General features: G+C 62.1%; 41 protein-coding genes, 1 pseudogene and 1 riboswitch (1 of these 43 running past the window's edge). Of the genes and pseudogenes, 26 read left to right on the top strand and 16 right to left on the bottom strand.

The genetic code is table 11. The features are described from left to right. From ACOJB8_RS27190 to ACOJB8_RS27205, 4 genes are all read left to right on the top strand, one after another. Positions 1 to 1,211 carry the 3' portion of a tetratricopeptide repeat protein gene (locus tag ACOJB8_RS27190; protein WP_475015399.1) on the top strand. 904 nt of this gene lie to the left of the window's left edge, so 1,211 of the gene's 2,115 nt are visible here — the last part of the coding sequence; its start codon lies off the left edge, out of view; it ends in the stop codon at positions 1,209 to 1,211. A gap of 514 nt (positions 1,212 to 1,725) precedes the next feature. Beyond that, positions 1,726 to 2,385: a hypothetical protein gene (locus ACOJB8_RS27195; protein ID WP_475015401.1), complete on the top strand. Its 660-nt coding sequence runs from the start codon at positions 1,726 to 1,728 to the stop codon at positions 2,383 to 2,385. A gap of 28 nt (positions 2,386 to 2,413) precedes the next feature. Further along, positions 2,414 to 2,713 carry an IclR family transcriptional regulator domain-containing protein gene (locus ACOJB8_RS27200; RefSeq protein WP_475015403.1) on the top strand — a complete coding sequence of 100 codons (300 nt, stop codon included), beginning with the start codon at positions 2,414 to 2,416 and terminating at the stop codon, positions 2,711 to 2,713. Positions 2,714 to 3,061: 348 nt separating this feature from the next. Continuing rightward, on the top strand, positions 3,062 to 4,300 hold the full coding sequence (locus tag ACOJB8_RS27205; protein ID WP_475015406.1) for a hypothetical protein: 1,239 nt from the start codon (positions 3,062 to 3,064) through the stop codon (positions 4,298 to 4,300). 469 nt (positions 4,301 to 4,769) lie between these two features. Here ACOJB8_RS27205 and ACOJB8_RS27210 read toward each other — a convergent pair whose 3' ends face one another. From ACOJB8_RS27210 to ACOJB8_RS27225, 4 genes are all read right to left on the bottom strand, one after another. Continuing rightward, positions 4,770 to 5,258, bottom strand: a complete 489-nt coding sequence (locus ACOJB8_RS27210) for a hypothetical protein (RefSeq protein WP_475015408.1) — start codon at positions 5,256 to 5,258, stop codon at positions 4,770 to 4,772. A gap of 640 nt (positions 5,259 to 5,898) precedes the next feature. Continuing rightward, complete coding sequence (locus tag ACOJB8_RS27215; protein WP_475015410.1) at positions 5,899 to 7,035, bottom strand: FRG domain-containing protein; 1,137 nt, start codon at positions 7,033 to 7,035, stop codon at positions 5,899 to 5,901. Positions 7,036 to 7,321: 286 nt separating this feature from the next. After that, on the bottom strand, positions 7,322 to 8,170 hold the full coding sequence (locus ACOJB8_RS27220) for a tetrahydrofolate dehydrogenase/cyclohydrolase catalytic domain-containing protein (RefSeq protein ID WP_475015412.1): 849 nt from the start codon (positions 8,168 to 8,170) through the stop codon (positions 7,322 to 7,324). 167 nt (positions 8,171 to 8,337) lie between these two features. After that, positions 8,338 to 8,420, bottom strand: a riboswitch (ZMP/ZTP riboswitch). Positions 8,421 to 9,053: 633 nt separating this feature from the next. Next, positions 9,054 to 9,359: a DUF6471 domain-containing protein gene (locus ACOJB8_RS27225; protein ID WP_475015415.1), complete on the bottom strand. Its 306-nt coding sequence runs from the start codon at positions 9,357 to 9,359 to the stop codon at positions 9,054 to 9,056. Positions 9,360 to 9,907: 548 nt separating this feature from the next. Here ACOJB8_RS27225 and ACOJB8_RS27230 point away from each other — a divergent pair. From ACOJB8_RS27230 to ACOJB8_RS27250, 5 genes are all read left to right on the top strand, one after another. After that, positions 9,908 to 10,666, top strand: coding sequence for a PDDEXK family nuclease (locus tag ACOJB8_RS27230; RefSeq protein WP_475015417.1), 759 nt, complete (start codon positions 9,908 to 9,910; stop codon positions 10,664 to 10,666). A 37-nt stretch (positions 10,667 to 10,703) separates the two neighbouring features. After that, positions 10,704 to 13,145 (top strand): hypothetical protein, encoded by a 2,442-nt coding sequence (locus tag ACOJB8_RS27235; protein ID WP_475015419.1) that lies wholly within the window; start codon positions 10,704 to 10,706, stop codon positions 13,143 to 13,145. Positions 13,146 to 13,190: 45 nt separating this feature from the next. Beyond that, positions 13,191 to 14,738 carry an ATP-binding protein gene (locus tag ACOJB8_RS27240; protein WP_475015421.1) on the top strand — a complete coding sequence of 516 codons (1,548 nt, stop codon included), beginning with the start codon at positions 13,191 to 13,193 and terminating at the stop codon, positions 14,736 to 14,738. Positions 14,739 to 14,807: 69 nt separating this feature from the next. Then, on the top strand, positions 14,808 to 16,169 hold the full coding sequence (locus ACOJB8_RS27245; RefSeq protein ID WP_475015423.1) for a TniQ family protein: 1,362 nt from the start codon (positions 14,808 to 14,810) through the stop codon (positions 16,167 to 16,169). 73 nt (positions 16,170 to 16,242) lie between these two features. Further along, complete coding sequence (locus ACOJB8_RS27250; RefSeq protein ID WP_475015425.1) at positions 16,243 to 17,541, top strand: TniQ family protein; 1,299 nt, start codon at positions 16,243 to 16,245, stop codon at positions 17,539 to 17,541. A gap of 1,426 nt (positions 17,542 to 18,967) precedes the next feature. Here the strand turns inward: ACOJB8_RS27250 and ACOJB8_RS27255 are convergent. Beyond that, positions 18,968 to 20,248: an MFS transporter gene (locus tag ACOJB8_RS27255; protein WP_475015427.1), complete on the bottom strand. Its 1,281-nt coding sequence runs from the start codon at positions 20,246 to 20,248 to the stop codon at positions 18,968 to 18,970. A gap of 25 nt (positions 20,249 to 20,273) precedes the next feature. After that, positions 20,274 to 21,316, bottom strand: a pseudogene (locus tag ACOJB8_RS27260) (M20/M25/M40 family metallo-hydrolase); the annotation flags it as partial. A 175-nt stretch (positions 21,317 to 21,491) separates the two neighbouring features. On the opposite strand from ACOJB8_RS27260, the gene ACOJB8_RS27265 reads away from it, so the two are divergent. Next, positions 21,492 to 22,391 carry a LysR family transcriptional regulator gene (locus ACOJB8_RS27265; protein WP_069261796.1) on the top strand — a complete coding sequence of 300 codons (900 nt, stop codon included), beginning with the start codon at positions 21,492 to 21,494 and terminating at the stop codon, positions 22,389 to 22,391. Between the two features lie 12 nt (positions 22,392 to 22,403). On the opposite strand, the gene ACOJB8_RS27270 is transcribed toward ACOJB8_RS27265, so the two are convergent. Next, positions 22,404 to 22,985, bottom strand: coding sequence for a cytochrome b (locus tag ACOJB8_RS27270; protein ID WP_083245009.1), 582 nt, complete (start codon positions 22,983 to 22,985; stop codon positions 22,404 to 22,406). Between the two features lie 264 nt (positions 22,986 to 23,249). On the opposite strand from ACOJB8_RS27270, the gene ACOJB8_RS27275 reads away from it, so the two are divergent. Both ACOJB8_RS27275 and ACOJB8_RS27280 read left to right on the top strand, forming a co-directional pair. Beyond that, entirely contained in the window at positions 23,250 to 24,731 is a 1,482-nt protein-coding gene (locus tag ACOJB8_RS27275; protein WP_406951734.1) for a methyl-accepting chemotaxis protein, read from the top strand. Between the two features lie 145 nt (positions 24,732 to 24,876). Beyond that, the gene (locus tag ACOJB8_RS27280) at positions 24,877 to 25,311 is read left to right on the top strand and encodes a hypothetical protein (RefSeq protein WP_069261799.1); all 435 of its coding nucleotides are present in this window, start codon (positions 24,877 to 24,879) and stop codon (positions 25,309 to 25,311) included. A gap of 202 nt (positions 25,312 to 25,513) precedes the next feature. Here the strand turns inward: ACOJB8_RS27280 and ACOJB8_RS27285 are convergent, their stop codons facing one another. Further along, the gene (locus tag ACOJB8_RS27285; protein ID WP_475015433.1) at positions 25,514 to 26,200 is read right to left on the bottom strand and encodes an NADPH-dependent F420 reductase; all 687 of its coding nucleotides are present in this window, start codon (positions 26,198 to 26,200) and stop codon (positions 25,514 to 25,516) included. 103 nt (positions 26,201 to 26,303) lie between these two features. On the opposite strand from ACOJB8_RS27285, the gene ACOJB8_RS27290 reads away from it, so the two are divergent. Further along, on the top strand, positions 26,304 to 27,275 hold the full coding sequence (locus tag ACOJB8_RS27290) for a LysR family transcriptional regulator (protein ID WP_342946672.1): 972 nt from the start codon (positions 26,304 to 26,306) through the stop codon (positions 27,273 to 27,275). A gap of 5 nt (positions 27,276 to 27,280) precedes the next feature. On the opposite strand, the gene ACOJB8_RS27295 is transcribed toward ACOJB8_RS27290, so the two are convergent. Beyond that, positions 27,281 to 28,114, bottom strand: a complete 834-nt coding sequence (locus tag ACOJB8_RS27295; protein ID WP_475015435.1) for an isocitrate lyase/PEP mutase family protein — start codon at positions 28,112 to 28,114, stop codon at positions 27,281 to 27,283. Positions 28,115 to 28,415: 301 nt separating this feature from the next. Between ACOJB8_RS27295 and ACOJB8_RS27300 the strand changes: the two genes are divergently transcribed. Further along, entirely contained in the window at positions 28,416 to 29,411 is a 996-nt protein-coding gene (locus ACOJB8_RS27300; RefSeq protein WP_475015437.1) for a LacI family DNA-binding transcriptional regulator, read from the top strand. A 35-nt stretch (positions 29,412 to 29,446) separates the two neighbouring features. Here ACOJB8_RS27300 and ACOJB8_RS27305 read toward each other — a convergent pair whose 3' ends face one another. Then, on the bottom strand, positions 29,447 to 30,193 hold the full coding sequence (locus ACOJB8_RS27305; protein WP_475015439.1) for an IclR family transcriptional regulator: 747 nt from the start codon (positions 30,191 to 30,193) through the stop codon (positions 29,447 to 29,449). Positions 30,194 to 30,391: 198 nt separating this feature from the next. Between ACOJB8_RS27305 and ACOJB8_RS27310 the strand changes: the two genes are divergently transcribed. Beyond that, positions 30,392 to 31,579 carry a pyridoxal phosphate-dependent aminotransferase gene (locus ACOJB8_RS27310; RefSeq protein WP_475015442.1) on the top strand — a complete coding sequence of 396 codons (1,188 nt, stop codon included), beginning with the start codon at positions 30,392 to 30,394 and terminating at the stop codon, positions 31,577 to 31,579. 38 nt (positions 31,580 to 31,617) lie between these two features. Here ACOJB8_RS27310 and ACOJB8_RS27315 read toward each other — a convergent pair whose 3' ends face one another. After that, entirely contained in the window at positions 31,618 to 31,851 is a 234-nt protein-coding gene (locus ACOJB8_RS27315; RefSeq protein WP_069261806.1) for a hypothetical protein, read from the bottom strand. 37 nt (positions 31,852 to 31,888) lie between these two features. Next, on the bottom strand, positions 31,889 to 32,353 hold the full coding sequence (locus ACOJB8_RS27320) for an Lrp/AsnC family transcriptional regulator (protein ID WP_069261807.1): 465 nt from the start codon (positions 32,351 to 32,353) through the stop codon (positions 31,889 to 31,891). A 135-nt stretch (positions 32,354 to 32,488) separates the two neighbouring features. Here ACOJB8_RS27320 and ACOJB8_RS27325 point away from each other — a divergent pair, with 135 nt between their 5' ends. Beyond that, entirely contained in the window at positions 32,489 to 33,115 is a 627-nt protein-coding gene (locus ACOJB8_RS27325) for a LysE family translocator (RefSeq protein ID WP_342946668.1), read from the top strand. Between the two features lie 88 nt (positions 33,116 to 33,203). Here ACOJB8_RS27325 and ACOJB8_RS27330 read toward each other — a convergent pair whose 3' ends face one another. Then, on the bottom strand, positions 33,204 to 33,710 hold the full coding sequence (locus ACOJB8_RS27330; RefSeq protein WP_475015448.1) for a DUF1993 domain-containing protein: 507 nt from the start codon (positions 33,708 to 33,710) through the stop codon (positions 33,204 to 33,206). Between the two features lie 351 nt (positions 33,711 to 34,061). Here ACOJB8_RS27330 and ACOJB8_RS27335 point away from each other — a divergent pair, with 351 nt between their 5' ends. After that, complete coding sequence (locus ACOJB8_RS27335; RefSeq protein WP_475015450.1) at positions 34,062 to 34,658, top strand: hypothetical protein; 597 nt, start codon at positions 34,062 to 34,064, stop codon at positions 34,656 to 34,658. Positions 34,659 to 35,010: 352 nt separating this feature from the next. Then, positions 35,011 to 35,280, top strand: coding sequence for an RNA-binding protein (locus tag ACOJB8_RS27340; RefSeq protein ID WP_069261810.1), 270 nt, complete (start codon positions 35,011 to 35,013; stop codon positions 35,278 to 35,280). A gap of 17 nt (positions 35,281 to 35,297) precedes the next feature. Here ACOJB8_RS27340 and nadE read toward each other — a convergent pair whose 3' ends face one another. Further along, on the bottom strand, positions 35,298 to 36,176 hold the full coding sequence (gene nadE, locus ACOJB8_RS27345) for an ammonia-dependent NAD(+) synthetase (protein ID WP_475015453.1): 879 nt from the start codon (positions 36,174 to 36,176) through the stop codon (positions 35,298 to 35,300). Between the two features lie 180 nt (positions 36,177 to 36,356). Here nadE and ACOJB8_RS27350 point away from each other — a divergent pair, with 180 nt between their 5' ends. Next, a complete protein-coding gene (locus ACOJB8_RS27350) occupies positions 36,357 to 37,613 on the top strand; it encodes a L,D-transpeptidase (RefSeq protein ID WP_475015473.1) in 1,257 nt (418 codons plus the stop codon). 34 nt (positions 37,614 to 37,647) lie between these two features. On the opposite strand, the gene ACOJB8_RS27355 is transcribed toward ACOJB8_RS27350, so the two are convergent. Both ACOJB8_RS27355 and ACOJB8_RS27360 read right to left on the bottom strand, forming a co-directional pair. Next, positions 37,648 to 38,562 carry a DMT family transporter gene (locus tag ACOJB8_RS27355; protein WP_342947156.1) on the bottom strand — a complete coding sequence of 305 codons (915 nt, stop codon included), beginning with the start codon at positions 38,560 to 38,562 and terminating at the stop codon, positions 37,648 to 37,650. Positions 38,563 to 38,765: 203 nt separating this feature from the next. Next, complete coding sequence (locus ACOJB8_RS27360) at positions 38,766 to 40,340, bottom strand: ABC1 kinase family protein (RefSeq protein WP_475015456.1); 1,575 nt, start codon at positions 40,338 to 40,340, stop codon at positions 38,766 to 38,768. A 178-nt stretch (positions 40,341 to 40,518) separates the two neighbouring features. Between ACOJB8_RS27360 and ACOJB8_RS27365 the strand changes: the two genes are divergently transcribed. From ACOJB8_RS27365 to ACOJB8_RS27395, 7 genes are all read left to right on the top strand, one after another. Next, on the top strand, positions 40,519 to 41,274 hold the full coding sequence (locus tag ACOJB8_RS27365; protein ID WP_069261815.1) for a DeoR/GlpR family DNA-binding transcription regulator: 756 nt from the start codon (positions 40,519 to 40,521) through the stop codon (positions 41,272 to 41,274). Between the two features lie 427 nt (positions 41,275 to 41,701). Then, positions 41,702 to 42,784: a 2-aminoethylphosphonate ABC transporter substrate-binding protein gene (gene phnS, locus ACOJB8_RS27370; RefSeq protein ID WP_342946663.1), complete on the top strand. Its 1,083-nt coding sequence runs from the start codon at positions 41,702 to 41,704 to the stop codon at positions 42,782 to 42,784. Positions 42,785 to 43,011: 227 nt separating this feature from the next. Continuing rightward, entirely contained in the window at positions 43,012 to 44,121 is a 1,110-nt protein-coding gene (gene phnT / locus ACOJB8_RS27375; protein ID WP_406951739.1) for a 2-aminoethylphosphonate ABC transport system ATP-binding subunit PhnT, read from the top strand. After that, positions 44,099 to 45,013 (top strand): 2-aminoethylphosphonate ABC transporter permease subunit, encoded by a 915-nt coding sequence (locus ACOJB8_RS27380; RefSeq protein ID WP_475015459.1) that lies wholly within the window; start codon positions 44,099 to 44,101, stop codon positions 45,011 to 45,013. The genes phnT and ACOJB8_RS27380 overlap by 23 nt, the downstream gene beginning before the upstream one ends. After that, on the top strand, positions 45,003 to 45,878 hold the full coding sequence (phnV, locus tag ACOJB8_RS27385) for a 2-aminoethylphosphonate ABC transport system, membrane component PhnV (RefSeq protein WP_069261818.1): 876 nt from the start codon (positions 45,003 to 45,005) through the stop codon (positions 45,876 to 45,878). Before ACOJB8_RS27380 ends, phnV begins: the two co-directional genes overlap by 11 nt. Positions 45,879 to 46,008: 130 nt before the next feature. Continuing rightward, positions 46,009 to 46,635: a GntR family transcriptional regulator gene (locus ACOJB8_RS27390; protein WP_475015475.1), complete on the top strand. Its 627-nt coding sequence runs from the start codon at positions 46,009 to 46,011 to the stop codon at positions 46,633 to 46,635. 73 nt (positions 46,636 to 46,708) lie between these two features. Next, positions 46,709 to 47,263, top strand: coding sequence for a phosphonate degradation HD-domain oxygenase (locus tag ACOJB8_RS27395; protein WP_342946660.1), 555 nt, complete (start codon positions 46,709 to 46,711; stop codon positions 47,261 to 47,263). Positions 47,264 to 47,356: the final 93 nt, after the last annotated feature.

Here is a 47,356-nt window from a genome sequence, read left to right on the forward strand (position 1 = left end):
TCCCTCTGGGCTGGGCGACGACGCAAAGCAATCTCGGCAATGCACTCATGAGGCTGGGGGAGCGCGAAAGCGGCACTGTCCGCTTGGAACAAGCGGTCGTGGCATACTCCGCGGCGCTGACCGAACTCACCCGCGAGCGTGTCCCGCTGGATTGGGCGATGACGCAAAACAGCCTCGGGCATACGCTCTGGAGGCTGGGTGAGCGCGAGAGCGGCACAGCCCGACTGGAAGAAGCGGTGGACGTGCTCCGCGCTGCTCTGGCCGAATACACGCGCGAACGCGTCCCTTTGGCGTGGGCAATGACGCAAAGCAACCTCGGTAACGCGCTCTGGAGGCTGGGTGAGCGCGAGAGCGGCACGGCGCGGCTGGAAGAATCGGTGGCGGCGCACCGAGCGGCGCTAACCGAACGAACGCGCGAGCGTGTTCCGCTGGAATGGGCGATGACGCAAAGCAACCTCGGCAATGCGCTACTGAGGCTGGGCGAGCGCGAGCGCGGCACAGCCCGGCTGGAAGAAGCGGTGACGGTGTACCGAGCGGCGTTGGCCGAACGAACGCCCGAGCGCGTCCCACTGGATTGGGCGATGACGCAGAACAACCTCGGAAGTGCACTTGTGAAGTTGGGTGAGCGCGAGAGTGGCACAGCCCGGCTGGAAGAAGCGGTGGACGTGCTCCGCGCCGCGCTGGTTGAACACACGCGCGAACGCGTCCCGTTGGCGTGGGCGATGACGCAAAGCAACCTTGGCAACGCGCTCTGGAAGCTGGGGGAGCGTGAGACCGGCACGGCGCGGTTGGAAGATGCGGTGGTGGCGCACCGAATGGCGCTTGCCGAAACCACACGCGAGCGTGTCCCGCTGGAATGGGCGAGGACGCAAAGTAACCTCGGCAATGTGCTTCTGCGGTTGGGTGAGCGCGAGAGCGGCACGGCGCGGCTGGAAGAAGCAGTGGCGGCGTACAGCGCGGCGCTTGCAGAAATCTCGCGTGAGCGCGTCCCGCTGGATTGGGCGATGACACAAAGCAGCCTCGGAAGTGCGCTCTTAAGCTTGGGTGAGCGCGAGAGCGGAACCACCCGGCTTGACGAAGCATTGAAGGCCATAGAATCGGCGCATAGCGAATATCGCCTCGCTGACGTCACTATGTTCGACGCCTTCTTTGACGATGTACATAGTCGGGTTGTGCGGCTCATCGACGAACGCAGGCGAATGACAAAATAATCGTATGCTGTCGCTCCGGCGCGACATTTATGTGCATTCACGGATGATGTGCATTAGCCACAAAACCATCAACGGATTAGCGGGCTCACAGCGCGCTCAGCCGGGGCCAGTACGAAGACCTGCAATCAATTCATTACGCGCAACCGGCATCACTACGGAACCGACGCGCAGCGCTACAGCCAAGACTCAACTTATATCCGATGTCGACGGTGCGCCGACTGCGGTCGTTCGAGCCACAACTTGCAGAAGACTGCTATGGAAATCGATAAGACGTTCGGGTGACTCATTTGGCTCACTCTCATGAAGGAGCGTGGCGACTAGGCCAACATTTGCGAGCTGATGTTCGGAAAAGAAGAGTTTTGCATATATCTGGCCATTCTTTGTCAAAAATCCATCGAAGAGACACCGACAACCTTTATTGGTGCCGGACGTCGGTAGGGGTGGCAAGGCTGCCAATACGCGCGCTAGCCGTTAAAATCCCGAAATCGATGCCGATGAATCAAGTGATGCCCAAATGCCGATTCTGCATTGCACCGGCGATCCAAGGGCAAGGAAACAACCAAGCAAGGATAACGAGAACAACAGGATGAAAAGACGGGTTACATTCGCGCTGGCGTTTTTTGTGCTGGCCCCACTCACCGCTTGCTCGTCGATGCAGTCGACCGTAGCGAACAGTGACGGAGTGCGGCTTCGTGATTTCGGGCCTTACGTGATCCAGGTTCGAACGCCGTCGGCGACTCTGTCATCTGTTGTCTACGAGTTTGCAGTCCAACAGTTCAGCAAATCTCTTGATATTGCTGAGCGAGAGCCTGGCAGGGGTGTCATCGAGGTGACGTTCTCGAGCGATGGCGATAGCGCCTTTGTCGGATCTTCGACCACGACCTCGACCGGCCAGTCGTACAGCTCAGGCTGGTATACCGGAAACACATACTACGGTTCTGCCTCGGTCACAGGTACAGCAAACACCTTGAGCAGTGGCGGTGTGTTCACATGGCAAAACAGCACGCTTCTGGTTGTCGTGCGCGACAAGAGCGGTCGACGGCTCTATACGGCAGACTACGATTACAAGGGCGGATGGGAATTGTCAGGGTGGGTCGTCAATACACCCGAGGAAGCTGCACGCTTATGCGTCGAGCGCGTTCGCAAGCAAATGCTCAAGGATGGCGTCATGTAGTACCGCTCCGTGAAAATAAAACCGACCTATGAAGCCTATTGGCAAGACGGTAGCCGCCGCTCGGCAGCTAGATACAGCGATCGATCTGTATTTCGGCCATTCAGACAATGCGGGTGACGACGAGGAACGGTCGCCCGGTACGCGTTGCGTGGGCGCACCGATCCGCAAACTTTCCGGACGTGTTTTCGCGTCGATCAGCGTGAGCGGCCCGACGCGTCGCGTCACCAAGAAAAAGGTCCACTCTCTGGGCGACACGGTTATGCACTATGCGGTCGGCATCTCCGCACGGCTGGGTTACCGCCCTGCCCAGGAGGAAGTCGCAAACTAAGCAGGGAAAGTGGCGCGGGTTCCTCGACCCGCGCACGACAGCACACCACATAACGGGCCCTCATTGCATCGGGCCTGATCAAATCAGAACGGCAGCTGGCCGCCCTTTCTGGCCGTTACTATCTTCCACCTTCTCGCTCCAGCGCTTTACCGCAAGTGGTTCTCGATGCATCCCGCATACGCCACCTGCACCGCACTTTCGGCGGGAAGCCAAGTTTGTCATGATGCGTAGTGCTCCCTGACGGACGACATCTTGTCAGACCGGCCGCATCTGAATGGTGAGCGAAGTTCAGTTCCTTTGGTCATTGGCACATGCGACATCATGTGCGGACGAAAAAGCGGAGTTGATATGCCAAACACGCAATGGGGTGCCCCCATCACTTTTGGCTGGGAACTCGAAGGAACCAGGACCAATGTCCTGAAGTGGTATGAGCCAGGTGATAGCGTTCTCAACACGATCCAGCTAAGGCGCGATCAGTGGCGCGCGCTCACGTTCGAAGAGCAGTCTCGGATAGTTGCCTCACTAACAGCGAGTCCTGGATGGGGAACTGATCCACTCCGATGGAGCAACTTCGTTCGGCGCGTGGATGCGCCTGCCTATATTCAACAAAACCTGAAAGAGGAGGCGGACCCGCGAACGTGGGAAGTCAATGCGACCCCCACCGGAAACATCACGGTAGACCAGCTTTTTTCGACACAACTTGATGTGGCTCGCAATCTGCTGGCTGACATTGATCAACGTGCTCAGGTGGTTGGTTTTCACATTCACGTGGTGTTTGATAAGCCGGCCGGCTCACGCGAAGCTGTACTTGGGTGGAACGGATATATTGCGTCCCTGTTCACGCTAATGAACGACTACGCTGCGATGAAGGATGCTGCCAATCGAAATGAGAATTTCACCAATCGATTGGTTGGCAACTCCCCCAATAAGCCGAATGACGTCGCAGGCATGCTTGATTTTAATGTGCGGCTTGACAAGGAGCTCACCCCGGGACAAATGGGTGGACCTCAAAAATATAACTTCGTGGGCCTTCGAGATCTCTATGGAAATAATAGACTCGGGTTCGAGATACGAGAAGGCTGGACGAAGGACTGGGGTCGCTTTAAGTTGTTTGTGAACCGGTTGGTCGCATATCTTGGAGCGCTGACCACCGCTGACGTGCACGTGAAAGCAGGCAGACCACAAAACGCCTCGAGATTTACCCTATCAGATCACCTTTTGTTTTACGACTTGCCACTCGATGCGCCGCCGGACTTGATGGAGAGACTGCGCAAGGAGGCTGCTGATGTACTCAGAGTCCCTAGAAATCAGGCGGTCACGGATCCAGTGACGCTATACAGTCGCTGGTCGCGCGCATTTATACCTTGGGAGCGTCATCCAGCATTCAAGACAGACCCGGCGCAGCAGGCAATAATACAGCAGGAGCGCGAACGGATGCGCAAAGCCATAACGAAATACTTTAAGCAGCTGGATGTCCAGAATCAGCGACTCGTTTCTGGCGGATTTAATCCTCAAATAAATATCGATAGTATCAATGGGTTTATTTTGACTTTTTTTGAGACCACGAGGATCCACAAATACCTATAGAACGTGATGGGCTCTGAGTGACCGGGCTGGGCGATGACCGAACCTTCGCACTGAGGCGTTGCGTTGTCGCCCCCTAAGTCGGCGCTGGCAGCGGCCGCCGAGCAACGCAGGGGCTGATTACTGAAACAAGACAAGTGCACGAGAAATACGGGGGCTTTCTTTCGTGCGCAGTTCGAAAGCGCGGTTACACGGCGCCGACCTCGACGACAGGCGCGCCTACTGCTGGACTCATCAGGCTGTTAGCCCCCTTTCAATCCGGAATACAGGGGGTACTCCGTACCATTCCGGAGCAGGCCTTTCGCGGACAAATCTGGAAAACGTCTGGGTTGCAGTGCTTGCACGAAAAGATCACATAGCGCGAGATGAACATGCAGGTCGTGCAGCTTTCCACCCACGCGCCATCCCGCTGCTCGCGGGCAATGGTTGAAGCGCCACAGTTCGGACAAGCGTCGAAAAAGCTAGCCATAGCTCACCTCAGCAACGACGTGAACGGCGCGAGCGCAATGAAGTAAAAGACTGCCGCCAAGGCACAAACCGTTGCGCGATCCACCCTGGTACCGTGTCGAAAAGTAAAGGAAGCGCCTGCGGCAAAGATGAAAGTAAAAGCGATCAACAAGATGGCGACAACGGCGATCAGCACCATCCGGAGCAATGGAAGCGGGAAAAGCGGTCGAAATGCGTAAACCACGTACACATATGACGCTGCCATTCCGAGTTGTGCGATACCGACGGACAGGACAATCGGCTGAAGGAGTAGTGGAAGCGCAGTGACGACCGCCAGCGTCATTGCAATGTAAAAATACGTCGTATCGACGGAGCCCGCTGGGAGGACCTTCTGTGAGTATTTGAGAATTGCTGCTATTACCCCACCGCCGACGACCGCCGTACCGGAAAGGCCGGCGCGCTTTAACCAAGTCGCTGCCACTTTGGGGTTCGCAGGGTAAAGCGACAAGTGCATGCCAAACTCCTGGCGGCAAATAGATCCCCGTACTGGCGTCATGGCCGTTTAGAATCTCGCGTTCCTCGTGAAGTTATAGGCCAATTACGTTGCGCACAGTTTCACACTCGTGAGATCTGTGCGGTAGCGCACACAGCGTCGCGGACGTTCCCGGGGATTGTCGGCTGCATGGCCACTATCAGGCACTCGGGCCGTCAAATCCGCCAATGAGACCCACCAGCCGTTAGCGCGTTTCGCCGGCAACGGCCGTATGCAATACGTAACCGCCATTCGACTGACTACATGCAGCAATCGCGGCTGTGCGGGCCATCATCGCGAAACGCTAATCCAACGCCGCGACCTTGCGGGGTTGGCGCGCTTTGGACACCCTAAAAGGAACATACTAGCTCTGCGAAATGTGTCATGGAACGTGGATAAGATCACTACTGACCGATGTGACCGCCCGAAATCGACCCCTAGCAGTCACTGGCGACAGTCCGGTTTGGGGTAGCCTGCTGAAACACGGCAGTAATGCTCCAATCATTCCACCATGCCCCTCCGCACAATAGCGGAGCGGGCTTGCGTACCGAGGGCGGCCGCTACGCCGTCGTCATGCGATCTACATCTACGCATATCTTGAACTCGACGGTTGCGGCTTCGCCTAGATTCGTCCTATAAGCATCTCATGCCTGAGTTTGCGGCAAACCCCGTCAATTCCCGGAAATAGGGTAGCGGCGGTTATGCCCATGTAAGAGAGGTCGCTGAGTGCTTTCTCGGCTTCCGAGATTGGGATATCAACCGCTAGCAGTAGGTCGTTATTCGGTGTCACTACACGGGCGGTCAAATAGTGTTCAATATCTTTGACTGTTGATAACGTAAATAGTCCCTGCTGTGCGAGTAAACGTGGGTTGTCGCGCGCCGACACCTTCAAAAACGCAATGCCCGGTTCGAGTTCTGTCAATCCTATAATGGGAGGCGCGTACTTTGTGGCGAAGTTCTCAGTTAGCGCATAGACACGAACGTGCGTGGCGTCTGATGTTTGTCGACGCTCAAGCGCATCCGAAAAGGCGAAATAAGCGGCGATGTATGGTGACTGCGTCCAATCGAGAAGCGGCGTAGGGAACCCGTGATGCTGCGCAATCGCAATTAGCCGAGCAAAATCACTGGGGTCGCCGCGCTGTAGTACAAGACCGAAAGCCTCTAAATGCTGATGAAGTTCTGTGACCGTGCGAGCGTTGTAGTACCAAAGATCACTTCTGCCCGTTCGGTGATACGACGTTTCAAGCTGCCAGCGACGGTCGGCGTGGCCTCGAAATGCGGCGGCGCGCTTGTCGCTCTCCCGGATAGTCGCAGCCCAAGTCTTGTAATCGCTCCATGTGTGACATGAGGGCACGTCGCCGAGCCCATGAGGCGTTAGGACTCGCCCGAATCCGGCTCGCCCTTTAACACCATTGCTGGCCCACCACTCGCCAATAAAAGTACGGGTTTCTTCGTCAAAGCGTCCGCATAAGCCAAAACTTAACGGCTGATAGTCTTGTATTGGGAATGACACAAGAAACGGGATTCCTATGTCGTTGCGATGGTACATGGCCTCAGCTTGGGCGACGAACTCGGGATCGATAGACTCGAATTTCACGACCATGCCAAACGGGGTGCCCCCGTTCATCGGGCGTCCCACAAGCATCAGCCCACGATCCGGCCGGTTTCTATCGACGTTCAACACAAAGTGTGCTTCCTGCGGCGGCACCATTCCGTGCGGGCTATGTAAAACGCCAAAGAACTGACCAAAGAACGGCATGTGCTATCCCCGAAGATGAACACTCAGAAGTGTACCGTCCCTCAACGTTCTATCCATCCATACGATACGGTTCGGGGAAAGGCGTACGAGTTGCTCGGCGCGCTCGATTCGCCGCGCGACGGCTGAAGCTGAGCCCTGAAGTTGTAAGAAATCCCTCGTTCGCGAGTGGCTGCTTTGGGGCGACAAGTTTTCAACGGTTACGGGCCGTTGCTGGCCCGACAACTGCCCGATGCAATGAGCCGTAGCCGACCCCCAGGCGGTTGCCCGAGCTTCCCCGAGCGGACCTTCAGGCGCTTCCTGCCGCGTGCTCGGCTGCGGTTACCGTCTGTGAGATGAGCGTTGAGATCGTCATCGGGCCGACGCCCCCCGGAACGGGAGTCACCGCAGCACATCGACCAAGCAGGCCGCCGGCGTCAATGTCCCCCATGCCGCCGACGTGGTATCCCGCATCGATGACGATAGCCCCGTCACTGAGCCACTCTCCCCGAATGAATCCGGGCTTTCCTACCGCGCCAACGATGAGTTCTGCGCGCCGAACCTCCGCTTCAAGACTGACGGTCTTCGAGTGGCACAACGTCACCGTCGCGTTGGCATTGGACAACATCAGGGCCATCGGCTTTCCGAGGATCGGGCTGCGCCCCACGATAACGGCGCGCCTGCCTGACACATCAATCCGGTAGTGTGAAAGCAGACGCATGATTCCGGCTGGCGTGGCAGACCCGAAAGCGGGCTCGCCGAGCGCCATCAACCCGAAGCCGTGGCTGGTCACGCCATCGACGTCTTTCGCAACAGCGATCCGGTCGAAGCAGGCGCGTTCGTCGACATGACCCGGCACCGGATGCTGGAGCAGGATGCCGTGCACCTCCGGATCAGTGTTCAGCTGGTCGATTTCTGAGAGGACGTCGTCGGTTGTCGCGGAGGAGGGCAGCGTGATCGCTCGCGAGGCCATGCCGACCCGGCGGCATGCATTGCCCTTCATGCGCACATAGGTCGCCGACGAAGGGTCATCGCCCACGAGGATCGTTGCCAGTACCGGTGGCTGGCCGCCGTTCCTCCTCTTGAGCGCAGCGACGCGATCCGACAGTTCGCATTCGTGGAGCGCGGCCAGTTTCCTGCCGTCAAGCAAGGTCGTCATGCGACCTCCCGCTGCGGAAATCCAGTCACCGCCTGTCCGGAAACAGGCGCATGCAGGGCAACGCATCCGAAGGTCGGGAAAGCCGGTGAGCGTGGTTCACACGGCGGAGAAGGCAGGCATAAAACGGCGATGCAGGCATTGATCATGGGAGGTCTCCAGAACGGACGATCAGATGCCCAGGCGAACGGCGGCGCTACGTCTACGCTCCCCGATGGTGCTCCATCCGTTTTCGCCAGTCACGCAGACGCCGTATCTTACCGCACCCCCGGGATCGCCGCCGGTTCAGTCCGGCACAACGGGCGCCGCGACTGGAGAGCCGAGGGGCGTGGCCACCGGTCGTACGCGTCCTGCGTCGCCGCGGTTTACCGGTCAGGGTCGGTGCGCGGGGTGTGCAGCATGGCCGTGATAAGCGGCGTTATCGCGGCCAGCACGGACAGGTGGCTGGACGACTACGCAATCGATGCGCCGCAACCCCCGGCCCTGGTGGCCGGGCGAGGATGACGTTGCTGCGCAGTCAGCCGTTCGCCACTGTCGGCTGCAGTCGCGCTGCGACACGCGGTACGTGCGCACGACAGTGCGAAATCTGCGAAAAGGCTTTCCCCCGTGTGTGGGGGATCTTGCCGTCTCGCTGCAATTCGTCACCCGGGAGCGCGGTTTCGGCGGGCGGGGTCGGCGGCTCACATGGCTGTATGCCGCTAGCGCGGGTCCGGAAAAGCGAGGGTGTGTGTCGGTTCTTACAAAACGGCACGCATTGGACAATCGCCGTCCCGCGTGTCGGGATAGATATCTGTACGCGCCTGCCCGCCGCTATCCGGCTAGTCGCCGGGGCTAACGCACGGATCGACATTCGGCTCCTATCCTCCGGCGCCGTTGCCGGGAAGTCTCAGGCCTTCGCAATGCCGGGCGTGTGCCGAGTCGGCACCGTAAGGGTTACCTCAGAGACGCCGATCGCGCGCATGCATTGATACATGAATGCGAGTTGAAATGTGCCGCGACGAACCTTCTGAGCAATCGACGTCTCAGTTTCTTGGATGCCCTGCGCGACCATCAAATTGGCCAATTGGGCGTACGTAATGTTGCGGTGCATCAAAATCGTCTTGAGCGCTTGCCTCGCCGTCTCCGTATCGTCAAACGTCGCGATTGCTGCAGCCCCGCTCATCGCACCTTGCACCTTGTGCTTGGATTGCATACTATCTCTCTGAATGCAGTGATATATCTATACAAAGAAAGGGTTAACTCTAATTACAACAATATGTCGCCATATGTGACATTTTCGTGCCGATAGTAATCTGCTTAAAGCAGCAAGTAATCGGAAACTGTTGAAGATTCAACAATGCATTTTACGGCGCTAGCGGGGGATGCGGTAGCGCATCGCCGCGAGGCGACTGCGTTCGCACCTGCGATGCTGATCGAGCCCCCAAGGCCGTCCGGAATTCTGGCACACAGTTGCACTTGTTCGGTCAACCCAAGTCGACGGGGCGACCCAGCCAATCTCTGGGCGTCACTCATTTATTTCGTAATGCTTATGATTGTGCTGCAGCCAACCACTGCTACCCGGGAGGTGTGATGAAGTCGGGCTTGCGAACAGAATCGGAACGACAACGCCAGCTGTTCCAAAAGGAGCACCGGGGACGCGGAGACGGACGTGACTATGTACCTGGCCGCGCCCTTAGGGAGATGGCCCGGGGAGGGCGCCTGCATCGATTTGCCTGCACGCGGTGTGGTCGGCGTCAAATCGTGCTGCCATCGGACGTAGTTCTGGCTGTGTTTCTTGAAGAGGAGTGGGATTCGGAGACATGTGAGATCAAGGAGTACTGTCCCCACCTGGAGGTTGAGAAGACCCTGCAAATCGCGAAGTCGTTAGGTGTAAGGCATCCTGCGTTACGGGACGGAAGTCCAGCCCTGCTAATTACTACCCTGCTTGTCTGCAAGCAGACGAATAATCAGTTTGGATGGACTGCGATTGATATCTCATCATCGCGTTCTGGGCAACGCGATGTTCTTTCGGCAAGCCGCCAGATCAAGGCGGAGTTCTGGCGGCAGGCAGGCGTATCGTATCGGATCGTATATTCCGATGGACTCAATAGTCACCGGGCGAAGCACTTCTGGGATTTATTCAATGTAAGAGAAAGAGTTCTGGTTCGCGGGTTGACGAACGATGAGCGGGAAGCGCAGGACGCAGTTCTCAGGCGCTTCAAGGTGCGCAAGGACGCAACACTCTTGGATGTCTGTCGTGAAGCAGCATACGCACGTGGCATACCGCGTGCCGACTGTGTGGCGGCCATGAGACGCTTGATCGCGCTGCGCATGATCGAATGTTCGCTCGACGTTCCCGTTCTGCTCGCGCAGCCGCGCAGTGGTTCACGTATCTGCGTTGAAAGCAGCAGGCCCGACAACGAGATGCGCTCCAGCAGGGCGACAGAGAAAACACCTGACACCCTGAGTAAATGGAAAGAGATGTTCTGTCGAAAGAAGGAAGGTGAGATGCGCGAATGATGGAGGAAACCATGTGAATTTATTTGGAATGCGAAATATGGCTAGGAAAGTACAAGAAATGCCAGCTGTAAGAGAACTATTCAGGGATGAGTCGAGCAGGAAGATATTTAGAGTCGTGTACGTCGAGCGGGGAAAGGCGTCTGATTGGGATGAGACGGTGGTCGTTCTATGCAACATATTTGGAACCCACCTCGATATTCAGTTTCTCTATCTTCGCCAGTTTTTTGCGCGCCGTATGCCCGAGTACGGGGGGGAAGGGCGTTTAGCCTACGTCAAGCCGGTGGATGATCCCTACGGAATACTTCGAAAAATCCATTGGGATACACCAGCCAACGAAGATAAAAGCATTGAAAATTGGAAGCGTATCGAACCATTGGTGAATGACAGAACGAAATTTTATCGGACTCTTTCAAGTGGAGCAGACCGGAAGAATATTCTTCAGGACCTTGCAGATGACGCTGGTGTGAGTCTGCAGCGAATTCGAAGGTTGCACCGTCTATATATGCAGCGAGGGATGAACAAAAACGCGGTGGCAGCCGAGCTATGGCGTTGTGGGAGGCGGCATCAGCCGCCTAGGTACGAGGAAGGGGAGAACGCCGCGCCGACGATTGCAGCGAGAAAATATGAGAACAGACCCGGGAGAAAACCATCCCGCTCTGGTCAGCATGCAGTCAGAACAGAGGCTCTTGAGCGCCTGTTTGAACAATACATAGATATTTATATCACCAGCAAGTTCGGTCCGTGGGAGGTCGACGTCAGTGATGAGTTGATGGCCGAGATTCGACGTTTCAATAGTGAAGCGATTTTTCCCTCTACGAAGCGACGACGAAAAAAGAAGACAGCGAAATCTCGGAAGAAGCGATGGCCAAGACCGTCTGACAAACAGGCTGGAAAGAGAAGGCGGTCAGTGTGGCAAGACCTGGTCGATCACCTGAATTGGGTCTGCCGATGTGTTCGGATGGTACGTGATACCAATGGTCAGGTGATTGAACTTGAGCTGGCGCCCTTTGGCATCGTAAGTCATCGCCAACTGACTTACTACTACAAAACACGTGTTCCGATTGAAGTGAGAAACATTCGGAGCGTAGGGCCAAAAAAATACTCCGCTCAACATCGACCAATACGCGGCCATGGCTTGCAACACTCGCTTGGGCCAGGCATGCAGTACATGATCGACGCGACGATCGCCGACATTTACCTCGTGCTTGCCTATGACAGGACTGTAGTGGTTGGACGTCCGACTGTCTATCTCGCGATGGATCTTTGGAGTCGAATGATCGTGGGGTTTCATGTTAGCTTCGACCCACCGTCGTTCGATAGCGTCGCCTTGATGCTTGAGAATATTGCCACACCGAAAGTTGAGCTATGTGCGAGATACGGAATACAAATCGCTCGAGATATCTGGCCGTGTGAGTATCTACCTTCGTCAGATTTTGTAGCGGACCGAGGTGGTGATTTTATGAAATGCGCTGCATGGATGGAGGTTAACCAGGCGCTATCTGTAGCCATCAGTAATGCCAAGGCGTGGGACCCTACACTTCGTGCCTTTATGGAAAGACGATTCGGGATCATCCCAGCTATGTTTCAAAGGGCAAGTTTCGGTGTTGTTGAGGCTGACAGCGCAACACGGGGAGCTCCAAAATATCCGTGGGACGCAAGACTGACGATTACGGAGTTTGTGAAGAGACTGATTCGCGCGATCTTAAGGTACAACCAGACGCCAATCGGGCGACGCAGCGCCATGCCAGAGCTGGTAGCTGAAGGACTCGCTAATACACCGCTGAACCTATGGAACTGGGGGATCGACAACGTGACTGGATCGTTGAGAAGGCACTCGATTGATGAAATTCGCTGTGCCACCTGGCCGACAGAAATGGCTAAACCGACTCGATCTGGACTTGAATGGCGCGGTATGTACTACACCTCGCCATTCGTTGAGTCTAATCTCATACATTGCGGGGCGAGGAGCGCAAGGAGGGAGGTGCCGATCCGGTTCAACCCGAATGATCCAGCGCAGATTCTCTTGCCAGGTGAGCATGGCCTGGAATATGGACAGCTGGCCGACACCAACGTGAAAAAGCCGTCGGGATGGACGTTGATGGAATGGGAAATCTTTAACGATCAGCATCGGCGAATAGATCGGGAGAAACATGTCGCGCTTGAGTCGCAGCGAGTGATGGATCTTCTCAACAATACCGACGAAAGTCGGGCAGCGGACGCTGAGCAGAAGGCAGCGTTGAAAGCAGCCGGACTCGCACATCCGACAGCGTTACGCAGATCGGCTGTCAACAATAGACAGATGAGCGGGAGGTCAGATGTTGCCGGCTTCGGAAAATTCAAGGTCGAGAAGGGTGATACGGGGAAAGGCGGACGCGATCCGGTGATGCGCAACAACGTTCCCGGCTCAGATATTGAAGAGCAGGACGAGATTCTTCGCGCAGCCTATGAGAATAGCAGGAAGGTTATTGACGGCGAGTGATCAGATGTTTGGAAAATTTATGTCGCCCATTGGGAATGATTGAACATGGCCTCCACATCAACTAAATCTGATTATTCCAAGTTGGAATTCGGAAAGGAAGAGCGGTACAGGAAGGTTCCAGTTGATGTAAAGAATGATGCAATTCTGCAGCGAATGTGTCCATCAGTAGAGGCGGTATACCATGACGACGCATTGGAATTGAATGAGAATTCAGACAATCCATTAATATTAGCGCTTCCTCGATTTGAAACGCGAGACCGATTCTCGAAGGCCATGAGAATCAGCTTTGCCGTACCGCATTCTGACGACGCCAGAAAACTTTCGAGTCAATTGCGATTGCTTGGAATCGAGCGGATTTCGCGAGTACTCACGCTCACAGATTCTCATTTCCAGCTTTTGGACTGGATGCATATTTCACTCCGCCACCGTTATAGAGGGCTCGTGCCAGTTCGCGCGCTGAGAAGTATGGCTCAACGCAACTACAGGGAAACTCAGCGAGGCAGGCCACGAGCGATCTATACTCCGGATCCGTCCCATGCTGACTGCATTTCCGTGCTGGGCATATCCGGCGCCGGGAAGACAACTATGATGAAGATGGTGCTCTGCATGTTTCCGATGATTATCGAACATACAGAGTTCCGCGGCCTCAAGGCACGATTCACTCAGGTCGTCTGGATGATGGTGTCCTGCCCGCCGAACGGGTCGGTACTTACCTTGCTCAAGGGGATTTTGTATTGGTTCGATGAAAATCTTGGTACACATTACGTACAGGAAGCGGGTAGTCGAGCAAACTCCGGAGATTTGATCAAGTTTATTGTCGATAAAATTAAGAAGCATCACGTTGGCATGCTGATTATCGACGAAATACAGTTCGCCGTTCGATCTGCGGAGAGGGCTGATCTGGTGGGCTTTATCACGACCCTGCTTAACGACGGTCAGTGCCTGTTCGTGCTGGTTGGTACACCTGACGCTGGCGAGGTGATAAAAGAAACGATACGCAATCTGAGGCGCGTGGTGAGTCGGACATATATTCCACTGGAACATTTTCCGGAGCCTGCAGATGCAAAGCGTCTGGCGAGCAACATTGTCGCCATCGACTTCATGCCAGAGAAACCCGACAACCTGGACGAAATCATCGCGACGCTCATCGACGTCGGTGCGAGCTCGCCAGCATTCATGAAGCTTGCGTGGGAGCACACGCAGTATATGGGCGAGCGAGCAAATAAAAAGAAGGTAACTCCCGCGCTCATAAAAAGCGCGGTGAGAAAACCGTTCTCTCTCGTCAAGGGGCTTCTTGAGGCACTGCGCAATAGGGACGTCGTCGCCCTGGACGGCTATCGGGATGTCGCTGAGGAGCAGATGATTGCGATTCGCAAGAAGATAGCGTTGGAAAGAAAGAGAAGGAACATGAAACTGGATCCATGCAGGGATGAAGCGGCGGAGTTGTTCTCCAGTTGCGTCCAAGTCTTGCTGAATCTTAAGTGGCCAGAGACGGCGGCAGAAAAGTTTGTGAGGGAGAAACTGCTGGCCGATGCTTCTCTTACTGTGGAGCATATCTTGCGTATGGCGCTTGAAAGTAGCCCTGGAACGTAGCGAGGTGTTAGCTGAGCAACCGGGTTAATCGTTGAAGAATTTCCTTTGCGGGTCAGGGAGGATGGCGGAATGACAGTCTATCTGGATGCGCCTTTGCCAGACGAGATTCTTTTTAGTGTTATCGCGAGATATGTCGAGAGTTCCGGTATCAAGAATACTTCTCAATTCCTCAAGATTTTATTCGGGGAAGAACGTGCGAGAAGTGATAATTTCGAGCAGCTTGCTGACCAGACATTTCGGGCATGGGGAATGAATGCGGGGGAGATACGAGGAAGGCTGACTTTATTTCCATTTTATTCGGCGATCTTCCCGGGTTATGGGCGTATGGAAGCGGTAGGGAGAAGACAACGCTGTACGTCATGGTCCGGATTTGTGGAGCCCGGGAAGCCCGGGATTCGATATTGTGAAGCCTGCTGGAGGGAAGACGACAAGAATGGCTATCCTCGTTACTGGAGGCGCGCACACCAACTGCCTGGGGTTGTTGTGTGTACTGAGCATCGGCATGTTCTCTTCGGTCAGCGTTCGTCGTATGCGCGGTCTCTCCTCGATGACGCCGCTATGCGTGGGATGGGTTTTCCTGTTGTTGTTGGATCTGTGCGAGAGTCGGAAGCGTGGGCGGATGTGGCGATCCTTGCTGGCAAGTTGCTGCGAGGTGAGTCTTCATGGTCCCAGTTTGCGTTGCAACGCTCGCGCATGAATGTAACTCAAAGATGCGGATATGTCGTTGGACGCAAGGTGGATGCAGGGAGAATGGCAAGAGACTTGATTGCGCGGCTCGGTGCCGGATATTTTGATGCGCTCACGTCAACAAGCGATGTATCGTTAGAACTGCTGCGGGCGATAACTTTGCCTGACGTCCGTGTATGTGGCCCTCTTTGTGCATTGTTGGTTGGTTATATATTAACTGACGTCGTTGTCCGCTTATCACGCTCGGACGCGCCAGATTGTCCGGGAAGTCAGGATCACCATGATGGTAGGCATCGTGTAACTGAATGGGCAAATCGCGATCAGGGACCTCATTATCTCTGTATATGTGGACTTTCATTTGTCTTAGTTCGTGGGGAGCAGGGCGTCAGCATTGAGCTCACGCAGGAAGGGCCGGACGTAGCACTGGCCGCGAAGCTCCTGCTGGAAAGATCGCACTCAGTGCGAACGCTAGCGCAAACGTTGGGACTGACGGTTCCGGCGATCAATCAGCTAGCAGATAGTCGACTGGAGATCCGGTGCTGGAGCCGAAGAACAGAGCGAGCGAGAGGGCTTGTGCGGTGGATCGAACACGTTATCAGTTGTGGCTGTGCAGACGGGGCATACGCAAGTCGCGCGCATTTATTTCATTCGCTGGGTAGACTCGTCGAGGTGCTTCCTGCTTCAGTGATTCCTTGCAAGGCGAAAACCTTCGGGAACGAACGACGAGTTCGCGGAGAGCGATAGGGCATACGATTCAGAGGGCTAGTCGCTTGTGCTTGGACGGAGCAGGCTGAGTGCTTTTCGTGGGGAATTCGCGATGGCCACATATTTGGACGAGCCGTGCAGTGACGAACCATTGTTTGGCGTTGTAGCACGGTATCTTGAGCGCGTGCCGGGTACGAATTCGATTTGTGTCCTGAAGAGGCTGTTCGGAAAGCGATATATGCAGGCGGCAAACCTTGGTTCTCATACGGACAGGGTTGCGTCCGAAACCCAGGTTTGCTGGGGAATGTCCGCGGAAGAAATCGCCGAGCGCATGACGATGTTCCGCTATTTCGCAGCCTTTGTTCCCGAAGATCGAGCGAAGGACATGCTCGATTGTGTTACGGGAAATCTGGGGCCGGTATACCGTGGGCCGCGCGGGCATGTGAGACTTCTTGAAGTCCAGCGTTATAGACATCGTTATTGCCGGTCTTGTTTGGAAGCTGACAGACTTGCTGGCGAACCCATGCATTGGCGGCGCTCCCATCAGCTGGCAGGAGTAGTGGTTTGCGTATGGCATGGAGAACTACTTTGGGAATGGGAATATGCGAATCCCGGTCTCGGATTCGTGTCTCCAAGTCTGAATCTCGGGAAACCGATCCAGTTGATAATCTCTGAGAGGCAGCGTGGGGCACTCCTGCAGGTGGCTAAAATTTCCTGTGATCTGTTGAATGGGAAAGTAGCGATTGATCCAAAAATATTCTTCAAACATTTTGAGGAATATATAAGATCAAAATCCGCATATCTTGGTGGGATACGTCGAGATCAATGTTTGATGAGGGTCGTTGAGAATGCTTTTGGGCGATCTTATGTTGATTCCCATTCTTTAGATTTGAGTATGCGCTATTTTAGGCCTCGCGATGGAGTTGGGGGAGTTTTTGCGCTGCGTTTCGTGGCGGCTGCTGCTTTGGTTTTGCTGATCGAATCCGATGCGGAATTGATTGCCAATCTGGATTTCGGAGATCTGTATGGAGGCGTATCACCTGAGTCCGTTCGGCCGCGTTCGTATTGGGCACGTAGTCGGGCTATCCCATCCTGCGTGTGTCCGAGCACATTGGCCGAACACGGCAGCGGCCACTTCATCGATAACTGGCGTTGGCTGAGAGGGAGTTGCCGAGGGCGATGCAGTTGTGGCATGAGAGTGATATATCGTGCTGTACCGAATGCGGGGCCTACAATATCTGTTACTAGATGGGGAGATCTATACAAAAATGAAGTGAGGAGGCTGGGCAGGCGCGGCATGAAAATCTCAAAGATTGCCAGCCGTCTTTCAATGCCAGAGAGCTCGGTTGAGAAGATTCTAATAGACGCAGAAGTGCTACTTCCACGCCGCTTGAGGAGCAAAGGAAAGTGAGCATCGAATGTCCATGTGCGGCATCCCAAGTTCATTTGCCTCTCGTTGTGCGGTCGATCTTGGCCTCATGGGTGAGCGCTGCGTGCATGTCCCTCATCAAGCAGCGGACTGTCGAAAGACTGCTGTATAGGGTAGCGACTAAATCCGTCGATGAAGCACTTTTGCGCCCGATGGAATGAGGATGACAGAAGAAACGCATTCCTTGAGTGAGTCATTGCGCGTAAGAGGCGAACTACCAGATGTCATTGCGTTCCTCCCCAACCACCATTCGCTCGCAATCAATACAACGGTTTATCTAGGAGAAGGGTTCCTGCGTTTGCGGCGAGTGCGCTCTGAAGTCTTCGATGAAATGGTAACGGGTGCCTGGGCGCGCGAAATGATACCCAGCTCGGAAAGTAGGAAGAGCACTTTGCCTATTTGTGGCGTCGGCTTCCTGGCCTCACATGCGAAATAGACTTGGTTGACAGACCGGGCACGTTGACAAGGTCGTCGCGCGTAAGCCCTTGAGCGACACGCTCCGCTCAAACGACGCTCGCCAGCGTGCTGACGTCGCTGATGGGAGAATCTGTTCGATCCACGGGGTATTTCGGACATTGCTATTGTTCGGCGAAATGCTAGCAAATGAATACCTCAGCTTGGTCGAAACGGCTCCTAACGGGTACGACGAAGCGAATCGCGTGTCTCACCTCAATGTTTCGTATCCAATCGGGTGGCAATTCAGCTCGCGAGCATGAGTTGCAACGCACGATATGCTCCTTTAAAACCCTCGCGTGGTTCCCTGCTCGACGGCGGCAGCGGCAAAGTGGAAATCCAAACCGGCTCAACATGACTCTCTTCTTCGGCGGCGGCTTCGCCACGCGTCCTACTCGCACAACGATGGTAACCGGGGGGGTTAGCAATCAACCCCGTTGCGAGCGGGTGTCTGGAAGGAAAGCGACCTTGTATGTGAAGTCGCGGTGCAAATCTTCGGACAGACCTGGCTGCTCACACCTCTATTTGGCTCATCCAATGTCAGGCGTGGGTTGCGCAGGTTGAGGGGCGCGTGTTGTGGGTTTCGAGATGGTGCCAGTAGTTGTGTTGCGCCCCTTATTTTTTTGGGGCGGGGATGCCCTGCTGGACGGCCCGAGTGCGAACATCCGTCCGCCATTTGATGTGCCGAAACATAGGGCGACAAGAAGTGCGGACTCTCCGGCAACATTTCCTCGCGCTGTGGGCGCCACTAAGCCGCGAGTTCAGGGGATTTGTGGGTGTGCACTTTTTTGTACGCCAATATCCGTACATCTCGCGTTCCCTCCCCGCTTTCGCGTGGTCTAGCGCGATGCAAAACACCGGGAAACAACGCCTGGCAGTCGGTAAATTCGCCGGCCCGAGCCCATTGCATCGCGTGGATCACCGCTGCGTTAGCAGCGACCCACACGCATTCGATTCAAGCCGTCGCCTGCTGCGCAACCCTGGTCGTGACGCGCACGCGGCTCACATACGCCAGCGCGGACAAACTGATCATGGCGGTCGCAATCAGCCAGTAGCTCGGCGCGCTCTTCTCGCCGGTGGCGCTCAGCATCCACGTGACGATGGCTGGGGTAAAGCCGCCGAACACGGTCACGCCGATGTTGTAGCCGATCGACATGCCGGTGGCGCGCGTCGCGGCCGGGAAGATCTCGGCCATGAGCGCGGGCAGGGCGCCGAAATAGATCGACTTCAGCAGCGCGAGCCACGCAATCAGCACGAAGAGCGCAACCGCACTCGTATGGCCGGTCGCCCAGGCGAAGCCCGGGTACGCGCTCGCGAGGAAGAGCAGCGCGACACAAGTCATCTGCGTGCGCCGCCCGATGCGGTCGGACAGATGCCCCGCGAACGGCGTGACGACGGTGAGGATCACGCCGCCCGCCATCGTCGCCGCGAAGCCGGTTGCCGCAGGCAGATGCAACTGGCGGATCGCGAACGTGGGAATGTATTGCAGCAGATAGTTGACCGCCGTCGAGACAGTCAGCAGGCCGATCGCCGTGAGCACGAGCCGCTTTTGCTGGCCCAGCACTTCGCGCACGGGCGTTTCGGTACGCGCGCTGCGTTTGAAGTCCTCGGCGTCTTCAATGAAGCGGCGCAGATAGAGGCCCACCGGACCAATCAGTAATCCGAAGAAAAACGGCAGACGCCAGCCCCAGGCGGCGAGATCGGCGGGCGCCATGAGGCGGGCGAGTCCATAGCCGAACGAGGCCGCGAGCAGCGTGGCGAGGCCTTGCGTCGCGAACTGCCAGCTCGCGAGAAAACCGCGACGGTGCGGCGCATGCTCGATCAGCATGGCCGTGGACGCACCGAACTCGCCGCCCGCCGAAAAGCCCTGGATGAGCCGCGCGGCGAACACCGCGAGCGGCGCGGCAAGGCCTATCGTCGCGTAGTCGGGAATCAGCGCGATGATCGCCGTGCCGACCATCATGAGGCTGACCGAGAGCATCAGCGCGGCCTTGCGTCCGCTACGGTCGGCATAGGCGCCCAGTACCGCGCCGCCGAGCGGCCGCACGAGATACGATGCGCCGAAGGTGCCGAACGTGAGCAGCATCGAAACGGTCTCGTTGACCGCCGGAAAGAAGTGCTTGCCGATGTACACCGCGAAGAACCCGTAAATGGCGATGTCGAACCATTCGAGCGCGTTGCCGGCGGAGGTGGCGATGACGAGCCTCGCAAGGCTCACGGGTTGTTTTGCGGACATGGCGGCATGCACCTTTATTGGGTCGTCAGGCGAAGGCGTCGGCGGGTTGCGTCGCGCGTGCTTGCGCTTGCGCCGATGCGCGGCTTGCGGCGAGACGCGCGGCGTCGTCGCCGAGGTCCCACCAGAGTCCGGCCATCACGGCGAGCGCCTCGCGTGCGACGGAGCCGAGCAGGTGTTCGTTCGGCGCGTGCTGCGCGCAGGCCGGATACGAGTGCGGAACCCAGAGCGTCGGCAGGCCGAGCGTGTACGCGAATACGTCGTTCGGCACCGTGCCGCCGAGGTTCGGCAACAGCGCCGGCTTCTTTCCGGTCGACGCGCGCAGCGAATCGAGCGCCCAGTGCACCCAGGCATCGTCGGGGTCGAGCCGCGTCGCGGCGGACGTCTGCGTGACGCGCACCTGCACATCGTCAAAGCCGAGCCGCGCGAAGTGCGCTTCGAGATGCTCGCCCACGCGCGCGGCGTCCGTGCCCACCACGAAGCGCAACTGGCAAGTGGCCTTGGCCGTGGGCGGGATCGCGTTGACGGGCGCGTCGGGGTTGCCGGTCTTGAACGCGAGCACTTCGAGCGTGTTCCAGGCGATCACGCGCTCGGTGGGCGTGAGGCCGGGCTCGCCCCAGTCGGGATCGATCGCGGGGGCGTCGTCGTCGCCGCCGAGCACGATGTCGGCAAGCGCCTCGCGCACGCTTGCGGACACGGGCGGCGGACGCAGCCCGTCCACGGCGATGGCGCCGCGCCGGTCGACGAGGCTCGCGATCGCGTGCGACAGCACGATGGCTGGATTGCGCAGCGCGCCGCCCCAGTTGCCCGAGTGATGCGCACCGCGGCGCAGATCGACGAGCAGTCGAACGTCACGCCGCCGCGCGAGCCGAGGAACAACGTGGGGCGTTCGGCCAGCACGCGGGGGCCGTCGGAGGCGATGAACACGTCCGCCGCAAGTGTGTCGCGATGGGCGGCGCACACGGCGTCGAGGCCCGGCGAGCCGATTTCCTCGCCGGTTTCGAAGATCACCTTCACGTTGTAGCCGAGCTTGCCGCCGCGCGCGTCCAGCACCGCGGCGAGCGCGGCGCGGTCGATGGCGGTTTGTCGGGTCTCGTTCAAAAGGGCTCCTCTCATGCCTGGGTGCAGGGAATGAAAGCAGTCTAGGAATGCCAAAAATTCGCAACAATTTCAAAATTTGCGGATAGCATTGCCGAAACGGCAACACAAACAACGCCCACTGAGCGCCCACTGAACGGATAAGCCGATGCTTCATGGAATCGCCTTGCGCTACTTCGTCGAGGTCGCGCGCACCGGGTCGCTAGCCGCGGCCTCGGAGAACCTGCACGTCGCCGTCTCGGCGATCAGCCGGCAAATCAGCAAGCTGGAGGAGGACGTGGGGACGGCGCTCTTCGAGCGCATGCCGCGTGGGATGGTGCTGACCGAATCGGGCGAGCGGCTGGCCGAGCACGCGCGGCGCGCGCTGCTGGAGGGTGACGCGGTGCTCGCCGAAATCGCCACGGCCAAGGCGCTCGGGCACGGCATCGTCCGAATCGGCTGCACGGAGGGCTTTACGCGCTCGTTTCTGCCCCACGTGCTCGCGCAGCATCACGCCGCCGCGCCGCACGTGCATTTCAATCTGCGCTCGGGTACGCCTTCGCAGGTCGAGCAGTGGGTGGCCACGGGCGAGGCGGACCTGGGGCTGGCGTTTTCGAGCGGAGACCCCGCGAAGGTCTACGTGCAGTACAGCGCACAGGCGCCGGTCTGCGCACTGCTCGATCCGGGGCATCCGCTGGCGCAGCGCCGCTCGCTCACGCTCGCGGACCTGCGCGACTATCCCGTCGCGCTGCTCGAACGCGGCAACACGGCGCGCCAGCTATTCGACGAATGCTGCGCGCGGCACGGCATCAAGCTCGAACCCCTTCTCACGAGCAACAATTCGAGCGCGCTGCACGCGTTCGCTGCGCTGGCGGGCGCGATCACGCTCGGCAGCCGGCTCTCGCTGTCGGGACTCGCGGACGATCTTTCGCTGGTGGCGAAGCGCTTCGACGAACCGACGCTCAACCAGCGCAACCTGTGTGTGATGACGATGCGCGACCGGCGGCTTTCACGCCCCATCGAAGGGGTGCTGAGGGCGCTGATCGGTGCGATCGAACGGGCGTTGTGAAGGACCGGCGCCTCAGCGCTTGCCCGCGCGCCCCGTCATGCGTCCCAGGATGTCCACGCGCTGCACCAGTTGATGGTAGATCACCGCGAGCACGTGCCCGGCGATCAGTACGTACGTCAGGTACGCCAGCCAATAGTGGATCTTCGAGCCGAGATGGCCGAGCGCCTTGTCTGCCGGCACGACGGCGGGGACCTGATACAGCCAGAACCAGTTCACCGGATGGCCGCCGCCATACGAGTTGATATATCCACTGATCGGCATGGCAAAGAGAATCAGATACAGCAGGCCATGGCCGATATGCGCGAGCTTCTGCTCGAACGCCGGAATGCGTTGCGGCAGCGGCGGCGCATTGCCCGCAAGCCGCGTCACCACGCGGATCAGCGTGAGCAGCAGGACGGTCAGGCCAATCGATTTGTGGAAATTCACCCAACTGCCGTGCGACGGGTCATGACGGTCCATCGTCGTCATGTACCACGCGACCGGGATCACTACGAACATGCATAGCGCGCTCAGCCAGTGCAGCACGCGCAGCGTCAAGCCATAGGTGGGACGTGCGAACGACAACGCAGAAACGGATTGCGGGCTTCGGGACATGGTAGAGGGCCTTTTCGCGATCGAATTGACCTAGCCTGCCACAAAAACAGCACTGCGGAACATCCCCGGGCGATGCAGTTTTGTTAGGTCCCGTTACAACGGCTGGCGCCAAAATGACATTGGATGATAAGTCAACCATAATTCCTCAATGGATTTCCCTTATCTAGCTGCCGGTACGCCTGCCGATAACTGCGTAATGTGATTCGGCCTGTCCTGCCTCACTCTGGCCATAAGTTGCATTGTCAATCAGGAGTCGAGAATTCCATGCCCAGCAATTTCGCAGAAGCCCCGTTTGGCGAGGCCTACGCCCCAGCCAATGCCGCTCGACGGGTAGCGGCCGTCGAAAGCCCGCTCATGAACGCGCGCAAACGAGCCGACAGGGCTTGCGCGCTGGTCAACTGGATTCTTCTGGCGGGCGCCTTGGGGATCGGCTTGCACTTCGACGCGCTCACGCCCGTGCTCGTCGTCGGGTTGCCGCTAGCGCTCGTTTCCACGGCGCTCGCGCTTGCGTTGCCGGGGCTCAAGATCACCAGAATGGGTTCCGCGCTCACCTTCATGGGCGGCGCGGCCCTACTGATCGACGTGGGAGGCGGGCAGGACGAGTTTCACTTCGTCGTGTTCATCCTGCTCTCGCTGCTGCTCGCCTATCGCGACGTGCAGGTGGTGCTGCTCGCTACCGGCTTCATCTCCATCCAGCAACTCGCGTTCAACTATTTTCAGGCTTGGGGCTGGCCGGTCAGGGTCTATTCGCAGACGGGCTTCGACGTCGTGGCGCAGCACTGGGCGTTTCTCTGGCTGCAAACCTTGTTCATCGCGGCGATTTCGGCGCGCCAGGAGCGCGACGCAAACATCGCGGGCGAACTCGCGGCCATGTCGGAGGGGATCGGCCAGGCCTCGGGTTACATCACGCTGGGCGAGCAAACGAGCCGGCCCGCGAGCGATGTGGCCGGCGCATTCCACGCCACGCTCGCTGCCGTGCGTAAAACGCTGCTGCAGGTGCGCGACAGCGTGAGTGAAGTTTCGGAGTCCGTAGCAGGAACCAGCGCGCGTAACGCCGTCCTTTCCGAGCGGACCGAGCAACAGCGCCATTCTCTGGAAGGCATGGTCGCGGCGATGGAGCAGCTCAAGCAAAGCGTGCATGAGAGCGTCGATCACGCAATGGCGGCGAGCGAGCTGGCGGGCTCCGCGAGCGAAGTCGCGACCCAGGGGCGCGGGGCGATCAAGGCGGTGATCGATACGATGGGCGACATTTATCGTTCGTGCGAACGCATTACCGACATCATCGGCGTGATCGACGGCATCGCGTTCCAGACCAACATTCTCGCGCTCAATGCGTCGGTCGAGGCCGCGCGCGCGGGCGATCAGGGGCGGGGATTCGGCGTGGTGGCGGAGGAGGTCCGCACGCTGGCCCAGCGCAGCGCCTCGGCTGCGAAGGAGATCCGGGCGCTGATCGGGGAGTCGGTCGAGCGCGCACGCACGGGCAACGGTCTCGTCGAAAGCGCGGGCAATACGGTGGGCGAGGTGCTCGAAAGCGTCACGCGCCTGTCGGCCATCGTTCACGAAATGGCGACGGCCACCGGCGCGCAGCGCGCGGGCATCGACCAGATGGGCGAGAACATCGCCCACATCGACGCGGCGATACGCGAAAACGCGGCGCATGTCGCCGACACGGTCGAGCAGGTCGAGCAGCAGCATCGCCAGACGGCCTTGCTCGCCAGCGCGGTCAAGGTGTTCAGACTGGATTGAGCGGCGTCGCGACGCGTTTTCGGGGCGCGACCCCGAAGCAGACCATTTTGTTACACCTCTTACGGCGCTTGGCCTCCGGCGTTACAAAGCCCTTTCACGTTGGCCGCTATACTCGGTTCCGTCTCAAAAACGTAAGAGAACAACTATGTCGAAGAAAATCATCCAGATGGTTGCCGTTGCTGCGCTGACTGCTGCAGCCTCGCTGCCGGCGCTCGCCGGCGATATGAACAACGCACTGGGTGGCGCGCTGGGCGGCGTCGCCGGCGCGGCTCTGGGCGGCGCCGTGGGCGGCAGCACCGGCGCGGTGATCGGCGGCGCGGTGGGCGGCGGCGCGGGTGGCGCGGTCACCTCGAATCGTCGCGAACGCACGGGCGCCATCATCGGCGGCGCGCTCGGCGGCGGCGCTGGCACTGCCGCGGGCAATGCCATGGGTGGCCGCACCGGCGGCCTGATCGGCGCGGCCGTGGGCGGCGGCGCGGGTTCGGCGCTCGGCGGCAATGTCTCGCGATCGAACTCGTACGCCGACGACTATTCGCGCGGCTATCACGGCAAGCACCACAAGCACCGTCACTACGACTAAGCACAGCTTGCCGGGCGCAACGGCTAAGCGCCGCTGCGCCTCGTCATTTCGCGCCGCTGTATCCCGCGGCACTCGCCGGGCCGTTCTGGCCCGCGCGCAACTCCCTCCCTGCTTATGCTAGACCGCATCCGGGTGCCTGGCCGCGTTGGCTTCGTGCTGTTTGATTCGGTATGCCAGGCGATTTCCCCGGTATCGGTGAACGTCAATCCTGTCGCGGTTTGCGGCGCCACGAGCCATGTGGCAGTTCCTTGTCTCGCTCGGCCGCGGTGAGCGCGGCGCGCAGTTGCGTTTGGTTCAGTGGAATGCAATAGGCCGGTTTCGCGCGCTCGAAGCGCCAGCTGTCGGCAAGCGAACCCGCGTCGAGCACGTCGAAATCGAGCTGTGCGTGCAGCGCGGCAACGACAGCCTTCGCCGCATCATCGTCTGCCGCGACGGGTAGCGCGCGCCGTCCGCCTTCGACAGCCGGGCGCTCTTCGCGCGGCAGATCGTACGCAAGAATCGCGCTGAACGCCTTGACCACCCGTGCGCCATTGAGCTGCTGTGCAACGTGCTCGCTCGTCGCCTTGCGGTGTTCGTCGAACTCTGCAATGGCGCCGTCGCGCGCCGGATAGTAGTTCATGGTGTCGATGACGACTTTGCCGGCGAGCGATTTGACCGGTATCTCGCCAAGCGCGGCCAGAGGCAGCGCCGCGATCACGATTTCGCCGAACGCCGCGGCTTGCTCCAGCGTGCCGATTTCGCAGCCCAGCGCCGCCGCCTCTGCCGCGCGCGCCTTCGGATCACGCGACGAGAGCATCACTTCATGCCCCGCCTGCGCGAGCAGTTTGCCCAGCGTCGAGCCGATCTCGCCCGCGCCGAGAATGCCGACAGCCAATCGATGTTCGTTCATGGGAAGCCCCGTGGTTTGCAATGGAGCCTCCAGCGTAGCGCCGAAACTGTCATGCGATAATCGGACACCCGGGTGAAACACTTGAAACGTCGGATTTCCAATCGTGGACAAATTGACCAGCATGACCGTGTTCGTGAAGACCGCCGAATCCGGATCGTTCACGGCGGCGGCACGCATGCTCGCAATGACGCCGCAGATGGCGGGCAAGCACGTCGACGCGCTGGAAAAGACGCTAGGCGTGCGGCTGCTGCAGCGCTCGACGCGCAAGCACGCGCTCACAGAGGCCGGCCGCGCCTATTTCGAAGCCTGCCGCCGTGTGCTCGAAGAGGCGGCCGCCGCGGAGGCCGTCGCGCTCGCGCAGACCGGCCACCCGCAAGGCACGCTGCGCGTGACGGCGCCCGTCTCGTTCGGCGCTTTCCGGCTTGCGCATGAAATCAAGGCTTTTCTCTCGGATTGCCCGGACGTGAAAGTCGATCTCGTGCTGAGCGATCGGCAATTCGACCTCTTGCAAGATGGTTTCGATGTCGCGTTTCGTATCGGCGCGCTGCCCGACTCGCAACTGGTCGCGCGGCCGCTCGCGCCCTATCGGCTCGTGCCGTGTGCCGCGCCGGCCTATCTCGCCGCGCACGGAACGCCGGCGCATCCGCGCGAACTCGCGCAGCACGTGTGCCTCGATTACGCATTCGACAGCTTTCCGGCGCCCCAAACGTGGATCTTCAAGGACGGCGACACGCAGATCGAAGTCGAGCCGCGCGGCCAGCTGCGCAGCAACGACACCCGCGCGTTGGTCTCGGCGGCGGAGGCGGGAGTGGGAATCGTGCTGGCGGGCGAGCCGAACCTCGCGCCTTCGGTGGCGGCGGGGCGGCTCGTGCCGCTGCTCGAGGCGTATGCCGCGCCGGTACGGCCCATGCATCTGCTTTACGCGGATCGCCGCGCGCAGGCTCCCAAGCAGCGCGCGTTCGTGGCGTGGGCGCTGGCGTGCTTTGGCGAAGCGGGCAGCGTCGCCGGCGCGCGGGCGCCTGCGTCCCCGCTCGTTCGTCGTTCGGCGCGCAAGCCGCGCACCGGACGCACATAGCGTGATTAGCTCTCGCGACGGAAGGCGGCATTGAGCGTCGCGCCGGGGGCCGCGCCTTCGAAGCCGTCGAAACGCCCTTCGGTGAGCCGTTGCGCCGCGTGCATGAAGCCGCCCCATGCGGTGCGGGCGAGCGCGCCGCCCACGCTCACACGGCGCACGCCCAGCGCGGCGAGATCGTCGAGCGTGAAGGCCGACTTCGCGCCGATCAGCACGTTCACCGGCTTCGGCGCGACAGCGGTGACGACGGCCACGATCTGCTCTCGTGTCTGGATGCCGGGCGCATAGAGGCAATTCGCGCCTGCCTGCGCGTACGCCTGCAGGCGAGCGATGGCGTCGTCGAGATCGGGCACGCCCGCCACGAAGTTCTCCGCGCGGCCGACGAGCACGGTGTCGCCGCCGCGCGCGTCGATGGCGTGGCGCGCCGCCCGCATGCGCTCGACGGCGATCTCGATCGGCAGCAGCGGCGCTGCGTCGTCGCCAGTCGAATCTTCCACGGAAAGCCCGGCGACGCCGGTCTCGACGGCGAGGCCGACGCTTGCTTCGACGCCTGCGGGATCGGCGCCAAAGCCGCTTTCGAAGTCGGCGTTCACGGGCAGGTCGGTTGCCGCGACGATCTCACGCAGGTGCGCGAGGATCGCGTCGCGCGGCAAGGTGTTGTCGGCGTGGCCGCGCGACCAGGCGAACCCGGAACTGGTAGTCGCGAGCGCCTTGAAGCCGAGACTCTGGAGATAACGCGCGCTGCCCACGTCCCACGGGTTCGGCAGCACGAAGCAACCGGCGGCGTGCAGCGCACGAAACTCGGCGCGTTTCTCGGCGATGGTGCGGGCGGGTCCTGACATGGCAAGTTTCCTCCTGGCTCGTGGGTGGGCGGCGGGGTGTCTGCGCAGGCGTGCGTATTCTCTGGCGCCCGTCACCGATTGTGACCGAATTCCTGGATTCCCGAATCGAACGGCGTTCGCCTGCGCCGCGATTTCGGTGAAGATAAGGATGGCGAATTAAATGAACGCCTACGAAGGCGATGGCATGCAAAGGCGCGAAACGAGGAAAAGAAGGGCGCAGCCGTTATGATATGCGTTCTTTTTATTTTGCCGCCCAGCCGCAATGTCCAAAACCAGCGCTCCGAAAGCCACGCCGCCCCGCATGTCCGATGTCGCCCGTCTCGCGGGCGTTTCGAAGATGACGGTGTCCCGCGTGATGGCGGGGCGCAGCGCGTCGGAGGCGACCCGCGAGCGCGTGCAGCGCGCCATCGACGAGTTGGGCTACGTGGCCGACGCGGCCGCCGGCGCGCTTTCCTCGGGACGCTCGTCGTTCGTCGCCGTGCTCGTGCCGTCGCTTTCCAGCTCCAACTTCTCGGACACTGTGAGCGGCCTGACCGCCGTGCTCGAACCGCAAGGGCTCGAACTGCTGATCGGCGACACTGACTACTTCCTCGATCGCGAGGAGCGTCTCGTGCGCCAGATGCTGCGCCACCAGCCGCGCTGCATCGCGCTCACGGGCGCGCAGCATACGGACGCCACGCGCACGCTGCTGCAGCGCTCGGGCGTACCGGTCGTCGAAATGTGGGACCTGCCGACGGAGCCGATCGACATGGCCGTGGGCTTTTCCAACGTGAGCGCCGCGCGCGAGATGGTGCGCTATCTCGCGGACAAAGGTCATCGCCGCATCGGCTTTCTTGGCGGCGCGGGCGACCTGGACCGGCGCGGCCTCGACCGCCTCAAGGGCTTTCAGATGGAGATGAAGGCGCTCGGGTTCGAAAGGCACCGCGTCGTGCAACTCGGCGACTCGCCGGTCACGATGAGCCACGGCGCACCCGCCATGGCGGAACTGCTCGAGCGCTGGCCCGACACCCAGGCCGTGATGTGCGTGAGCGACATGTCGGCGTTCGGCGCGATCATGGAGTGCCAGCGGCGCGGCCTCAGCGTGCCCCGCGATATGGCGGTTGCCGGCTTCGGTAACTTCGAGATCGCGGCGTGCTGCCATCCGGCGATCACCACGATCTCGGTCGATGCCTACGGCATTGGTCAGCGCACAGGCGAGGCGATCGTCGCGGCCCTCGCGGCAGTGGACGGCGCGAGCGCGTCGCATCCCTTGAAGACACGCATCCAGTACGCCGTCATGCCGCGCGAGAGCGCTTGAGCACGCGACGCGAGCGTGCTCAAGCGCTCGCGTCGTTAAAGTCCCTTGGCGATGCGCTGCGCCATCTCGACCACCGCGATGGCGAGCCGTTTTTCGCGCCGCGCGTCCAGCCGCTCCAGCGGCAGGCTCGCGCTGACCGCCACACGCTTGCCGAGCGCCGTCACGCCGACGAACGCCGCGAAGCACGCGATGCCCGCCGTCACTTCTTCCCGCTCGTGCGCGAGGCCCGAGCGCCGTATCGCCGCGAGCGCCGCAATGAGGTCCTGCTTGCGCGTGATGGTGTTGGCCGTCACAGCGGGCAGTTGGCGCGGCAGGATGGCGTTGACCTCATCATCGGAAAGACTGGCGAGCAGCGCCTTGCCCAGCGCGCTGCAGTGCGCGGGCAGCCGCGAGCCGAGATCGGAGACGAGACGCACGGGTCGCGCGGGGTCCTCGCGCGCGAGATACACGACCTCCGCGCCGTCCAGCACCGCAAGCTGAACCACTTCGTTATGCGTCGCGACGAAAACGGTCGCTTCCTGGCGGAATACTTCCTGGAGCCGATCGTGCCGCACGTAAGCGCTACCTAGCTCGAACAACGTGAGACCGACGATATAGCCGTCGGCGCGCTTTTCGATCCAGCGGCGGCGCTCGAGCGAGTCGAGCATCAGATAGAGCGTGCTGCGCGAGAGGCCAGTGGCCTGCGCGATTGCCGCCGCGCGCATCGGGCCTTGAGCGTGCGCGAGCAAGTCGAGAATATCGTGTATGCGCCGGAGCGCCGGGACTTCGTAGGGTGAGGACATGGAGCTGCGTGCCGGGTTTGCCGGCAAAAGATCATCCAACAGGCTGGAAATACTAACACCACGTTGGATGCGCGCATGAGCGCATCGACATTTCTCAGCGGCATCGTTCCTTGGTATCGTTGCACACACGCATCAACGGGAACGGTTTGAACGCCATGGTGCGCGAGGCGCGCCGCATGTTCGGGAGAGTCGCGAAAAATGAAGTATTCGAATCTGGTCGAGCGGTTGCAGGGCCGTCGCACGACAGCGTGGGAGATCCATCACGCGGCGGTGCAGGCCGCTGCGCGTGGCGAGGACGTGATCGTGCTGAGCGTGGGCGACCCCGACTTCGGCACGCCCGCGCCCATCGTCGAGCGCGCCGTGGCCGCGCTGCGCGAGGGCGATACGCACTACTCGGCCATCATGGGCCGCGAGCCGCTGCGCGAAGCAATTGCTCGCGAGCATACGCAGCAAAGCGGGCGCGTGGTCGGGGCGCACAACGTGATTCTCTGCGCGGGCGCGCAGAACGGGTTGTTCGCATCGTCGCTCTGTTTGCTGGAGGTCGGCGACGAAGTGCTCGTGCCCGAGCCGATGTACCTGACCTACGAGGCCGCGATCCGCGCCTCGGGCGCAACGCTCGTGCCGGTGCCCGTCGATCCCGAGAACGGTTTTCATCTCGACTGTGACGCGCTCGATGCAGCCGTCACGCCGCGCACGCGCGCGATCTTCTTCGCCACGCCGTGCAACCCCACCGGCGCGGTGATGCCGCGCGCGCACCTCGAACGCGTCGCGCAACTGGCGAAGCGGCACGACCTGTGGGTGCTCTCCGACGAGGTCTACGCCGACCTCACGTTCGAGCGCGAGCACGTCAGCATCGCCGCGCTCGACGGCATGGCGGAGCGCACGGTCACGCTCGGCAGTCTCTCGAAGTCGCATGCCATGCCGGGCTGGCGCCTCGGCTGGGTGATCGCGCCGGAAACGATGATTGCGCATCTGGCGCGGCTCGCGCTCTGCATGCTCTACGGGTTGCCCGGTTTCATCCAGGAGGCGGCGATCACGGCGCTCGACAACCGCGCGCAGATCGTCGTTGAAATGCGCGAGATCTATCGCCGCCGGCGCGACATCGTCTACTCGCGGCTGGCGGGCGTGCCGGGGCTCGAGTGCCTGTTGCCGGAAGCGGGCATGTTCATGATGATCGACATCCGCGGCACAGGCCTCGACACGCACGCGTTCACCTGGCAGCTGTTCGAAGCGCAGAAGGTTTCCGTGCTCGACGCGAGCGCGTTCGGAGAGACCGCAAACGGCTATGTGCGGCTGGGTTTCGTCGTGGACGAAGCGAGGCTCGTCGAGGCCTGCGAGCGGATCGCGGCGTTTGTCCGGGAGCGTGCCGCAGCCGCGACGCGCTAGCGGGTCTTTCGCCGGGCGCGCAGCAAACGCGGGCAAGCTCAGCGTTCGCCGTCGAAAAGATCGTTGAGCATCTCGTCGAAGGCGGCCTGGGCGTCTTCCAGTTCCTGGAGCGCCATGTCGAAGGTCTGCAGTGCGAACTGCGACGGCTTGCCGTCGCCTTCCGGCGGAAACTGCGATTGCAGCGAGGTGAACGCCGACTTGACGCGCTGGGTCGCGGTCAGGACGCGCTCCATGGCGGCGGCTTCTTCGGCTCGTGCCTGTTCTGGGGTCATCGAAAGCTCCGTTATTGCGTGAATGGGTTGGGTGCGTTCAGGGCAGGGGCAGTCCGCCCTCGGCCTTCACTTCGCGCAGCGACAGCGCCGATTCGACCGAGGTGACACCGGGCAAGCTGCGCAGCTGGTCGCGCATGAAGGTGCCATAGTCGTCGAGATCGCGGGCCACCACCTGCAAAATATAGTCCGCCGTGCCGGATACGTTGTGGCACGACAGAATGCGCTCGATCGCCAGCACCTCGCGCTCGAAGCGGTCGGCGAGCGCGCGGTCGTGCACGGCGAAGCGCACCGAGACGAATCCCACCACGCCATAGCCGAGCGCGCGGCGCGACAGCACGGCCCGGTAACGCTCGATATAGCCCTCCTGCTCGAGGCGTTTGAGGCGCCGCGCGCACGGCGTTTCGCTCAGGCCCACCGTTTCGGCGAGGCGTGCGTTCGGCATGCGCCCATCGGTTTGCAGCGCGCCGAGGATCGCCCGGTCGAGTTTGTCGAGGTCGCTCATGATGGCTGGGGAATTCTGGTGCAGATTCCGAAATCTTAGCGCATTCCACCAATATCTGGCGAAAGTGGTATGAAAATCGCCAGAAATCGCTCTGCGTGTAGCGGCAAGATAGAGCCTCTTTCACGCGAGCCCACCATGATTTCCGCCCACCTGCTGTTGATGTTCATTGTCGCGCTGATTATCGTCTGCGCGCTGCCCGGCGCCGACATGGCGCTCGTGATGCAGACCAGCATGAGCCGCGGCACGCGCAGCGGCTTCGCGGCGGCCTGCGGCCTGGGGCTCGCGCGCGCGACCCACGTGACGCTGTCGGCCTGTGGTCTCGCCGCCTTGCTGCGCAACGCGCCGTGGCTTTATGAAGTCGTGCGCTACGTGGGGGCAGCGTATCTCACGTGGATCGCCGTGCAGATCTTCCGCGCGCCGGCGTTCGCGATGCCCGAACACGAGGGCGGGGCGGTGGCGCGGCCGCGCCGCGCCGATTTCGCCAAGGGCCTGCTCACGAACCTGCTGAACCCCAAGGCGTTACTGTTCTGCTCGGTGCTGCTGCCGCAGTTCATCCGACCGGAGGCGGGCTCGGTCTGGCTGCAGGTGTCGGTGCTGGGCGTGCTGCTGGTTGCCGTGTGCGCGCTCTTCGACGTGATCTATGTGCTGGGCGCCGTGCGCATCGCGGTGTGGCTGCGCGGCAATCCGCTCGCGCAGACGGTCCAGAAGTGGGCGTTTTCGTCCGCGTTGATCGGCTTCGCGCTGCGGCTTTCGCTCGATTGAAGCCGCCGCCGGCAAAGGCGGTTGCAAGAAGGCGTGCGGCGCGCGAGGCGCCGCACGCTTTTTTATTGCTCGTGTTTCGCGGCGCGCGTTAGCGCCCGCCAAGATAGTCGAGCTTGCCGAGTTCCACGCCGTTGTGACGCAGGATGTCGTAGGCCGTGGTGACATGGAAGAAGAAGTTGGGCAGCACGAAGCCCAGCAGATAGCTCTGGCCCGTGAAATCGATCGGGCCGCTGCGCATCTTGAGCGTAATGCTGCGCGCTTCCGTGCCGTCGATCTGCTCCGGCTTGAACGTGTTCAGATACTCGATGGTCTTCTGGATACGGGCGTGCAATTCGTCGAAGGTGACCTCGACGTCCTCGAATTTCGGGGCATCCACACCGGCGAGGCGCGCCGCGCAGCCCTTTGCGGTGTCGGTGGCGATGTGGATCTGACGCATGAGCGGCAGCATGTCGGGGAAGAGCCGCGCGCCCGTCAGCACGGAGGGGTCGATCTGCTTTTCCGCCGCGTGCGCCTGCGCCTTGCCGATGATGTTTTGCAGATTGGTGAGGCCGCGCACGAGCACGGGCACCGATGCTTGATACATGGAAATGGACATGGGGTTTCCTCGTTTCTTCGAATGCGCGCGATACGCTCCGCTTTGGAGCTGACCGGGCGGCCCATTATGCGCTATCGCGTCGCGTGCTGCCATCGGCCAAATGGCCAGCATGAGCGCGACGGCCAGGCATCTGGGCGGGCGCATGGATTACCTGGGATTACAGAGCAAAAATTCCTTGTCAAACCTCGAGGTTGCGAGCGCTTGCGGCGAGGCGCTGGGGGCTGGCGCGCGATGTGCGGAACAGCATGCCCACGGGCCGATGTGCGCAATTGCCCTGACAATATTTGATTGTGGTTTAATAGCCCGGCACCAACCATCCATTGCGCATCGTGCTGCACGATGCGATCAACCATGAACGCAGAAAAGGCAGCAATACGCCGCATCGCGCGCCGCATGGCAGAAGGCAGTGTTTGTCGCACTGGCGCGTCGCGCTGGCGCGCGCGAGTGTTGCGTGTCTCGCTGCTGGCGCTCGCGACTGGCAGCGCGGCACAGTCCGCATTCGCGCAGGATCCTCGGCTACTCGATACGCGCGTCACACAGGAATCGGTGACGGACACGATCTGCCGTCCAGGCTACGCCGACACCGTGGCGCCGCCGTTCGACGAGACCATGGCACTGAAGGATCGCATGCTCGCGGCGCGCGGCATCGACGCCGACGACGGTGTGGGCTACGCGCTCGACCGGCACGTGCCGATCGTCCTCGGCGGGTCGCCGGACGCCACCGCCAACTTCGATCTCATCCCATGGGGCGGCCACGCCGGCGAGCGCCGCAAGTCGCTGCTCACGGTGCGCCTGAAGCGTTGCGTGTGCGCGGGGCGCATGACGCTGGCCCAGGCGCAGGCCGCGATCACCGGCAACTGGGTGCACCAGTACGATCGCCTCACCCGCATGGAGTGCGGCGGGTCGGCAGACGAAACGACCTCGGCAAGCCGCGACGACGGGTCCTGAAGCGCAGTTTCGCGCGCACTTTTCCTCCCTCGGGCACGCTGATTGCGGCCAGAGCACACATGGGCAGCAGACAATCGGGCGGCAACGGTTAGCCATCTGGCGCCAGACAATATGCCGCAGCGCACCGCTCAGCAAATGCGACTATGCTGACATTCATCAACAACAGGGAGTCACAACAATGCTTACGTCCAGCCTTTTATTGCTTGGCGTCGCTGCCGTGCTGGGCCAGGTGGCGTGGACCCGTGCTCGCGCTCGTGCGAGCCTGCAGCCCGTGCGCGTACGCGCGACGCAACCGCGCCGGTTCCGCTAAACGCTGCACGTCGGGTCCGAAAATCCCGCGAGGTAGGCCGTCATGCATCTGACCGTCTGGAATGTTCCCGAAACCTGCAGCGAGCAGGACGTGCGCAGCTTTTTCGAGCGCGAACTCGGCAAGTACGCCAAGGGCATTACCGTTTATGACGCGGGCACGCCCAACGCGCACGCGGACGTCGAACTCGATTCCGAAGTGCCCTACGTGGCCGATGCCGTGGCGCGCGAGCTTCAGTCCCGTCGCCTCGCAGGCGTTGCGCTGAGGGTGAGCGCGCCGCCGTTCGAAGACGAAGAGCCGCCGCAACGCAACTGAGCCGTTCGCGCCGCGCTTCAGCGGCCGTCGTCGGCGCGGTCGTACGGTGTATAGGGCAACGCCCGCTTGTGGCGCGTCGACTCGTAAAAGCGAAAGATCGTCTCGTACGTGCGTTCGCTCACCGGCTTACCTTCCAGAAAGTCGTCGATCTCGTCGTAGCCGATCCCGTAGGCGTCTTCGTCAGGATGCAGCGGGCGCAACGTTTCCAGATCCGCAGTCGGCGTTTTCTCCACCAGCGTGGCCGGGACGCCCAGCGCCCGCGCGAGCGCGCGCACGCGGCGCTTGTTCAGGCCCGCGAGCGGCAGCACGTCGGCGCCGCCGTCGCCGAACTTCGTGAAAAAGCCCATTAGCGATTCCGCCGCGTGATCCGTGCCGATCACCAGTCCCGCTCGCGCGCCGGCCACCGCGTACTGCGCGATCATCCGCTCGCGTGCCTTGATGTTGCCGTGGAGCTTGTCCTGCTCGCTTCCGTCGGCGAAGGCGAGGCCGCTTGCCGCGAGCGAGGCGAGCATCGCGTCGGCGGCGGGGCGCATGTCGACGGTCAGAATTTCGTCCGCCGCGATGAAGGCGAGCGCGGCGGCGGCGTCCGCTTCGTCGCGCTGGGTGCCGTAGGGCAGACGCATCGCGATGAAACGTGCCGACGTCTGGCCCTGCGCGCGCAGGCTTTCCACGCTCAGTTGCGCGAGGCGCCCCGCCGTCGCGGAGTCGATGCCGCCGCTGATGCCCAGCACGAGCGTGTGCAGCCCGCTCGCCAGGAGGCGCTGCCCGAGAAAGCGCACGCGCTGCTCTATTTCGGCATGTGCGTCGAAGTGTGCGGCGACGTTCAGCTCGGCGATGATGCGGTGCTGGCGGGCGAGGCGATCGGCTTCCGGGTTGGCGTCCGATTGGGGGAGCATGAGCGGTTCCTCAAATTGGCTGCGCACGCGACATACGCGCGCAGTCTGCGTTGTCTGGTCTAATGTCGGGTGGTCGTGGCGCTGTCAGTGACGCCGCATGGCACGGCGCCCGACGTATCCGACTTCAGACAAGACGCACAATCGGCCGGACTCACGATGAACGACAATTTTTCGCGGCGCATGAGCGCTCGCGTACGCGGTGGCGTCCGGGGCGACGCCCCTAAACTTCCCCATCATAGAACGCGGTGGTTGGGCGCGCCGGCGCGCCGCGCAATAGCGACCGTACTCTGCACCTTGTCTTGCGCTTCGTGGGCGGCAAGCGCCGCTTACGCCTCCGATGCCGCGACGGCTTCCGGCGCTCACGTTACCTCTGGCACCGTGCGCAGCGCGCCGGCGCAATCGGCGTCGAAGCCGGCCGCTTCGGGCGCGTCCGTTGCATCGGCTGCTTCGGGCGCGCCGGCGGCTCGGCCGGTTGCCACAGCGGCGTCGGCAGCTTCCGCTGCTTCCACGCCCGAGCCTGTTTCGGCGGCCTCGGTCGTTTCGAGTGCGTCTGCCGCTTCGTCGGCACAGCCGGCTTCCGCGGCCTCGGCCGCGTTGGCCGCTTCCGCGCCTCCCGCGCTGGTGCTGCCCGTTCACCGGATGCTCACGCCGGAGGAAGCCGCAGAGGAAACCCGCGGCGCGCTCGAAATGCGCAAGCGCTTCGCGCGCGACGTCAACCGGCGGCTGCATGTGCCGCTGGCCGAGCAGCGCGCCTACGGCCAGCGCCTGCAGGCTGCGCTCGACGAGAAGAACCTCGGCGCGCTGGCGGGCGAGTTCGTTATCCTCGTCGATCGCAGCGCGAATGTGCAGGCGCTCTTCATCTACTTCCGCGCGATGCCCGACGAGCCGTGGCTCATGATCGGCGCGTCGCCGGTCGCGACGGGACGCCCCGGCGAGTATGACCACTTCCTCACGCCGCTCGGCGTGTTCGAGCACACGCCGCTGAACATGGACTTCCGCGCGGAAGGCACCATGAACCAGAACAACATCCGCGGCTATGGCCGGCGCGACATGCGCATCTATGACTTCGGCTGGGTGGACGGCGAACGCGGCTGGGGCAAGGGCGGTTATTCGCAGATGCGCTTCCAGATGCACGCCACCGACCCCGACCGCCTCGAGCCGCTGCTCGGCATCCGCCACTCGAAGGGCTGCGTGCGGATACCCGCGACGCTCAACGCGTTCATCGACCACTACGGCATCATCGACGCCGAATACCAGGCGCTGGTCGATGCGGGCAAGTCGCTCTGGGTGCTCCACTCGGACCGCGAGATCACACCGTGGGCGGGACGCTTCGTCGTCGTGGTCGATTCGGAGCGCAAGACGCGTCCGGCGTGGTCGCCCGCACCCGGCGGCAAGGCGCGTGCGAAGGTGCCGGCCGGCGCCGACACCGCTGACTAAGCGTGTCATCCGGGCGGTCGCGCCAGCGCATGCGCTACGCGCGCCGCGCGAGCAGCACGCCCGCTAGCGCGACGCCGAAGCCCGCCATTTGCACGGGCGTGAGCGTTTCGCCGAACAGCAGCCAGCTTTCGAGCGCCGCAAGCGGCGGCGCGAGAAAGAGCAGCGCCGTGGCGCGGGCGGCGTCGCCGTGGCGCACCATCCATACGAGCAGCGTCACGCCCACGCCCGAGAGCATCGCGATGCCCCACGCCAGCGAGAACCACAGGGTCGGCGTGGCGATCCAGCGCGTCTCGCCGAGCACGAGCGCGAGCACGGCGGCGACGATCGCCGCGCCCAGATTCTGCACGGCGCTCGCGCTGCGGATGTCGGCTTGCGCGAGCGACGTCTTCTGATAGAGCGTTCCCGCCGTGATCGATCCGACCGATACCACCGCGACCACCACCACGAGCAGCGGATTCGCATGAGCGTGCATGGGCGCGGTCGCGGCAGCGGCGTCCGCGATCGCGCCGCCGCCTGCGTGCATCGCGGCGTACAGCTTCGGGCTCAGCACGAGCACGACGCCGGCGAGCCCGAGCGACATGCCGGTCCAGCGCAGCGGCGGCAGGCGCTCGCCGAACGTGCGTGCCGCGATGGCGGCCGTCAGGAGCGGCTGGAGCGCGCCGAGGAGCGCCATCACGCCCGCGCTCAAACCTTGCGCGACCGCCCAGTAGCCCGCGCCCAGATAGACGCCCTGCAGGAGCGCGCCGGCGAAGAGATGCTTGCCGATTTCGCGTCCGCGCGGCCAGGGCGCGCGCATGACCAGCGCGACGATCGTGAACAGCGCCGCCGTGCCTGCGAAGCGCGCGAGCAGGAACAGGTTGGGATCGGCGTAGGGCGCAATGGCGCGCGCGACGACGAAACCCGTCGACCACAGGAAGACGAAAAGGGTGGGTGCGAAGGTGGCGAGCATCGGTGTCGAAGTGGACGCGCGCTGACGCCGCGCGCGGAGAAACACGAAAGGCTCGGAGTATCGCGCAACGTGCGGGTGGCGGTCTTGTTCAGGACTGCACTGGTCCGGGCCGGCGCCGCTAGATGAGTTGAATGCAACTAACTGCCTAGCCCGTGCCGCGCCAGCCAATGCAAACGACGTCAAGGCGGAAACACTAGCGGCCGCTAGCTTCCAAACAATACCGCGGTCACGCCGATCAAGCCGCCGCAGAGCGCGCAGGCGAGCAGCAGCGCGCGCGTGCGCCGATGCTCGCGGCGCCAGGCATCGAGCAAGGCGGCCTGCTGCGCGGCCTGTCCCGCGGCGGGACCGTGTCCGCCCTTCGCTTGATGCTCGAGGAAGCGGAACACCATCTGCGGCACGCGCGGGGCGATTTGCGCAAGATGGGGCAACTCCTGCGAGAGTCGCCGGATCCAGCCCTGGTGGCCGAGATCTCGCCGCGCGATGTCGGCGAGCGTGTGCCGTGCGATGCCCCATGCGTCGACGCCCGGATGAATCGAGCGGGCCAGCTGCTCGGCCTGGCCGAACGCGCGCTGCGCCGCCACGAGGCGCGGCGAGACTTCACCTCCGAACGGCTGCACCGAATGCAGCAGATGATGGAACAGCGCACCCGCGCTGCGCTCGTCGGTGTCGCTCGCGAAATGCGCTTCGCTGCGCGTGCGCAATTCGGCCTCGATCTGCTCGGTGCGTGCATGCGTGGGCACATGACCGGCCACGTGATGCAGCGTGGCGAGCCGGCCGTAGTCCTGTTCGAACAACGCGGTCGCACCGTGCACGAAGAATTCGCGTTCAGGCGAAGAAAGGCTCGTCATCAGCGCCGCACCCGCGAGCACGAGGCGGCCGCGCGTCTCGGGTTCGACGCTCACCGCGACCCGGCTGGCGTCGAGGGCCGCATGGAAGAACCCGTGCTCGAACGCCTGGCGCGTGACCACTTCGATCAGATGGGCCGCCACCTGCGTGACGTTGATGTGGTGTTCGGCAAGCCCGGCGATATCGGTTGCGCGCACGGTGTCGATGTGCTGCACCGCGATCGTCTGGGGGGTGCAGAGGTCCCAGATCACGTCGGGCACGACGATGCGCGGATCGTCGCCAAGCTGGTGGCCGCTCTGGCTCAGGTTCGCGGCCTGGGCGCGCAGGTCGAAGCGGTGCTGCAGGTCGTCGCGCAGCGCCTGCGCGAGCGTGTGCAACTGCAGCTTGCGCGCGGCACGCGAAAAGCGCTCTATCCAGCGGGCCACGGCGCACAGGAGCGCGGCCTCGTCGTCGACTTCCTGAACCTGTTTGGCGCGCAGCACGCGCAGCGTGATCGTCTGGTGGCCGTTCACCGGCAGCGCGAGCCGCGCGATGTGCGTCTGCTCGCACCAGCCGTTATGGGCCGGCTTGGGGTCGATCCACGTGAACACCGTTTGGGGCGGCTTGCCGAGCGCGGCGCGCAGCGTGGTATCGAGCGCCTCGCCCGCGAGGGGCTCTTCGAAATGCTCGATGGCGTCGATCGCGTCGTGCAAGGTCGCGCCCGCGAGTTCGGGGCGTGTGGCGAGCGTTTGCGCGAAGGCCGCGGCAAGCGGCGCGAGACGCGGCAGCGAACCGTGCAGGCGCGAGGCAAGGCGCGGGTCGCCGTGCAGGTTCGAGGCGAGCGTGAGGAACCAGTGCAGCTTGTGATGCTCGGGCGCGGCGAGCCAGATCAGCCTGAAGCCATAACGCAGTGCACAAAACAGCAGACGCAATTGACGAAGTCGTGAACGCATGAATTTCAAGGGTCATCGCGTGAGCGCGCGGTCCCCACGAGATTAGCAGGGATGGGGACGCGATGGCAGGGCAGGCTCGTTCTGCGCATGCGTAATACAATACGGCGGCTTTTCCGCATTCACGTCGGACTCACATCATTCCCAGCGTTTTTTCCACGCACGACCCGCGCCCACCGAGATGCTCGCAGAACAACGTCACCAATACATCCTCTCGCAAGTGAACCGGACAGGCGCGCTTTCCGTGGCGGATCTCGTGCGCGAACTGCGCGTCTCGCGCGAGACGATCCGGCGCGACCTCAATACGCTCGCAGAGCGAGGGCTGCTCGTCACGACCCACGGCGGCGCGCTCTCGAGCGACCGCCGGGAGCCCGATCTCGACGTGCGCGAAGCCGCCAACGCGAGCGCCAAGCGCGCAATCGGCGAACGTGCGGCGGAGTTCGTGCCCGACGGCGCCTCGGTCATCATCGATTCGGGCAGCACCACGCATGCGCTCGCGCGCGCGCTCACGGACCGCCATCGGCTCACGGTGTATACCAACGACTGGCGCATCGCGCTGTTGCTCGGCCGCCGCAACGAGAACCGCGTCACGCTGCTGGGCGGCGAGCTGTCCGACCACGAGGAAGCCACCTTCGGCCTCGACACCGTGCAGCAGCTTGCCCAATACCACGCCGATTTCGCGTTCGTCGGCGCGGGCGGCATCACCGCCGACGGCTGGCTCACCGACTACTCGCGCATGGTCGCCGAGGTACGCAGCCGCATGCTCGCGGCCACGGCCTGCGCGATCGTCGTCGCCGACCATTCGAAATTCGGGCGCGTCACGCCCGTGCGCATCAACGGCTTCGAGCAGGCGCGCTACGTCATCACCGAGCTTGCGCCCGAAAAGAGCATCGCGCGCGCGATTACGGCACGTGGGCCCGAACTCGTCATCGCCTGACTCTCCCTGCGGCGCGGCGTGGCGCGCGCTGCGCTTGCCCGTCTACACGCCTGCATGGCTGCCGTCAGCACCTTCCCGGCAGAATCAGCACGCCTATGTGGCTTGTCGAATATTGGCGAATTGTGGAATTTTTTGACAAACGCCACAATCGTCATGCGCGTGTCATCAAAACCTGTGATTCTTGCGGGGCCCGTCCAGATGGGCCGGTCAGCGAGGCGAGCGGCAATTCCGCGGCTTCGCCTGGCCGGCTGGTTCAGGTGGAAAGTGTCGGATTGTAGACAATCTGCAATCGCGATACGAGACCACCGCGAGGCGGGCAATGACAGGCGGCGCAGTCCGCCGAAGTTCGGATTGTTCAGCTCAGTTCGATCCATTCAACAAACGCATCGGGTATCCCGAGCACCTGGTTTTGCCTTCGGAGAGTGACATGAACCACACGAATTCCCATCGCGCGGGTTTTGCACGCAAGCTGCTGCCGATCGCGGCCGCCGCGGCGCTTCTGGGCGCTGCAGCGAGCGCGCATGCCGCCGACGCCGTCGTGCTGTACACGGCCGACGGCCTCGAAAATCTCTACAAGGACGTGCTGCCGGCCTTCGAGAAGAAGGAAGGCGTCAAGGTCAACATCGTCACGGCGGGCAGCGGCGAAGTGGTGAACCGCGCGAACGTCGAGAAGGACTCGCCGAAGGCCGACGTGATCGTCACGCTGCCGCCGTTCATCCAGACGGCGCAGCAGAGCGGCCTGCTCCAGCCGTACCAGAGCGTGAACTACAAGAACGTGCCGACGATCGCGAAGGCGACCGACGGTTCGTGGGCGACGTTCGTGAACAACTACTTCTCGTTCGCGATCAATCCCGATGTCGTGAAGAACGAGCCGAAGACGTTTGCTGACCTGCTGCACCCGGACTACTCGGGCAAGGTCGCGTACTCGAACCCGGCCACGGCTGGCGACGGCATGGCCGTGATCATCCTCACGACCTCGCTGATGGGCGAAGACAAGGCGTTCGACTACCTCAAGAAGCTCGAGCAGAGCGCGAAGTTCCACACCAAGGGCACGGGCTACCTCGACGTGCTGCTCTCGCGCAACGAAATCGCGGTGGCCAACGGCGACCTGCAGATGGATCTCGACGACGCAGCCAACGGCGGCCTCTCGCTCAAGCCGATTTTCCTCGCGGCCGACGCTGGCGGTCATCCCACGACGTTCCAGCTGCCGTACGCTATCGGCCTGATCAAGAACGGCCCGAACCAGGCTGAAGGCAAGAAGCTGATCGACTACCTGATGTCGACGGACGTGCAGTCGAAGGTGCCGGACATCTTCGGTATTCCGGGCCGCACCGACGTGGCGCTCAAGGGCAAGAACGGCGAAGCCGTCAAGCAGGCCATCCAGGGCGTGAAGCTGATCCCGGTGGACTGGAACCAGGTGATGGCGAAGAAGGCCGACTGGACGACGCGCTGGAAGACCGAAGTGATCGGCTCGTCGGGCAAGCAGCTCGAAGTCGTGAAGCCGAAGTAAGCAGCAGCAATTTGTAATTTTGTATGGGATGGGACCTGGTGCTTCCGCGCCAGGTCCCATCGACAGCTTTGCATAGGACCAGAGTCAGGCGCTTTGCATGGGACCGGAGTAAGGAGCTTTGCATGGGACCAGAGTAAGCGCTAAAGCGCCAACTCTGGTCGACAGCTAAAGCGCCAACTCTGGTCGACAGTTAAAGCGCCCACTCCGGTCGATAGGAGATGAACCCGGTGAATACCGCAAGCCTCGCGCCGGCCGGCATGGCCCGCGCGCTGCCGGATGTGTCCGGACTGACTGACGCCACGGACGCCTCCGGCGCTGCGGGCGTGCAGATCGACCACCTGAGCGTGCGCTTCGGCGCGCGTACTGTCCTCGACGATCTGTCGCTCACGATCCGACGCGGCGAACTGTTGACCGTGCTGGGCCGCAGCGGCTGCGGCAAGACGACCTTGCTGCGTTTCATCGCGGGGTTCATCGAAGCCGACGGACTCGCGGGCACGCTCACCGTGGCGGGCCACGATCTGACCCATGTGCCGCCGCATCAGCGCAACCTGGGTTTGCTGTTCCAAAGCTATGCGCTCTTTCCGCATCTCTCGGTGTTCGAGAACGTCGCGTTCGGGTTGAAGGCGCGCCGCGTACCGTCGCGCGACATCGCGCGGCGCGTGGCCGACGCGCTCAAGCTCGTGCAGCTCGGCGACGCGGGGCACATCATGCCCGCGCAGCTCTCGGGCGGCATGCAGCAGCGCGTGGCGCTCGCGCGTGCGCTCGTGATCGAGCCGGACGTGCTCCTGCTCGACGAGCCGCTCTCGGCGCTCGACGCCAATCTGCGCGCCTCGGTGCGCTCCGAATTGAAGGCGCTGCACGAGCGGCTGCCCGACCTGACGATCGTCTGTGTGACGCACGATCAGGACGACGCGCTCGTGCTCTCCGACCGTACGCTGCTCATGCGCGATGGCCACATCGCGCAGCTGGGCACGCCGCAGGAACTCTACGACACGCCCAACGACGCCTACGTGGCCCGTTATCTGGGCGCGGCGAACCTGCTGCCACCGAACGTCGCGTTCCCGGTGGGCGATGCGCGTCACGACGTGCGCGACAAGCTCGCATGCCTGCGTCCCGAAAGCCTGCGCATCGTGCCGCTCGGCGAAGGCTCGCTGCACGGCACGATCGAATCGGTCGAGTGGTATGGCTCGGTGCTGTCGGTGCCGGTGCTGCTCGACGCGATGCCGAACGAACCGGTGCTCGTCACCATGCAGCGCGGCCACGGCATGACGCCGGCGAAAGGCATGCGTGTGTCCCTGCGTTACGAGGCTGACGATGTCGTCCTTATCAACCCCTGATTCCGCCCAGGCTCTGCCCGGCGCCGATGCGCACGCGGCCGCCGTGCGCCGCCGCGAACGGCGTGCGCAATGGCATATCGCGTTTCTGCTCGTGTTCGTGCTCGGGCCGCTGGTCGTCTATCCGCTCGTGCGGCTCGTGCTGCTGAGTCTTTCTGGCTCGCATGGCTTGAGCTTCCACGCGTACGAGACGTTCTTCGGCAATCCCGATTCGCGCGGCGTGATCGCCACGACGCTGTGGATCCTGTTCCTGAGTGCGGGTCTGGCTTCCGTGCTGGGTGTCGCGCTCGCCGCGCTGCTGTTCTTCAAACCGTTTCCGGGCGCACAGCTCGTCACGCGTTTTCTGGAACTGTTCGTGGCGTTCCCGTCGTTTCTCGTCGCGTTCACGCTGATCTTTCTGTACGGCTCGCAGGGCTCCGTGAGCATCGGGCTGCAACGGCTCTTTCATTTGCAGGCACCCCCGCTCGACTTCCTGTTCGGCATCGGCGGGGTGGTACTCGCGGAAGTGGTGTTCTACGCGCCGTTCGTCGTGCGTCCGACGCTCGCCGCGTTCGCGCTGCTCGACATGCGCCTGATCGAAGCCGCACGCAGTCTCGGTGCGAACAGCCGCATGGTCGCCCTGCGCGTGATCCTGCCGCTCGCTTGGCCGGGTATCGCGGCGGGCACGATCCTGTGTTTTCTGCTGACGTTCAACGAGTTCGGCATTCTGCTCGTGCTCGGCAGCGCGCACCTCATCACGCTGCCGGTGGCAATCTACAGTTCGGCCACGGTCGACCTCGATCTGCCGACGGCCGCCGCAGGCGCCGTGGTCATGCTCGCGATGTCGCTTTCCCTGTATGCGCTGTATCGGCGCGTGAATCGACGCAGTCATGGAGGCGCGCGCAATGTCAACTAATCCCGTCGCCGGTTCCGACCGTATCGCGCTGCCGCCCAAGCATCTTCGCGCGCAGCCCGTCGAGCGCAGCCTCTTCTCGCGCATTGCCAGCGCGACACTGCTTGGCTTCGCGGCGCTGCTGTGCTTCTGGCTCTTCGTGTTGCCGGTGATCGTCGTCGCGCTGTCGAGCGTCGCGTCGCACTGGTCGGGCACGATCTTGCCCGACGGTTTCAGCACGCGCTGGTTCGAGCGCCTCGGCTCTACCGACTTCGATGCGCTCGCAACGAGTCTCGAAGTGGGCTTCGGCGTGGCGGTGCTCGGCACCGCGCTGGGTCTGTGGCTCGCACTCGCGCTCGAAGGACGCGACCGGCGCGGTCTGGGCGCGGTCGTCGACACGCTCGCGATGGTGCCCAACGGCGTGCCAAGCGTGGTGCTCGGCCTCGCAGTGTTGATCGCCTATCACAAGGCGCCTGTGGATCTGTCCAGTTCTGCTGCGATCGTCGTGTTCGTGCAGCTGGCTCTGGTGCTGCCGTTTTGCTATCGATGCGCTTCGGCTGCGCTGCGTCCCGAGCTGACCGTGCTGCGCGAAGCGGCAGCGAGTCTCGGTGCGCCGCCTTCGATGGTGCTGCGCCGCGTGGTGCTGCCGCAGCTCGTGCCGGCCATCCGCGCGAGTCTCGCGCTGGGCTTCGCGCTGTCGCTGGGCGAACTGGGCGCGACGCTCACGGTGTATCCGCCGGGGTTTGCGACGGTGCCGATCGTCGTGGTGGGCGCAGTCGAGCGCGGTTATTACCTGCCGGCATCGGCACTATCACTGGTCTTGTTGCTCGTCTCGCTGGGGGCGCTGCTGCTGATCGCGGCGCGTGTGCCGCGCCGGCGAGCGGACTGAGCGGATGGATGCCATGCGGTTCGATGCGCCGCAGGCGCGCAACAGACGGCCAAGGCAGGGCATGCAAGATCCGATGAGCGACGAGCGTGCGAGTAGCGGCAACGCGGGCGATCCTGAGGCGTTGTCCGACATGACGCCGCTTGCCATGGTGCGCCAGCATTCGCTGACTGCCCTGGTGCGCGACGAGATCGAGCGACGCATCGCGGCGGGCGTGCTCGCACCCGGCGACAAACTCAATGAAGCCGACTGGGCGGCACGCCTCGCCGTCTCGCGCGGGCCGGTGCGCGAAGCGTTTCGCGCGCTGGAGCAGGCAGGTCTCGTGCGCAACGAGAAACATCGCGGTGTGTTCGTGCGCAGTGTCGGCGCGGCTGAGGCTCAGGAACTGGGCGTAGTGTGCGCAGCGTTGCGCGAAGCGGCGTGCCGGATGCTGGCGCCGCGCATCGACGCGGCGCAGGTCGCGGAGTTGCGCGAGCATCTCAACGCGATGCGCGACGCGGTGGTCGCCGAGAAGGGTGAGGCGTTTCTGCAAGCGCGCGACGCGTTTCGCGCGTCGCTCTTGGCAGCGGCGGGCAACGCCAGGCTGCGCGAGACCTATGAGCGGACCGTGAGCGAATTGCGGCTCTCTTCGCAGCGTGCAGCACCGACGCACAGCGCAATGGATGCATCGTATGCAGGGCATCGCGCGCTGTTGAGCGCGCTCGCATCGCGCGACGCCGACGAATCGGCCAGGCGCATGCGCGAGTCCTGCGGCGACTGAGAGCGGAAGGAACGATGGACGGCGCTCAGGTGTGGGCCGTCGCCGAATTCACGTCATAGAGGAGTTGAAGAAGATGGCACTGAACCTCGCGGATATTCGTGCGCTGTTCGAGACGTATGGTGCGTTGGCCTATAGCGGCGAACCGGTCACGCAACTCGAACACGCGCTGCAAAGCGGTGCGCTGGCAGAAGAAGATGGCGCGACCGAAGAACTGACCGCCGCGGCGTTCCTGCATGATCTGGGTCACCTGCTCAATCGTCAGGGCGAAACGCCGACCGAACGCGGCATCGACGATCTGCACCAGTACTATGCGTTGCCGTTCCTGCGGCCCGTGTTGCCCGATAGCGTGCTGGAACCTATCCGCCTGCATGTGGATGCGAAGCGCTACCTCTGTGCCGTCGATGAAGCGTATTTCGGCTGCCTCTCCGCAGACTCGGTGCGCAGCCTCGAATTGCAGGGTGGCATCTTCAATGAAGATGAGGCGCGCGATTTCGCTGCACGCCCCCACGCCGAAGACGCGGTGCGCCTGCGCCGCTGGGACGATCTCGCGAAGGTGGCGGGCAAACCGACGCCGGATCTCGACCACTATCTACATCTCGTCGAACGCGTCATGCAACGCCACGTTTGAGGCGATTGCGCTCCCGCGCTTTTCCGATTTTCACGCGAGTCAAAAAACCGCTTGCAAGATGTCATCTGCGTGACTAGAATTCCGGTCTTTCGC

This window comes from Paraburkholderia sp. BR10141, from assembly GCF_056155635.1.

What these genes read in the sequence shown, in the direction of transcription:
- ACOJB8_RS27195 (WP_475015401.1), top strand. Translation starts at nt 1,726, where the DNA reads ATGCCGATTCTGCATTGCACCGGCGATCCAAGGGCAAGGAAACAACCA.
- ACOJB8_RS27200 (WP_475015403.1), top strand. Translation starts at nt 2,414, where the DNA reads ATGAAGCCTATTGGCAAGACGGTAGCCGCCGCTCGGCAGCTAGATACA.
- ACOJB8_RS27205 (WP_475015406.1), top strand. Translation starts at nt 3,062, where the DNA reads ATGCCAAACACGCAATGGGGTGCCCCCATCACTTTTGGCTGGGAACTC.
- ACOJB8_RS27210 (WP_475015408.1), bottom strand. Translation starts at nt 5,258, where the DNA reads ATGCACTTGTCGCTTTACCCTGCGAACCCCAAAGTGGCAGCGACTTGG.
- ACOJB8_RS27215 (WP_475015410.1), bottom strand. Translation starts at nt 7,035, where the DNA reads ATGCCGTTCTTTGGTCAGTTCTTTGGCGTTTTACATAGCCCGCACGGA.
- ACOJB8_RS27220 (WP_475015412.1), bottom strand. Translation starts at nt 8,170, where the DNA reads ATGACGACCTTGCTTGACGGCAGGAAACTGGCCGCGCTCCACGAATGC.
- ACOJB8_RS27225 (WP_475015415.1), bottom strand. Translation starts at nt 9,359, where the DNA reads ATGCAATCCAAGCACAAGGTGCAAGGTGCGATGAGCGGGGCTGCAGCA.
- ACOJB8_RS27235 (WP_475015419.1), top strand. Translation starts at nt 10,704, where the DNA reads ATGGCTAGGAAAGTACAAGAAATGCCAGCTGTAAGAGAACTATTCAGG.
- ACOJB8_RS27240 (WP_475015421.1), top strand. Translation starts at nt 13,191, where the DNA reads ATGGCCTCCACATCAACTAAATCTGATTATTCCAAGTTGGAATTCGGA.
- ACOJB8_RS27245 (WP_475015423.1), top strand. Translation starts at nt 14,808, where the DNA reads ATGACAGTCTATCTGGATGCGCCTTTGCCAGACGAGATTCTTTTTAGT.
- ACOJB8_RS27250 (WP_475015425.1), top strand. Translation starts at nt 16,243, where the DNA reads ATGGCCACATATTTGGACGAGCCGTGCAGTGACGAACCATTGTTTGGC.
- ACOJB8_RS27255 (WP_475015427.1), bottom strand. Translation starts at nt 20,248, where the DNA reads ATGTCCGCAAAACAACCCGTGAGCCTTGCGAGGCTCGTCATCGCCACC.
- ACOJB8_RS27265 (WP_069261796.1), top strand. Translation starts at nt 21,492, where the DNA reads ATGCTTCATGGAATCGCCTTGCGCTACTTCGTCGAGGTCGCGCGCACC.
- ACOJB8_RS27270 (WP_083245009.1), bottom strand. Translation starts at nt 22,985, where the DNA reads ATGTCCCGAAGCCCGCAATCCGTTTCTGCGTTGTCGTTCGCACGTCCC.
- ACOJB8_RS27275 (WP_406951734.1), top strand. Translation starts at nt 23,250, where the DNA reads ATGCCCAGCAATTTCGCAGAAGCCCCGTTTGGCGAGGCCTACGCCCCA.
- ACOJB8_RS27280 (WP_069261799.1), top strand. Translation starts at nt 24,877, where the DNA reads ATGTCGAAGAAAATCATCCAGATGGTTGCCGTTGCTGCGCTGACTGCT.
- ACOJB8_RS27285 (WP_475015433.1), bottom strand. Translation starts at nt 26,200, where the DNA reads ATGAACGAACATCGATTGGCTGTCGGCATTCTCGGCGCGGGCGAGATC.
- ACOJB8_RS27295 (WP_475015435.1), bottom strand. Translation starts at nt 28,114, where the DNA reads ATGTCAGGACCCGCCCGCACCATCGCCGAGAAACGCGCCGAGTTTCGT.
- ACOJB8_RS27300 (WP_475015437.1), top strand. Translation starts at nt 28,416, where the DNA reads ATGTCCGATGTCGCCCGTCTCGCGGGCGTTTCGAAGATGACGGTGTCC.
- ACOJB8_RS27305 (WP_475015439.1), bottom strand. Translation starts at nt 30,193, where the DNA reads ATGTCCTCACCCTACGAAGTCCCGGCGCTCCGGCGCATACACGATATT.
- ACOJB8_RS27310 (WP_475015442.1), top strand. Translation starts at nt 30,392, where the DNA reads ATGAAGTATTCGAATCTGGTCGAGCGGTTGCAGGGCCGTCGCACGACA.
- ACOJB8_RS27315 (WP_069261806.1), bottom strand. Translation starts at nt 31,851, where the DNA reads ATGACCCCAGAACAGGCACGAGCCGAAGAAGCCGCCGCCATGGAGCGC.
- ACOJB8_RS27320 (WP_069261807.1), bottom strand. Translation starts at nt 32,353, where the DNA reads ATGAGCGACCTCGACAAACTCGACCGGGCGATCCTCGGCGCGCTGCAA.
- ACOJB8_RS27325 (WP_342946668.1), top strand. Translation starts at nt 32,489, where the DNA reads ATGATTTCCGCCCACCTGCTGTTGATGTTCATTGTCGCGCTGATTATC.
- ACOJB8_RS27330 (WP_475015448.1), bottom strand. Translation starts at nt 33,710, where the DNA reads ATGTCCATTTCCATGTATCAAGCATCGGTGCCCGTGCTCGTGCGCGGC.
- ACOJB8_RS27335 (WP_475015450.1), top strand. Translation starts at nt 34,062, where the DNA reads ATGAACGCAGAAAAGGCAGCAATACGCCGCATCGCGCGCCGCATGGCA.
- ACOJB8_RS27340 (WP_069261810.1), top strand. Translation starts at nt 35,011, where the DNA reads ATGCATCTGACCGTCTGGAATGTTCCCGAAACCTGCAGCGAGCAGGAC.
- nadE (WP_475015453.1), bottom strand. Translation starts at nt 36,176, where the DNA reads ATGCTCCCCCAATCGGACGCCAACCCGGAAGCCGATCGCCTCGCCCGC.
- ACOJB8_RS27350 (WP_475015473.1), top strand. Translation starts at nt 36,357, where the DNA reads ATGAGCGCTCGCGTACGCGGTGGCGTCCGGGGCGACGCCCCTAAACTT.
- ACOJB8_RS27355 (WP_342947156.1), bottom strand. Translation starts at nt 38,562, where the DNA reads ATGCTCGCCACCTTCGCACCCACCCTTTTCGTCTTCCTGTGGTCGACG.
- ACOJB8_RS27360 (WP_475015456.1), bottom strand. Translation starts at nt 40,340, where the DNA reads ATGCGTTCACGACTTCGTCAATTGCGTCTGCTGTTTTGTGCACTGCGT.
- ACOJB8_RS27365 (WP_069261815.1), top strand. Translation starts at nt 40,519, where the DNA reads ATGCTCGCAGAACAACGTCACCAATACATCCTCTCGCAAGTGAACCGG.
- phnS (WP_342946663.1), top strand. Translation starts at nt 41,702, where the DNA reads ATGAACCACACGAATTCCCATCGCGCGGGTTTTGCACGCAAGCTGCTG.
- ACOJB8_RS27380 (WP_475015459.1), top strand. Translation starts at nt 44,099, where the DNA reads ATGTCGTCCTTATCAACCCCTGATTCCGCCCAGGCTCTGCCCGGCGCC.
- phnV (WP_069261818.1), top strand. Translation starts at nt 45,003, where the DNA reads ATGTCAACTAATCCCGTCGCCGGTTCCGACCGTATCGCGCTGCCGCCC.
- ACOJB8_RS27390 (WP_475015475.1), top strand. Translation starts at nt 46,009, where the DNA reads ATGACGCCGCTTGCCATGGTGCGCCAGCATTCGCTGACTGCCCTGGTG.
- ACOJB8_RS27395 (WP_342946660.1), top strand. Translation starts at nt 46,709, where the DNA reads ATGGCACTGAACCTCGCGGATATTCGTGCGCTGTTCGAGACGTATGGT.